We start from the raw sequence: 57,671 nt of genomic DNA on the forward strand, positions 1-57,671 counted from the left end.
CCGTATTTTTCAGCATTTCTAGCGCTTCTTTTAATTCTTCTTTGACCACCGTCATGCACCCCGATTCTATACGGATTATTATTTTATAATTCTTATAAAGAGTGTACTCCTTTTCTTATAAATCGTCAATATTTCTACTATAAGTATGTGGTTTATTTTTGTATATAGCCTTATTCTTATGTATCTTTCCCTATTTTTTATGCATTTACAATAGAAAAAAAGTGCGACATAATCGCACTTGGAATACTATCATCTGAGGAGGTATGCCCTACACTTCACTTTATGTAAGACAATAAAATATGTATAGACACTCGCCTTACTTCTATATATTTTATCTCCACAATGGATTTACTTTATATAAGAAAGAACATCTTCAATATGTCCCTTCACTTTCACTTTACGCCACTCTTTTACAAGCTCACCGTCTCTATTAATAAGGAATGTAGAGCGCTCAATTCCCATGTACTCTTTCCCAAAGTTCTTTTTCAACTTCCAAACATCATACAATTCCGCTACCTTATGATCTTCATCTACTAAAAGTACAAATGGAAGTTCATGCTTCTCAATGAACTTCAGATGTCTGTTCGCTGAATCAGGGCTTACACCAAGAATAACTGTGTCCTTCTCTTGAAATAATCCATATGCATCTCGAAAATCACATGCTTCAGTTGTACACCCTGGAGTCATATCTTTCGGATAAAAATATAGAACTACATTTTTACCACGAAAATCAGCCAAGCGAACTTGTTCCCCGTTACTTCCCTCTAATGTAAATTCTGGAGCCATTTCTCCTACTGTGATCATTGTTATCACTCCTACTCTTTTCTTTTACTATAACAAATGCTTCCTTATTTTTCATTGTCTGTTACAGACCTCATTACGAAAGCAAACGGTAATGTATATCCAATTAGCGCTTCTCCAATCGCAATCCATCGCCCAATTCCAATCGGAGATATGTCACCATATCCAACAGACAATAAAGTAACTGCGCTAAAATATAAACAAATTTCAACCAGTTGAAAAGAGTGAGCGTTTAAGCTTTCTCCATCCTCTTTCAAAACTGCAAAACCCATTTCCTCTAATACAACGTAACTTAATCCAAATGCAATCAATACTGTTGTATAAATCAAAAATAATGTAGCTAAATTATACAGCGAAAAAAAACGCGTTGAATCCGAATAGGAACTCCATAATAATTGGACACTCCTCAAAATAGCAATTGCTGCAATTAATAGAATAAATCCCCATAACATGTCCTCCACCTCATTTTATATGTATGAGACAGCCATTAGATTTATCCCTTAGAAACAAACAAGCTTTTATAATTAATTCCCTGCACCACGGTACCTTTTTACCCCTTGATTCCAAAGAGTAATTGCAATCGTAAAACAGATAACACCAACGAGCGGTGTTGCAAATGCATAGCTATTCCACTCTGTTTTTCTTAAAAAGTACGCTGCTGGATACACTCCGACAAACGCAAATGGTAGGACAAACGTTAAAATGAAGCGAATCACACGGTTATAAATATTAACAGGATAGCGGCCATAATTCCCTATGTTATACATTAGCGGCATAATCGAACTTTTCGCGTCCGACCAAAAACCAAGACTTGCAAGCGTAACAAATATCCCTCCGTATACAAGTGCGCCCCCTCCTACCATCAACAAGAATAAGAAGATATCGTACCAGTAAAAAGATAATTGCAACTCCACTGCTGCGTAGCCCATTACAATCATTCCCGTAATCGCTCCAATTAAAGATTCAAGCTCCATTCTTTCTAAAATAATTTGAAATAAACTATGAATCGGTCTCGTTAATATGCGATCCATTTCTCCTTTAATAATGTAACGATCATTAAAGTCCCATATGTTAAAGAAAGCTGAGAAAATGGCAAACGGCACTAAAAAGAAACCATAAATAAAGATGACTTCTTCTCTACTCCAACCTTTTAATGCTTGCGTATGTCCAAACACAACAAGAATAAAGATTAAATTAACAGCCTGTAGTGATAAATCAGAAAGTAACCCAACGATAAAATCGCCCCGATACTCCAATTTTGTTTTTATATATTGACTTGCATATTGCAAAAATAGTTTTATATATATCATCTCATCATCCCCCTTGTACAATTAGACGTTTTCTCGCCGTTCTCCACATGAGTACAATCGGAATAATAAGTACAATGGCCCAAATTACTTGGAATAATAATGCCTCATACAATTTACTTCCTTGTATACCTTCTGAGAAAATCATACTCGGAATATAACTAATAGCCTGAAACGGTAAAAACATCATTGCCTTTTGGGCCCATAACGGATAAAAACTAATTGGTAATAATAGACCTGAAAACAAATCAATAACAACACGTTTTGCATACATAATTCCGCTATTATTAAATAAGAAGAATGTGAGCATTCCCGTCATTAAATTAATTTGTGTATTAATAATAAAACTAAATATTAAAGATAAGAAGAAATATAACCACGTTTGAAAGTTCGTTGTAATTTGCAATGAAAATAATAAGGTAACGATGACCATACCCGGAATTGAAAAGAAGGCAAAGCGAAATATTCCTTCACCAAGACCTTGCATCACTTTCATCCCTAAATAGTTATATGGACGTATCAGTTCTACCGCTACACGTCCTTCTTGAATCTCCATCGCAATTTCCCTGTCTATATTATTAAAATAAAAAGCACGTGCCATCCACGCAATTGCGATATACGTAGTCATTTGCGAAATAGATAAACTTTCAATATTCTCTTTTCCGCTATAAATTGCTTGCCACAAAAAATAATATGCGCCGATATTAATTGTATAAATTAAAATCCCGCTATAGTAGTTTGTACGATACGCAAGCATCATTAAAAAGCGAATTCGAATCATTTCAATGTACTTACCCATGTTTAATACCTTCCTCATAAATGTTACGAATAATTTCCTCTGTAGACACTTCGTTAATTTTTAAATCTTTAATTTGAAAGGCTTGTACTACTTTAGAAATAAGCATTGAAATAATAACTTCTTCATTCGGTATTTTGGCAATCCACGCGTTTTCCTCTTTCGCTTTCGACCAAACGACATGACTATCTGGCATAACCATTGATAAATCCTGATAAGAAACTGGTGCGACAAACTGAAAATGTATTTCTTTCTCTGCTCCCCACTGCGTACGAAGATTATTTAAAGAACCGTCATACATAATATTGCCTTCATCCAGCATGATAACGCGCTCACATAAAGCTTCAATATCAGTAATATCATGAGTTGTTAATAAAATCGTTGTTTTATAACGTTCATTCATTTCTTTTAAAAATTCACGTATTTTCAATTTCACAAGTACATCTAACCCAATTGTTGGTTCATCTAAAAATAATAACGGCGGATTATGAATTAATGCTGCCGCTAATTCACAACGCATTCTTTGACCTAAAGATAGCTTTCGAACTGGCTTATCTAATAAAGGACCAATATCTAACGTTTCGATCACGTGCTCCATATGTTCTTTATACTGAGCGTCTGATACACCGTACACTTTTTTTAATAAACGAAACGATTCTTGTACCGCAATATCCCACCAAAGCTGTGAGCGTTGTCCGAAAACAACACCAATCGTTCTTACAAATTCTTCCCTCTGCTTATGCGGGTTCATCCCGTTTACTAAAATGTCTCCTGATGTCGGAGTCAAAATCCCCGTAAGCATTTTAATTGTCGTTGATTTACCAGCACCATTCTCACCGATATATCCAACCATTTCACCTTGTTTCACAGTAAAAGATACATCATTTACTGCTGGTACTATTTTATAATTACGATTTAATAAATCGCGAAATGCACCCTTTAAACCTGGACGACTTGAATAGGCTGTAAATTCTTTACGTAACCCTTGTACCTCAATTACCGATTTCATAACCGGACCCCCTTCCTAAATGTCACAACGAATAGTTTACCCAACTGCCTTCTCTATCACAAACAATACGTCTTTTCGAAAAACATGTTAGAATAATACATAGATTTTTGTAAGGAGATGAATGGTAGTGAAATTCACAAAATCAGAAGCATTACATAAAGAAGCTTTAGAACATATCGTTGGCGGTGTTAATAGTCCTTCTCGTTCTTTTAAAGCAGTTGGTGGCGGCGCTCCTGTTGCTATGGAACGTGGAAAAGGTGCTTATTTCTGGGATGTAGACGGAAATAAATATATCGATTATTTAGCAGCATACGGTCCTATTATTACTGGACATGCTCACCCGCACATTACAAAAGCAATTACAACAGCTGCTGAAAATGGTGTACTTTACGGAACTCCAACAGCGCTAGAAGTAAAATTTGCAAAAATGTTAAAAGAAGCAATGCCTGCATTAGATAAAGTCCGCTTCGTAAACTCTGGTACTGAAGCTGTAATGACAACAATTCGTGTCGCTCGCGCTTACACAGGCCGCACAAAAATTATGAAATTCGCTGGTTGTTACCACGGTCATTCTGATTTAGTACTTGTAGCAGCTGGATCTGGCCCTTCTACACTAGGAACTCCTGACTCAGCGGGTGTACCACAAAGTATCGCTCAAGAAGTTATTACCGTTCCATTTAATAATGTAGAAACTTTAAAAGAAGCATTAGATAAATGGGGACATGAAGTAGCAGCTATTCTTGTAGAACCAATCGTTGGAAACTTCGGTATTGTAGAGCCAAAACCTGGCTTCCTTGAGAAAGTGAATGAACTTGTTCACGAAGCTGGTGCACTAGTAATTTATGATGAAGTTATTACTGCTTTCCGCTTCATGTACGGTGGTGCTCAAGACTTACTTGGCGTAACACCAGACTTAACAGCGCTTGGTAAAGTTATTGGCGGCGGACTTCCAATCGGTGCTTACGGTGGTAAGAAAGAAATTATGGAACAAGTTGCCCCTCTTGGACCTGCATATCAAGCTGGTACAATGGCAGGAAATCCTGCTTCTATGGCATCTGGTATTGCTTGTCTAGAAGTTCTTCAACAAGAAGGGCTTTATGAAAAATTAGATGAACTTGGTGCAATGCTTGAAAAAGGAATTTTAGAGCAGGCTGAAAAACATAATATCGATATTACATTAAACCGCCTAAAAGGTGCTTTAACTGTATACTTCACAACAAATACAATTGAAGATTACGATGCAGCACAAGATACAGACGGAGAAATGTTCGGTAAATTCTTCAAGCTTATGCTGCAAGAAGGAATTAACTTAGCACCTTCTAAATACGAGGCATGGTTCTTAACGACAGAACATACAAAAGAAGATATTGAATATACAATTGAAGCTGTAGGTAGAGCATTTGCTGCTTTAGCAAACAATAAATAATCCCGCCATTAAAAGGAAAAAAGAAAGCACACCTTTCTTTTTTCCTTTTTTCTATTTCATAAATTCCTCATTAATAGTATAATTATTCATAATTATCTGCTTAATTTTATTTTATATCCTTACTATCTTTGTATACAAGGCTGCTCACGCCTCAAATAGTAAGATTATTCAAACTTTCATAAGAGGGGGGATTGACGGATGCTCAATAAAACAAACACATGGACACCGTCTTTATTTCGAGATTACAAAAATGCGGAACACGATGCGTGTGGAATCGTTTCCGTTATGGAGAAACGAAAAATTCCTACAAAAGAAAATATTGACCTTTGCATACAATCGCTCGTCAAAATGAATCATAGAGCTGGTTTCATTAATGGCGAAGGCGATGGAATCGGTATTCACATTGATGTACCAAAATCACTTTGGAATGAAAAATTAAAAAGTAGCGGATATAATCCAACGATTGTGGATCATCCCCACTTTATCGTTGGACATTTTTTTCTAAACAAAAACGAAAATATAGTTAATTTAAAAAATCATATTCGTACACAACTAAACAACGAAAACTTTGCAATTCTTTTCGAAAGTGATGATGTAATAAACTCCGATGCACTCGGTCCACTTGGTAAACAAGAAGAACCTTTATTTTGGCAAGTTGCTCTTATCGCAGAAAATGAAGTTGCAAATATTGAGCAAACATTATTTACAGTAACGATAAAAATAGAAGAAAATGAAGCGATTCATGTTGCTTCCTTAAGTCGTGATCACGTTGTATATAAAGTTCTCGGTGCTGGGGATACACTTGTTGCCTATTACAATGATTTACAACACCCACTTATTGCTTCAACTATGACACTAGGACATAATCGCTATTCTACTAATACATTATCTAACTTCTTTCGTGTACAACCATTTAGTATCCTCGGACATAATGGTGAAATTAACACAATTGCAAAATTACGCGATCAAGCTGAAATGATTCACGTTCCACTTACTGCTGGGGGCAGTGACTCCCAAGATTTAAACCGCACCTTAGAAACTCTACTTGTTCAATACAACTACAGTTTATTTGAAGCAATGGATATACTATTCCCGCCAATTATTAGTGAAATTAAACTTTATGAACCACATTTACAAGATTTATATACGTATATACGTGAAGCATGGGGCCATTTTGCACAAGGTCCAGCTGGCATTATTTCACGTTATAAAGATGAAGCTGTTTTCAGCGTGGATTCCCTCGGGCTACGACCAGTATGGAAAGTAGAGACAGAAAGCTCTTATATTTTCTCTTCTGAACCTGGAGTTGTATCCCCAACTGAATATGTAGCAGAACCAAAACCACTCGCTCCAGGGGAAAAAGTCGGACTAAAGTGGAATGAACAAGATGAGCTTGTTCTTTATGAATATGACAAATACCAAGCTCAAGTATATGACCGTTTTAAAAAACGAGTGGATACTAAAGATTATCATTTAAACTTATCTACCCCTGAAACGAAAGAAATCCAAGGATTATGTGATTCTATGCAAGTTGACACAAAACAATACGTTGCTTTCGGATGGGATCGTGAACATATTCAGCTTCTTGAACAGATGGCAACAAAAGGTGTTGAACCAATTCGCTCACTTGGGCATGACTCACCACTCGCTGCACTTGATACTGATAGACGAAATATCGCTGACTTCATTAAGGAAAGTGTAGCTGTTGTTACAAATCCAGCAATCGATCGCGATCGAGAAGTTGAACACTTCTCCACACGAACGATACTTGGCAAACGTCCAAGTTTATCGGCTGATGCTAAACAGCCATTTGTAGTTGAGATGCTTTCCCCAATCATTTTAGAAGGAAGTGTAGCACAATCTATTGTAGAAGAATTACACACAATTACGTACGAGCAACTTATACAACTATTCAATACTCATAGCTCTATCGCTACAATCTCTGCTACATTCAGTCAGGCAGAAACTTTACAATATGCCTTAAGTCGAATTAGCTCTGAAGCGATAACAGCCGTGAACGATGGAGCTTCCCTATTATTAATAGACGATGCTGATGCTCACCTAAATGGACGATTATGGATTGATCCGCATTTAGTTACCGCGAAAGTACATCAAGTATTAAGCGAAAATAAATTACGCCGAAACTGCTCTCTCGTTATACGTTCGGGTGCCCTTCGCTCCTTACACGATATCGTCACACTGTATGGATTAGGAGCAGATAGTATCAATCCATATTTACTATTTGCAACCGTAAATGATGGGACAAAAACACCAATTACGAATTTATATCATGCACTTAATAAAGGACTGGAAAAAGTTATTTCAACAATTGGAATTCATGAATTGCGTGGTTACGGTCGCCTCTATTCTTCTATCGGGTTACATGAAGAAATCGCAAATATATTGCAAATTACAAATTTCTTAGGTTCAAATGATTTAGCTTTTTCTCTTGAATCACTTGCTGAAGATGCACAAATGCGAGCGAACGATTATAACAATCCTAAAGTTAGAATGCGAAAATCTTTTCATATATTCCCACGAATTTGGAAAGCAATCGGCGATGTTGCAAAGGGAAACTCTTATGATGATTACCGTGAAAAATTAAGTGAATTAGAAGAAAATAACCCAATCGCAATTAGACATCTTGTTCAAACGAAAGAAACAAAACATGTCGTTCCGGCTGAAGAAGTGTCCATCAGTATTCAAAATCATGATTTACCATTTATTATTAGTTCCATGTCATTCGGTTCTCAAAATGAAATTGCCTTTCGTGCATATGCAGAAGCAGCCGATCAGCTAAATATGATTAGTTTGAACGGTGAAGGCGGCGAAATTAAAGATATGATTGGAAAATATCCACATACACGTGGACAACAAATCGCGTCCGGACGATTTGGCGTAAACGCCGAACTACTCAATTCATCAAACTTAATTGAAATAAAAATTGGGCAAGGTGCCAAGCCTGGTGAAGGTGGACATTTGCCAGGTTCAAAAGTAACAGCCAAAATCGCCGAAGCGCGTAATGCTACAATTGGCTCTGATTTAATTTCACCTTCTAACAACCATGATATTTATTCCATTGAAGATTTGGCTCAAATGATTACAGAAATTAAAACGGCTAATCAGCTTGCGAAAGTAGCTGTAAAAGTTCCTGTCGTCCCTAACATTGGAACAATTGCTGTCGGTATCGCAAAAGCTGGTGCTGATTTTATTAACATTAGCGGATTTGATGGTGGTACAGGTGCCGCACGTATTCACGCATTGCAACATGTAGGGCTTCCTGTAGAAATTGGTGTGAAAGCCGCTCACAATGCTTTATTAGAAGCAAATATGAGACATAAAGTAGAAATTTGGGCTGATGGTGGTATTCGAAGTGTGAATGATGCCTTGAAAATTATGCTCCTTGGAGCAAACCGCATTGGATTTGGTACATTATCCATGATTGCAATTGGCTGTACAACTTGCCGCGGATGTCATCTAGATACTTGCCACGTTGGAATCGCAACACAGATTGAATCTGAAGCTCAAGCGAAAGAACACGGATTACGCCGCTTCGTCCCGCGTGAATTAGAAAGCGCCGTGGCTGGATTATTACATTTATTCACTACTTTTGGCGAAGAACTAAAACGATTAACAGGAAATCTCGGCTATACAAATTTACAAGAAATTGTCGGGCGTTCCGATTTATTAGAACAAGTTCGAGGCAAAAAATTATTAAACTTATGTAATTTACTACAAACGATAGAACATCCATCTGGTACAAAAACAGAACACGTACTAGAAAAACAATTTGAAACAATTCATTCTCCTCATTCAAAAGAATTAGTAGGCGTTGGCGTAGAGCAACGCGTTATGGGTGGTCTAGAATCTTGTTATCGTGTTCGTAGTAAATTATATGAAGACACGAAGCTTGAACCACTTACATTAAAGTATACGAATGGCTCGATTCCTGGAAATGGATTAGGTGCTTACAATAGTGAGAACTTATTTATACACGTAAACGGCGGCGCACAAGATGGTATTGGTAAAACTTCCTTTGGTGGTGGTATTTATATAACGAAAGCAAAAGGAAAAGACGGTCTATATTATAACGGTTCTGTCGGAAAAGGTTTTGGATACGGTGCACAAAAAGGGGCGCTATACGTTCAAGGTAACGCTGATGCTCGCGCTGGCATTCGCCTCTCTGGAGCAGACATGATAATTGGCGGACGCATGATAAAGCCACTCCGCGAAAAAGAACAAGGGAATATAGGAGCATACTCTAATATTAAAGGTTTCGCTTTTGAATATATGACAAATGGGCGCGCGCTTGTTTTAGGAGATCCTGGTCCATGGATTTGCGCTGGTATGACTGGCGGTGTTGTTTATTTACGCCATGATTCAAGCTTAGGTTTAACAGAACATGCCTTAAAAAGAAGAATCGCAAAAGGAGCAAATGTTACATTACAACCACTTAGTAAAAATGGTGTGCAAGATGTGACCGAGTTATTACTAGATTATATCCGTGTATTAAATGAACATGAGCAATACGAGGAAGTTGCTTTATTGACACCGTTATTCGATGATATGCAGCAACAGTTTTTTGAAATCATCCCGAAAAAAGAGCAGGCTGATCCATCTATTTCAACAGAGTGATACGCCTAATTTTCATCTTCAAGAAAAAAATTGACGAAGTACACTTCTCATAGTAATCTATAGTAACAATTTGAAACCTGCTGAAATTCAGCAGGTTTTTTTACTAAAAATTGATGTTTAAAAAGAATTAGGAAAAAGTATAAAATGAATCTTAATTTCTTATTAACGTCACTAAAATATCACTTGCTAACATATTGTAATGAATGTATAGTATCATGTTGTACATTCATTATGACAAGAGAAAGGATCTTATTAAGGGTATGAAACTTGGTGCTCGCATTTTAAAAACGGGTATTGCCATCACATTAGCTTTATTTGCTTGTATTTTACTTAACTTACCGAGTCCAGTATTTGCGGGAATCTCAGCTATCTTCGCTGTTCAACCGTCTGTATACCGTTCGTATTTAACTGCACTTGAACAAATTCAAGCAAACGTCATTGGTGCGGTATTCGCTATCGCATTCGCTACTGCTTTTGGACATAATCCTTTTATTATTGGATTAACATGTATATTAGTAATTGCTCTTACATTGCAATTACGATTAGAAAACACAATATCAATTGCTTTAGTAACAGTTATCGCTATTATGGAGTATCAAGGTGAAGATTTCTTTAGTTTTGCCTTACTTCGATTTGCGACGATTATGGTTGGAATTATTGCGGCTTCACTTGTAAATTTAGTGTTTATGCCGCCAAAATACGAAACAAAGTTATATCATCGCATCGTTGATAATACAGAAGAAATTGTAAAATGGATTCGAATGAATAGCAGGCAAGCTTCTGATTTTACAACATTAAAAACTGATATTGATCGTATGAAAGAAAAAATGATCAAACTAAACCATTACTATTTGCTGTATAAAGAAGAAAGAAGCTATACGAAAAAAGTAAAGTTCGCAAAAATTCGTAAGCTTGTTTTATTCAGACAAATGTTAGCGACGACAAGTCGTGCTTTAAGTACGTTAAAATCATTACATCGTACTGAAAACGAACTGCGCTATATGCCAGAAGAATTCCAGGAATCTATTCAGAACGAACTTGATTCATTAACACATTATCATGAACAAGTTTTATTAAAATTTATTGGTAAAGCAAAAAAACAACAATCTGTTGAAATGCTTGATGAAGTTGAAACAGGTAAACAGGAATTAATTGATATCTTTATGGAATATCAAAACAAGGATGATGAAGAGGCATATAAAACATGGCTACATCTCTTCCCTCTTATTTCTGCTATTATTAACTATAGTGAAGAAGTAGAGCATTTAGATTTACTTGTGGATAGCTTCTACACATACCATAAACCAGAAGCAGAACTCAAAATCGATGATAAAAAAGAAGACGAATAAAAAACAGCTCCTTTTACGCTAAAGGAGCTGTTTCTGTTATATGTTGAAGTTGATATAAATTGTGGTAATATCCTCTTTTTTTCATTAATTCTTCATGAGATCCTGTTTCTTTAATTTCACCATCTTCAATGTAAATAATCGTATCCACATGCGTAATCGTCGCCAATCGATGTGCAATTATGATCGTCGTTCGATCAGCAGCTAACGTTTGAAGCGCCTCTTGAATATATCGTTCATTTTCTAAATCCAAAGCGGAAGTCGCTTCATCTAATATAAGTAACGATGGATTCTTTAAAAACACGCGTGCAATCGCTACACGTTGCCTTTGCCCACCAGATAACTTTACACCGCGTTCCCCGACGACAGTATCATAACCATCAGGTAACTCAATAATAAAATCATGAATTTGCGCAGCTTTGGCAGCTGCAATTACTTCTTCCTCTGTAGCTTTCGGATTCCCATATAAAATATTTGCCCCGATTGTATCGCTAAATAACAAATTATCTTGCAGTACAATTCCAATATGACTACGTAAATTTCTCATATCATACTTTCTAACATCTATCCCATCTACATAAACTGCGCCTGAAGAGACATCATAGAAACGCGGGATTAAACTAGCAAGAGATGACTTCCCTCCCCCACTCGCTCCTACAAGTGCTACCTTCTCTCCTGGCAATATAGTTAACGAAAGGTTATGTAATACCTCTTTTTCATCCGAGTTGTAACGAAAAGATACATTATCAAATATCACTTCACCATTTAATTTTTTCGTTTGTACCGCACCTTGTACATTCACAATATCGTATTTTTCGTCTAACAGTTCAAACACCCGATCCATCGATGCGAAAGACTGTGTTAATGTCGTAGAGGAATTAACAAGGCGGCGAAGTGGACTATACAAACTATCCATATATCCAACAAAGGCAACCATAGTTCCTAAGGTTAACTGCCCCTGAATCACTTCATACGCCGCAAAACCGATCACGAGTAACGGCCCTAAATCTGTTAACGTATTTACTGCCGAAAATGTTCTCGCCGTCCAACTCGTATGTGTTAACGCTTTCGTCAAAAATTCATTATTTCTTTTTTCAAATTGCTTCCCTTCATACTCTTCTAATGCAAAGCTACGTGTCACTTGCATCCCTTGAATACGTTCATGTAAATACCCTTGCATCGTTGCTAACGCTTGTGAACGCTCTTTCGTCAATTTTCGAAGACGCCCGAAAAAATATTTCACTGCCACTACATAAATAGGTAAAATTAATAGCGCAACAAATGTCAATTTTATATTCATAGAAAACATAACAATAATAGCAATAGCAATTGTTGCCGTGTCTAACCAAACATTCATCAAACCAGTAATTACAAAATCCTTCGTTTGTTCTACATCATGAATGACACGCGAAATAATCTCCCCTGTTTTTGTATTCGAATAATAACGTAAACTCAACTTTTGTAAATGACCAAAAATATGTTTTCGCAAATCATATAGTATTGTATTTGCGATACGCTGCGCAAAATATTGACGATAATATTCAATCGGTGGTCTTAACACTGCAAAAATAAAAAAAGCAATCCCAATCGCTGTTACTAGTTGGGACGTCTTATCTTGAAGTGACCCTCCGCCCTGAATGACATCATCAATAATATACTTTAATAACCACGGCATAATGAGCGGGATGCCGAATTTAACTAGACCAATCATAATCGTAATAGCAATAAGCCATCGATATGGTTTAACAAATTGCAAATATCTTTTTATACCTTGCACATAATCCCCCCTCTAATAGGACAAACCTGCGGGGAAATCCCCTGCAGGTTTGTTTTAATTTCTGTACATTAAATATCTCTCATACCACATATCTACAAAGTCTGGTGCGAATGGCCCTTTTCTTTGATGAATCCATTGTGTTAGTTGTGCTACATTTCGTTTTAAAATCGTATCAATTACAGGTGGATATTGCATAATTTGACTATGTTTTTCATATTCATCTTCATCTAAAAGTGTATATGTCATATCTGGATACACTTTAATATCTAAATCATAATCAATATACTTTAACGCTTCAGAATCATATGCAAAAGGTGAGCTTAAATTACAATAATAATATACGCCCTCTTCCCTTAACATTCCAATCACATTAAACCAGTAGTTTGCATGAAAATAACAAATTGCTGGTTCACGAGTAATCCATGTTCGGCCATCTGATTCTGTCACTACTGTACGATCATTTGCTCCGATCACAAGACTTTGTGTCCCTTTTAAAATCGTTGTCTCTTCCCACATTCTATGAATGGAGCCATTATGTTTATAACTATGTATTTGTACTTTTTCTCCTTCTTTGGGAAATCCCATATATGCTCCCTTCCTTCAACTGCAAATGCCCTTTGAACTGCATTCACTTTTTTTCTATTATAACTTTTTTGTCGAAATTTTAAAACTAAAGCGATAAGACTCTATATTTCACACTGAATACCATATCCATAGTCTTTCTTAGGGAACGGGGCCAAACGAGAAAAGGAGAATAAAGTGAAACTTTAATGAGCCCTCACCAATCGGACTTTTATGGTCAGCCCGCCCCCCACCTCACTTCTTTGCTTTCGCTGAATTTTGAGGTGGGGGTCTTACTGCCCATTAAAGTGGGATAAAAAAAGTCCTTCCTCATTTCCATGTACAGAAGGACCTTTCACCTAAAGGCAACAATATATCTTATCCTAAATTTGAAATCACTTTTTCAGTTTCAAAAGATTGAATCACACTATTTGTTTGCTCTTCAAATTTCTCATGCAATAACTTGAGTGCTAATTCTGTTCTATATATTTCTTGGCGAATAAAATGTAATTCCTTTTTATCGCACGTATCCTTTTCGCTCATCTCAATTTGCTGATACTTCTCTAGGTGAGCTTGTAACTTCAACAACTCATCCATCGTTTCTAATTGCTCTCCTACCAACTTATCAAAATCGTTCATTACTTACCCCCTTTTGGATTTATTTATCAGTTATTATTTCCTCATTACATATTTCTAATCTTTAACTTCCTTCTCCTTTGACTACATTTGTTGACTTATTAGAAGTTATGTCGTTCGCTTTATTTTCATTACCAAGACCCATGCACAAAGAAAACACTTCTCCTGAATTAGAGAAGTGTTTTTCTTTCATTACTGATTTGAACTAGAAGATTGTGATTGTTTTGCAGCTGATTGTGCATTTTGTTTTTTCACAGCATGCACGTCTGTTTCAGTTGCAAATTCAGTACCATAACTAGCGTTTGCACTTTGTGCACCAGAAGCTTGTGCTTTCTTTGCTTCTGATTGCGCGTTTGCTTGTTTTACTGCTTGCACATCTGTTTCAGTTGAAAACTCTGTACCATAACTAGCGTTTGTACTTTGAATGCTAGCACCAGAAGTTGCCTTGTTATAACCTTGTTGTTTTTTACTCATCTTTCTCACCTCCACAACCAATAATGTAACCAATTCACTTAGAAGCTATCCGTGATTTTCTTTTTTTAATCTCCGTATATATCTCTTGTCACTCATTCAAACTATAGAAAATGGAGGTGGAAATATGTATATAGGACGCGATATGACTGAACTAACGATGGTTTCAAAAAGTGAATGGAAAGAAGATGAATTAGCTTATTTTCATCATTCATTACAACAGATTCTGCCGTATTTAAATGCAGAAGGTCAAAGTATTTACAAAGAAATTGTAATAGAAATTGAATCAAGAGGCGGCTTACAAGAAGGTGATGCTAGTTGGACTCATGGGACAAAAATTTCTTACGATTAAAAAAGTGTTCCCAACCTGGGAACACTTTTTTTGTTTATCCCGCTTTAATGGGCAGTAAGACCCCCACCTCAAAATGCAGCGAAATCAAAGAAGTGAGGTGGGGAATCAACTGCCCATAAAAGTCCGATTGGTGAGTGCTGATAATCAGTGGGGGATGAAGAACCCCCCACTGATTAAAGTTTCACTTTATTGCATTGTAATTTTCTCAACACAACTCTCATAAATCGTACGATGCGATTTAGAGAAAGGTAACTGCTCAAATGCTTCTTTCGATACAAATTTCAATGTATCTGTTTCAACAATATCACCAGTTACTTTTCCGTAAAATACGAATATATCCCAAGTACGATGTGTAAACGTATGTTGTACATTCATTGCGTATTCTTCAATAGAAATCGAAAGCTCAAATTTTTCTTTCATATAATCTATAAGCTGTTCCTTCTGATTACGAATCCCTTCGCCAAGTTCAATATTCGGAAACTCCCACATATTGGCTAATAAACCGGTACTTGGACGTTTATTAATGACGTAACGGCCATCTTCCGTTTGAAGTACTCCTGCAACAATCGGTACCATCGTAGGGGCTTTCGCTTTACTTTTTACTGGTAATTCCTTTTGAACACCTTCAGCATATCCCCTGCAATGCTCACGTACAGGACAAAGTAAGCATGCTGGATTTTTAGGAATACAAATCAGTGCTCCTAATTCCATCAAACCTTGATTAAAATAAGATGGATTTTCTGCCGAAATAATTTCACGCACAATCTCTTCAAACACTTTTCTCGTTTTTGGTTTTGCAATGTCATCCCATACTGATAAAATGCGAGACAATACACGCATTACATTTCCATCAACTGCCGGCTCTGGTATACCATAGGCAATACTTAAAATAGCACCTTTTGTATAGGGGCCGACTCCTTTTAATTTTTCAATTTTCTTTACATCACTTGGTACTATCCCGCCATATACTTCTTTTACTTCTTTTACGGCCGCATGTAAATTTCTTGCTCTAGAATAATACCCTAAACCTTCCCATGCTTTTAACACTTCTTCATCATCAGCATTTGCCAAAGCTTCTAGAGTAGGAAACTTCCCCATAAAATTCGCGTAATATGGTTTTACAGCTTCCACTCTAGTTTGCTGCAACATAATTTCCGAAACCCAAACACGGTATGGATCTTTATTTTTACGCCACGGTAAGTCGCGTTGCTCTTTTTCAAACCAACCAATTAAATCATTTTGAAACTGCTCTATGTTAAAATTATTTAATATTTCAAGTGTCAAACTTGATCCCCCTCATTTTTTTGCATATAAGTACTATTATAAAGATTTTAGGAAAAAATTTAAGTAAGATGACATAGGAAATAGAAGGCAAAGGACTTGAGGTATCGAATAAAAAGAGTTACATTAATAAAAAACGGAGGTGGATTTCTATGGACACAGCCACTCACCTTGTTATGGGCGTTACTCTAGGCAGCTTGGCCACGTTAGATCCAGCCATAGCACAAAGTGATATTGGGCCACAAGCAGTTATGCTCGCTACAATTGCTGGTTCCAATATTCCTGATATCGATACAGTTTTAAAATTGCGTAATAACGCTAAATATATAAGAAATCATCGCGGGATTACTCATTCCATTCCTGCAGTGATTCTTTGGTCATTCCTTATAAGTGGCATCTCTTTCGCCTTCTTTTCAGACGCTCCATATTTGCATCTACTACTTTGGTCATTTATTGCCGTCTTTCTTCATGTCTTTGTAGATATTTTCAATGCCTACGGTACACAGGCATTACGACCCTTCACAAAAAAATGGGTAGCGCTAGGTATCATTAATACATTCGATACCGTCATTTTCTTCATCCATATACTCGCAATTGCTTGTATGCTCGTAGGTTCCCATAAAGGGTATACTGCCTTAGCAGCGTATATATTGATGATTGTTTACTATATCGGACGGATTATGATGCATAGAAATATAAGAAGCGTTGTACAAAAACGTTTCAAACATGTTGAGAAGATAATTATTTCTCCTTCTTATCGATTTTATCATTATCATTTAGTAATCGTTACGACCAATTATTACTACGTTGCTAGATGGCATCGTGGTAACATCATGGTATATGATAAGTTCGATCGGGTACCGTTCCCAGATAATGCTATTATGCGCGCAGCTAAACAAGATGAAAACATCTCAGCATTTTTATCTTTCTCCCCTGTATATCGCTGGGACATTTTCGATTATGATCATTATTATGAAGTTCGATTCATTGATTTGCGATATCGCAGTAAAGACTATTATCCATTCGTTGCAATCGTTCAACTCGATCATAATTTAAATATTATTAGTTCCTATACAGGATGGATTTTTAGTGAAGAAAAACTTCGAAAAAAACTGGAGTTACTTCCACATTAAAAAAAGCGACTTCAGTCGCTTTTTTTAATGTTTCAAATGATCTTCTTGATTGATTAAATGGCTATATTTCGGATTATTTGTACGCATTTCATGAAGGCGTCCTCCATGATTATTAATCCATGATCGCACAACTTGTTCAGTCATTTCTTCTCCTTGATAACGACCTGATTTCGCATAAGTCGTTTGAAAATCTTCCCACAGTAATTCAACCCAAGCACGCGCTTGTGCGTAAGAAAGCTTGTCATTTTTGTCTAATAGTTCTTTCGTTAATGCTTCATAAATATCATTCATGTTCTAGTCTCCTTTACCTAATTATCCCTTCATTTCTAAAGGATAGTTTCTTCTATTTTGCACATTCTATAATTGATACTTCTTCAAGAGGTATCAACTGATGATGAGGAGGGCGTTCGCAATGGGTAAACAAGCCGAATTTTGGTCTGAGTCAAAAAACAACAGCAAAATCGACGGTCAACCGAAAGCGAAATCACGCTTCGCTTCGAAACGACCTAACGGCACAATTAACACGCACCCACAAGAACGTATGCGTGCTGCAAATCAGCAGGAAGAGTAGTAACAAAGTAACTTAACTTCCTACACGAGGTGATAAAGATGAGCTACCGTGATCGCTTAGATAGTCGTTCTGAATTATTTAACCATACGTGGACTCGTCCGAAACATGCAAAAGCGCAAGTTAACGGACAGACGCAACAAACCCAGTCTCTCATTATATTGGCGAATGAATGTAAAAAACGCCAATTTTAGAATCTCCTATCTCCTGTAACGCCTACCAAAGATGAAAACCAGAGAGATATTCGCTCTCTGGTTTTTATTTTTCTTGCAATAAAGAAATCGGTATTCCAATCTCTTCATTATCATTTTGCTTATGTCCCCAAGCAAATACCCCATTGAAATACGTAATTTCAAATAATATACCAGGTTCTTCTACTAATTCATATGTCTCACCGATATGGAATTTGTTTATGTCAGTCATATAAGCGCGAGCCATTGCTATCTTTCGCATTAATACATCGAACTCATTTACAATTCCAAGTTGCTCAGCTTTTATCGCTTGCTCTTTCAAAAGCCCAATTTCTTCCCTTAGCTCATATGGTGTCATTTCACTGTAGCGCTTTGGCATATTCATCTTATTCTCCTCATCCCTCTTCGCGTTTCATTTGCAAAAATACCTCTATTTCATCGATAGAGAATCCTTTGCGATATAACGCTTGTTTCATCTTATTTTCGAATGTCCATCCATCATGCTTCTTATATTTCTCATAATATTTATTCCCATGATAGTGTAACGCTTCTTGTTGCTTTTCGTCATCTTTTTCGTCTTTCAATTCTTCTAAACAAATTTGAATCACATCTCTAGAATATCCTTTACGAACCAGCATTTCGTCTAACTTTAGCTTCATTTGTAAAAAGGAATGCTTTTGATAAGATTTCTTCTTCTTTTCTATAAGAATTAAAGCATTCTCAATTTGCTTTTCCTTCGGATATTCTTGTAAACTATGCGTAATAATTAGATCCTGAACACCTTTATTTAACAACTCTCTTTTAATAACCGTTGGACCTTTTCGATTCACATTACTTTGCGTTCTCGTATATAAAATAGCATACTCTTTATCATTAATATATCGGTCATGTAATAATTTCGAAACGACTTCAGAGATGATGGCTTGTCCCACTTCTTTTTTTCGTAAAAAATCTTCTATTTCTAGTTTCGTTCTCATTTGATAGGATAAATAGGAGATTGCTTGTAAATATGCTTTTTGTACCTCTTCATTGTACAAAATATTTCCTAACGCTATTTCATCAATTTCTAAGCCCTTTTGTAATCCGTGCTTTATTAAGATTACTTCGTTCACACTAAATCCGTATTCTTCACCTTGACCTTTATCGATATAAATATTAAACCGTTCTTTCGATCGTTTTTGCACTTCTATTTTTGTAATGACAGCCATACTCTCACCTCTCTATTATTTTAACATAGTTAAGGAACGTTTTTGCTTTTCAAGAATATATATAATGAGGAGGAAATACTTGTGAAAATCGCAATTTCTGGTGGTACCGGCTTTATCGGTAAATACCTTTCTACTTTTTTTATTCAAAAAGGATATACTGTTTACATTCTCTCACGAAAAAAAACTGCAGAAACTTCCGATCCTAACCTTCAGTATGTACAATGGACACCAGATTTACAAACCTTCCCCCTCTCTTCTATTGATGTAGTTATTAATCTAGCTGGAGAGTCTATTAATAGTAGATGGACAAAGAAACAAAAGAAAGTCATTTTAAACAGTAGAATCCAAACAACAAAAGGACTCATTAAACAATTGCAGGCACTCCCTACAAAACCACACACATTTATTAACGCAAGCGCAATTGGATACTATGGAACGTCTGAAACCGAGTCTTTTACAGAACTGCATGTGACTCCTGGAAATGACTTTTTAGCAAATACAGTATATTCATGGGAACAAGAAGCATCTAAAGCACGTGCTCTCGGAATACGGACAATCTACGCAAGATTCGGAGTCGTATTAGGTCCAGACGGAGGAGCCCTTCCAAAAATGCTACTTCCCTATCAATTCTATATCGGAGGTACAGTTGGATCTGGAAATCAATGGTTATCATGGATTCATATAGACGATGTCGTTCGCATGATTGATTTCATCATACACAAAGAAGAAATTGATGGACCGCTTAACATTACAGCTCCTAATCCTATAAGAATGAAGGAATTTGGAGAAATCATTGCAACTATAATAAAAAAACCTCATTGGTTACCTGTCCCTTCATTTATGCTTCGTGCTTTATTAGGCGAGATGAGCATACTTGTACTAGAAGGGCAACATGTATTACCTAGTAAAGCAATTGAGTATGGGTATCAATACACATTTCCGTCAATAGACCATGCATTACAAAATATACTTTCGCATACAATGTAGTACTTCTACAACACAGTTTTACAGAGGGCCCTTTCAAAACTTTTATTTTCTAGCATCCGGAGCATTATTACACAAATAATCTTTCAGTTACTTTCCCTTACATTCCATTAACATTATAAAGTAACAGAAATGAGGTACCTATGAAAATATTGCTCAAACAAGCCATTGTCTATCCTATTACATCCCAAAAATTTCAAGGGGATGTACTCGTTATAGGAGAAAAAATTGCTGAGGTCAAGCCTTCCATTCAACCTACTCAAGATATGACAGTTATAGACGCACGTGCTCTTCATCTCTTACCTGGATTTATTGATGTCCATACCCATCTTGGTCTCTATGATGAAGGTACTGGTTGGGCTGGCAATGATGCAAATGAAACGTCTGAAGTTTCAACACCACATATCCGTTCTTTAGACGGAATCCACCCTTTGGATATTGCATTTCAAGATGCGGTACAAAATGGAATTACAACTGTTCACGTTATGCCAGGAAGTCAAAACATTATCGGTGGTACGACTTGTGTAATAAAAACAGCTGGAACTTGTATTGATCATATGATTATCCAAGAACCTGCTGGTTTAAAGATTGCCTTTGGAGAAAATCCTAAAAAGGTCCATAGTAATGGCACAAAAGAGTCCATTACGCGTATGGGAATTATGGGATTACTTCGGGAATCATTTTATGAAGCACAGCACTACGGGCATGAAGCTGATTTCCGAATGCTTCCTATCTTAAAAGCATTACGCCGTGAAATACCCGTACGTATCCACGCTCACCGAGCAGATGATATTAGTTCCGCTCTACGCTTTGCAACAGAGTTCAATCTCGATTTACGTATTGAACATTGTACAGAAGGACACTTTATTGTTGAAGAACTTTCAAAACACAATTTGAAGGTTTCAGTTGGCCCCACGCTTACACGCCGTTCTAAAATCGAACTAAAAAATAAAACATGGGATACTTACCATATATTATCAAAAAATGGAGTGGAAGTTTCCATCACAACAGATCACCCCTATACACCCATTCAATATTTAAATGTTTGTGCTGCTGTCGCAGTAAGGGAAGGATTAGACGAAAAAACTGCACTAGAAGGAATCACTATATTTCCAGCGCGAAATTTACGTTTAGAGGATAGAATTGGAAGCATTGAGGCTGGAAAAGACGCTGATCTTGTGCTCTGGACCCATCATCCTTTCCATTATTTAGCCAAGCCTGTACTAACTATGATTGATGGAAAAATAATTTACAAAAAAAATAAAAAAAACTAGTTTATTTTTTTGACTAGATAAAGTATTATACGATTATAAACTGAATGAAACCATAATCAATTTGTGTCGTGATTATCATTTTCAAATTGATGAATGGGGAAGGCAAATGGTGCGCCACCAGCGTTAGAAACTGGTTCTAGTGGGTTCGATTCCCACCCCGAAATTTTTTAAAGATTGATATAAAAATTTCGAGGGTGGGGTGTTTTTTCGTCATGCTACCCTCGTGTGAGGAGGAGTTAGTATGTTGAAAAAACGCGACTTACACGACAGCCACGTTCTATACGAGTTAATGGTGGATCCAGCTGTCTTCCCTTTTGTGCGTCAAAAGGCTTATTCTTATGAGGAATATTTATTTTTAACGAAACAAACGATTGAAGCTGAAGAGCGTGGGGAATTAATTTCACGCACAATTTTAGATGAATGGGGTAACCCTATCGGAACAATTACTTTATTTGATGTGCAAGAAAAAGCCGGATTCCTTGGAACATGGCTTGGCAAACCTTATCACGGAAAAGGCTACAATAAATTGGCAAAAGATTCATTTTTTAGCGAACTTTTCTACGAGTTAGATATTGAAACGATCTTTATGCGTATTCGCAAAATAAATATTCGTTCTATTAAAGCTGCAGAAAAATTACAATATGTAAATCTAGCAAACGAAACAAGAAAAGCCGTTTATGATGAAATTAACGCAAATGAAGAAGTATATAACTTATATGAAATTCCAAAAGATCAATATACACTTGCTACAATGCGAGATACAACGTTCCAAGATTCTCATCACTTAAAAGAAGCATAATCTAAATTTTCAGAAATAATAATTAACCATTAACATTTTGATATATACGTATATCACCCCATGTCTTTGGAAACGATAAATAGTGACTTTAGGACACGAGGTGATTTGTAATGGATAAAAAGAAACGTGATAAAGCAAAAAACGCATTATCTAGTACACAAGAAGTTCTTTACCAACGAGAATTTCGTAAAGCAGATCGCGCAGCGGGTTATCGCTCGAAAAGTATTTAAAGTGAGAATGAATAATTAGAAGTTCTCCCCCCTAATTATTCATTCTCATTACATATTTTTTCTACATGATAGAGTAGGAAAAAGGTTCCTTATTTATAAGGAACCTTTTTTATGTGGATAACGTTATCCACATAATTTATAGAATTGTGAATAAATTAGGCAAACCTTTCACCAGTTTATATATCGTAACGCACATCAAATGTTAGAATTGTGGATATTTTTCTAAAAATTGTGGATAATGTGGATATAGTTGTTAATATTCCGACTTTACTGTTTAATGAAAGCGCACTCTTCATGTGGATAAGTCTTTATCTTCGAAAATAATAAAGAACCCTCTTTAAACATACAAAAGAGGGTTTCATATTAAGTAAATGATTGTGCAAGAGCAGGTGATTTAATAGGTATATGATTCGGTTCTACATGGTTTTCTGCCAAAATTGTATCCACAATATGATCAGCTGGCTCTGGACGATAAATGCTTTTCATCGCTTCTTTCATTTGAAGAAGCCTCATATCATCTTGTAATAACGCCTCTGTTTTTGCAAAAACCTCACTATCATCACGAATGACAACTGCAGCCCCTTTTCTTTCAAAGTACATCGCATTTTCATTTTCTTGTCCTGGAACAGGCTTATATAAAATGACAGGTACTTGCAATGCTGCCGCTTCACTTAACGTAATACCGCCTGGCTTTGTAATCATACAAGAAGTAACACGGAATAGTTCATCAATATTTTCTACATAACCAAATACTTTTAATGCATCAGGATTTTTTTCCTGTAACCCTAACAAATCCTGTTTTAACGCTTCATTTTTTCCACAAACGACAACTACTTGTAAATCAGGTACTGACATAAATGATTGGCATAGTTCTTTTACACTTCCTAATACTCCATGAGCACCTGCTACAATTAGTAAAATCTTTTTATTCTTACATAACTGATATTTATTATATATAATATCTGAATTGATCTTTAACTCAAAACTACTACGAATCGGAATTCCAGTTTCAACAATTTGCTCCGCAGGCACACCAATATCAACCATAACTTTTTTTACGTGATCAGTTGCTACAAAATAACGATCTACTTCCCGATGAATCCATATTTTGTGCACACAAAAATCCGTTAATACGTTATACACAGGAATTGAAATACCTGTTTGCTTTTTTAATTCTGGTACAGCTATAATCGGAAAAGTATTAATAACAATATCCGGTTTCTCCGCTTGTAAAAGTAATTTCAAACGTTTTCTTCCAAAATTAGCATACCAAGATGCTATTTTTTTATCATAAATTTTTTCTACGCCATAATAAAACAAGCGGTACAATTCTTTTCCTATTGTATAACTTTTTAAATATAAATATTTTGTAATATCGGTTATAACCGGATGTGATTCTCCGAACAAATCGCATACAATTACATCTTTAATTCCTTTTTGGCGAAATGTTTGTTCTAATGTTTTCGCTACTTGCACATGACCGTTTCCGTAATGTGCAGTTAATATTAAAACCTTGGGGTTTTTTATCAAACAAATCCACTCCTAGCTTATTGTTTCTCCATATTGCATATACGACAATAGGAAAAACATTTTCCTTAAAAATTACATAAACAGACTCTAATATTTCTCTTTCAGCTATGTACCTGTCGTGGATATGCAAAGCATATAAGATTGACCCCTTAATCCTATCTGTGCTCATATCTTTACATTATACTTTCCTATAAGAGCTTTCGCAATAACTTACAAATGTTCTCTATTCCATGATACTCACTCTTTTACTTCTTAATTCTTTTTACTATTTTGATTTCCCTTTACAATTATGTAAATTTCTCCACTTATTCCTTACAAAAATATGGATATTCTATTTTCAGTATACTCTTTTCTCCATATATACTCTAGGTTTTATTGTAAAGAAAGCAAAAAGCCTAACCCAATATTTGGATTAGACTGCTTGTAAAATATGTCTTGCTTCTTCTACATTTTTTTCAGTAGGCGGTTCTACATTTGCGAGTGGATACTTATGCCCAAGTGCCTCCCATTTATATACACCAAGCTTATGGTATGGTAGCACTTCAACTTTCTGAACATTAGACAGACTTTGAATAAAACTAGATAGTTTTTGTAGATCCTCCTCATTATCAGTAATACCAGGAACTAATACGTGTCGTACCCAAATCGCTTTATTTTTATCCGATAAATAACGAGCAAATTGTAAAATATGTTCATTTGGTTTTCCTGTTAATTTACGATGTTTCTTTGAATCAATATGTTTCAAATCCAATAAAACTAAATCTGTGTACTCCATTAAAATATCTAGCTTATTTTGGAATTCTGGTTCTTCAGAATAACAACCACCCGAAGAGTCAATTGTTGTATGAATTCCAATTTCCTTACATTTCTTAAATAATTCAATTAAGAAATCTAGTTGTAATAATGGTTCCCCACCACTAACTGTTATACCGCCTCCGGAAGCTTCAATAAAAGGAAGGTAACATGTCACATCCTGCATTACTTCTTCGACTGTTATTTCTTTTCCTTTACCGATCTCCCACGTATCAGCATTATGACAATATTGACAACGTAATAAACACCCTTGTGTAAATATGACATAACGAATTCCTGGGCCATCAACAGTACCACAAGACTCTACAGAATGAATTCTTCCTTTTACCATGTTACTTCCTCCTTTATTGAAACAGCCTCCCTCTGCTATTTATAAAATGCAGAGGGACACTTTTTTCATTACATGCTTTCATGCATTGTACGGTTAATTACATCGATTTGTTGTTCACGAGTTAATTTAATAAAGTTTACAGCGTAACCAGATACGCGAATTGTTAATTGTGGATATTTCTCAGGATGTTCCATTGCATCCATTAATGTTTCACGGTTAAATACGTTAATATTTAAGTGATGTCCTTCTTTTACTGCATAACCATCAAGCATTGATACTAAGTTACGTACTTGTACTTCATCCTCTTTACCAAGTGCTTTTGGAATAATAGAGAATGTATTAGAAATGCCATCTTGTGCATCTTCATATGGTAATTTAGCTACAGATAATAATGAAGCTAACGCACCTTTTGTATCACGTCCATGCATCGGGTTCGCACCTGGTGCAAATGGTTCTCCAGTACGGCGACCATCTGGAGTGTTACCAGTTTTCTTACCGTATACAACGTTAGATGTGATTGTTAAGATTGACATTGTATGAACAGAATTTCTATATGTTTTGTGTTTACGAAGTTTATTCATAAATGTTTTCACAAGATTTACAGCAATTTCATCTACACGGTCATCATTGTTACCGTATTTAGGGAAATCTCCTTCAATTTCAAAGTCAACTGCAATTCCGTTTTCATCGCGAATTGGTTTTACTTTTGCGTATTTAATTGCACTTAAAGAGTCTGCTACTACAGATAGACCCGCGATACCTGTTGCCATTGTACGAAGAACATTTGTATCGTGAAGTGCCATTTCAATACGTTCATAGCTATATTTATCGTGCATGTAATGAATAACATTTAATGTGTTTAAATATAGACCCGCTAACCATTCCATTGTCATATCAAACTTATGCATAACTTCTTCATAATCTAATACTTCAGAAGTAATCGGTGCGTACTCAGGACCAACTTGTGCTTTAGATTTTTCATCTTTACCACCGTTAATCGCATATAGCAATGCTTTTGCTAAGTTTGCACGTGCACCGAAGAACTGCATTTGTTTACCAATTCTCATTGCAGATACACAACAAGCAATCCCGTAGTCATCGCCATAGTCAGCACGCATAATGTCATCATTTTCATATTGAATTGCTGATGTTTTAATAGACATTTTCGCACAGTAGTTTTTAAAGTTCTGTGGTAATTGTTTAGACCAAAGAACTGTTAAGTTTGGTTCTGGAGCTGGTCCTAAATTATCTAATGTATGCAAGAAACGGAATGAGTTCTTTGTTACTAATGGACGACCATCCAATGCCATACCACCGATAGACTCAGTTACCCAAGTTGGGTCACCAGAGAATAACTCATTATAATCAGGTGTTCTTGCAAATTTCACAAGACGTAATTTCATAATGAAGTGATCCACAATTTCTTGTACGTCTTCTTCTGTTAAAGTACCATTTGCTAAATCTCTTTCAATATAAATATCTAAGAATGTAGAAGTACGTCCAAGACTCATTGCAGCTCCGTTTTGCTCTTTAATTGCTGCAAGATATGCAAAGTATAACCATTGGAATGCTTCTTGAGCAGTTGTTGCTGGCTTAGAAATATCAAAGCCATGAGAAGCAGCCATTTGTTTTAACTCTTGAAGTGCACGTATTTGTTCAGATAACTCTTCGCGTAAACGCATTATATCTTCACTCATTACACCGCCAGTTAAATTTAAATCTACTTTCTTCGCTTCAATTAAATGATCTACTCCATATAATGCTACGCGGCGGTAGTCACCGATAATACGTCCACGTCCGTATGCATCTGGAAGACCCGTAATAACACCTGATTTACGAGCAGCTCTCATTTCTGGTGTATAAGCATCAAATACACCTTGGTTATGAGTTTTTCTCCAATCTCTAAAAATACGACTAAGCTCTTTATCCATTTCGTATCCATAAGATTCACAAGCTTGTTCCGCCATACGAATACCACCATATGGTTGTAAAGAACGTTTAAATGGTTTATCAGTTTGGAAACCGACTACTTTTTCAGTCTCTTTATTTAAATATCCTGGTTCATGTGATGTAATAGAAGAAACAATTTTTGTATCCATATCAAGAACGCCACCGTTTTCACGTTCTTTCGTTGTTAAATCCATTACTTGATCCCAAAGTTGTTTCGTTGCTTCAGTTGCTCCCGCTAAGAAAGATTCGTCTCCCTCGTAAACGTTTACATTATTTAAAATGAAATCGCGAACATCAATCTCTGCTTTCCATTTTTCACCTTTAAAGTTTTCCCATGCGTTTTTAACATTTTCTAATACTTGAGTCATCCTAATCTCCTCCATTTTTGATTAGTACAGGACTAAGATTTTTTATATAACAGCTTACACACTTAGAATACTACTTTTTTACGAAAGTGAACGAAATAGTTGTGACATGTTTGTGAAATATTGAGCAAACTACTATATACATAGTGTTAACTTCATTTGAAAGTCTTTAAAATTAACCCTTTCCTTAATTGTATTTTTTTGGTATTCTTATATGCGAGTCCTATTTTGTAATATAAAAACAATACCCATTGTAGAGCTGTAATACTCTTATCTCCTAATCTGTTATAGTTTTTATAACAGAACAAAAAAGTGTACATATGTTGTACACTTTTTTGTTACCTATAAAATATCTCTTTTTCTATTTCCATCATGGAATCCACCACGACTGCCTGTTAATACAATTAATTGCTCTAACCCTTCTATATGATCACCAATAATTCGAAGTACAGCTGGTGGATGACCTATTTTAGCAAAATGTTCACTGGGTCGAATACGGTTCATCTTATCGACTTCAACACGACTTACACATGCAACTTCAAATCCTGAAAGAATAGCTTTCACTTGAGCTACACACGGTGCCAGTAAAGATCTATATCCAATTTCTTTCAAACACTTACGACTAAACGCATTCGGTACAGCGATAAGAGAGCCTACGCCTAGATCCTTTCTATCACAAGCTAAATTTAATGCATATTTAAATGCAGTTACAAGATGAAGCGGTACTCTTAAATCTAAATAATGATTTAGATCATTTAATGCAACATCTGTTCCATCTGCAATAGCTTTCGCAAAAGGATATAACTCACTCGCTGGAATAACAAAATCGCCGTCTATAAATAACACAATTTCTCCTTTTGCAAAATACGTTCCAAGTGAGCGCCCCACATCATTTCCGAGTGCTTCTTTATATACGATTGTCGTTGCTCCCTTTTCTTTTGCAATCGTTGCTGTTTGATCAGACGAACCATTTACAACAACGATAATTTCAAAAGGTTCAATTTTGCGAAGTTCTTCTATAACGTTTCCAATTGTTTTCTCTTCATCTTGTACAGGAATAATGACCGATAATTGCTTTCCCTTATACAAATTCGATGTAACGCCCCATCCTTGATAAAAATCTTCAAAATCTAAAGTATGATAGACACTATCTCTTTTCCTATTTCCATCATAATACCCTCCGCGCTCATCGCTACCTACTATTCGCTCCGCTACAGCTTCTATATGGTCACCTATCATCCGTTTTTCAGAATGAGAAAGACCCGTGCCATACGCAGCATGCTCGGTCGGCCGAAATTTATTTGGTGTAATAACGTCAATTGCACAATGTCGACTAATTCTCCATTTGCTTTGAATAAGGCGTAAATGAGCGACAATAGGATTAACAAAACATTCATATCCAATGCTTTGAACAACTTCTTTCGTCAACGCATGAGGTACAGATAATAAAGAGTCAATTTTCAACTCCTCACTCTCTAACATTGCATTTAATATTTGGCGCCACACTGTCACTGAGTGCGGTTTTTGTTTCTTTAAAAATAACGCATCCAAATTATTTAAAACGATGTCGGCCTGATCATGTAAAATTGGATTTAGGAATAATTGTAACTTTGAAGTTTGAATAACAAAATCTCCATCTATAAATAGTAATACATCACCTATCGCGTGTTTTGCGCCAACTGCACGGCCCACATCATTCCCCAGTAGCTCTGTATACTTGATTACTTTACACCCTAAACGATCAGCAACCTCTTCTGTACCATCGTTACAACCGTTTGCTACTACAATAATCTCTACTGGATTTAATCCTTTTGCCGATTGAATAACGTCTGAAATCGTATCCACTTCATTACATACAGGTATAATAATCGATAGTGACTTAGCCATTGTTTTCTTCACGAAACCATTTAATAGTTTCTTTCAACCCTTGTTCCCACGTTACTTTCGCTTGAAATTGAACAAGTTCTCTTAATTTCGTTACATCTGGTCTTCTATTTGGAATTTCTTCAAAGCCATGTGGATATACCTCTTCGAAAGGAACTTGAACAATTTTTGAAGAAGAATTCGTTAATTTTTTTATTACTGCTGCTACTTCTTTTATACTCTTTTCATTCTCAGAACCTATATTAATAATCTCACCATTTACCTTCTCATCCATTGCTCGAATCGTTGCCTCTACCGCATCACTTACATACGTAAAACAACGTGTCTGCTTTCCATCTCCATATACGAGAATGTCTTCTCCTCGCAGTGCTGCGCGAATAAATCGTGGGATTACCCCTGCATACGGACCATCTTTCGCTCTTGGACCATAAATATTAAAATAACGAACAATCGTTACAGGTAAACCTTCTAAAGCGTATCCTAAACATAATGTTTCTTCTAACGTTTTACAAATTGCATAACTCCAACGTATTTTAGAGGTTGCACCGTATAATCGATCTCCTTCTTCAGAAAAGGGCGGCTTTGCCTTACCATATACTTCTGAAGTAGACGCAAAAACTACTTTCTTCTTTCCTTTTAGCGCTGCTTGTAAAATATTTCTCGTTCCATCAAAATTCGTTTCAATAAGCTCTATACTCTTTTCCATTGTCGTTTTCACACCTAAAATTGCTGCTAAATGAAACACTACATCATGTTGATTTACTAATTCATAAATAGAATTTTTATCTAAAACACTTATTGGAATAACCCGAATTTCTTTCATTAACTCATCATGATATTTATTTTTCCCTTTATAGAAGTTATCAACGATAGTGACATCATAACCTCTTTTCACCAGCTCTTCAGCTAAATGCGATCCAATAAATCCTGCTCCACCTGTGATTAAACATTTCTTACTCATACACTCACCTTCTTTATAATTCCACGTGTATCTACGACTTGCTTTATCCCTTTAAAAACCTTCCAATCGATATTAGAGTGGTCTGTTAAAATTAAAATACAATCCGCTTGTTTAACGACTTGTTCATCCAAAGAAACAGATTGATACACCTTATCTCCAAATTTTGCAGAAGAAATATATGGATCGTGATACGCTATCTCATATCCTGCTTTTATTAACAATTCAATAATTGGCAACGCTGGCGATTCTCTTAAGTCATTTACATCTTTTTTATATGCAATCCCTACAATTAAAACCGTTGCAGGTGATTGCACCACACCTTTTACTTTCCGGACCACTTTCTCTGGCATTTCCTCATTAATTACATGTGCCGCCTCAATTAATTGACTAATTGCTCCATTCTTTTTTATTCTCCACTGGAAATATAAAGGATCTACCGGAATACAGTGTCCCCCTATCCCTGGTCCTGGCCAATACGGCGTAAATCCAAACGGTTTTGTAGATGCCGCTTCAAGTGCCTCATAAAAATCAATTCCTAAACTTTCACATAGTGTATTTAACTCATTTACTAATGAAATATTGACTAAGCGCTGAATATTTTCAAATAGCTTACACATTTCTGCTACTTTTGGGGAGCTAACTGGAACAACTACATCAAATATAGTGCTATACAAAGCCTGTACTTTTTGTTTACACATTTCTGTTTGTCCACTAATGACTTTTGGAATCGTTTGAACTGAATATTGACTATTAGCTGGGTCAATTCTCTCAGGAGAATACCCAATATAGAAATCTTCTCCTACCTTTTTTCCTGTTTGAGAAATAATCGGAATAATAACTTCCTCGAGCGTACCTGGATATGTGGAACTTTCGAAAATGAAGGTTTGTCCTTTTTGAAGGTTTTGTTGTATATAATGCGAAGCTGAAATGAGGGCACTTAAGTCTGGTTCTCTTTGTTCATTAATTGGAGTTGGGACAGTGACAATAACATAATCACTATTTTGAAAATCAGCAATACCTTGATCCGGTGTATTGACTATTAATTTTTTTCTAGTCAATAAACTTTGTAACAATTTAGAAGAAACATCTGGAATATAACTTTCTCCCTGTATAATTGATTCTATTTTTCTAGTATCTTTATCTAATCCAAGCACTGTATGTCCTCTCTCTGCAAAATGAACTGCCAAAGGAAGACCAACATATCCTAATCCGATAATGGCAACTGTACTACTAACATTCATCTGTATTCTCTTCTTCCTTTCTCAATTGTTGAATGATATTTCTATTCCGCTCTCCATCTGTAAAACCCCCGCGCTCGTCTGTGGATTGCAATAAATATGCAATCGCCTCAAGTTGATCACCGAAAATACGATCAAATGCTGGAATACGCCCATTTACAAATCCATGTTGCTCTGGGCGTACTCGATTTGTTTTTATGACATCTACAAAGTCTACCGCTGTAATAGAAAATCCCTCCAAAATAGCTTTCATTTGAGCGAGTGGTGGAATGATAAGAGAATCATATCCGATTTTCTCTATTACCTTTTTATGCATAGCATGTGGTACTGCCGTTAATGAGTTATTCCATAAATCTGGTCGTTTCGCTACCAAATTCACAAAATATTTTCCCATGCTAATTGGGTCTGCCGGATGAAACATATCTAATAAACACTGTAAATCATTCAATGCCACATCATTTCCATCTTCGATAGCATGTAAAAATGGAATTAGTTTTTCCCCTGGAATAACAAAATCACCATCGACAAATAAACAAATATCGGCCGTAGCATGCATAGCTCCTATCGCTCGGGCTACATTATGTCCAAGCGCTTCCTCAAATTCAATAACAATGACATTCTCTAGCTTTGCTTGTTTAACTGTCTCAACGTCCGCTCCATTCGCAACAACTATAATTTCATCTACACCTGATTTTTTCACTTCTTGTATAACAGATCTTATAGTCATCTTTTCTTCTGATACTGGGATAATTGCACTATATTTCGCTTTTTTCTTTTGTAATAAAACTGGTTTATACTTTCCTATAAACTCTCTATCCCTATTTCCTTCCGAAAAGCCACCACGCTTACCATATATTTCGATTACGTATTGCAAAGCACGTAAATGATCCCCCATAATACGACTAGTCGCTTTCGGATAAGGAGAGCCAGGTGATGTACCAGTATGAACGGGACGCACTTTATTTGTATGAATGACATCGACAGAAGCCATATCAACAATATCTACTCCTCTAGACATCGCTATCGCTTGAAATAGTGCTGGATCCGCTAAATTCCACCAACCAAACTTTTGAATAACTTCCCTACTCATTGCATGCGGAATTGCGATTAAAGTTCCAACAACAAGCTCTTTTTTATTCAAATAACGATTCAACATAAATTTGCCAACTGTCGTATAATGCGGTCTCATCTTTAAATAAACGGACCATGTTAAATTATTCACAACAATTTGGTGACCTTGCTGAATGCCTTTTATAAAACGTTGTAGCTCTTTATTATCAATGACGATATCACCGTCTAAAAACAAAACAATGTCGCCTTTCGCTTCTCTTGCACCAATTGCCCGTCCAACATCATTACCAAGAGAATATTTATAATAAATGACATGGCAATGATGTTGTAAGGCTATTTCTTTTGTTCCGTCTGTCGATCCATTATCTACTACGATAATTTCATATGGTTTCAATTTCTCCACTTCTACTAAAACTTGTGATAAAGTACTCGCTTCATTATGCACTGGAATAATAACTGATACCCTCATACTTGTACCACGCTTACCCTTCCAAGCGAACATAAGAAATGATAGGAATACGTACAACTACATCTTCCGGTGGTCCATAAGAAGGAGAAGTACGAACACTTACTGCCCCGTCTGTCACAGATAACAGAATACCTGCAACAATTTCGGCCGCTGTCACAACTTGCACTAGCTCACCAACATGATTACGTAATTCTTCAGTAAATAACATATATAAGTCTCCTTTCTTACGCTTCTTTAATTGATATAATACTTGTAAATGGTAATAAAACTTCTGTTCCTATTCCTTCTTGCAGTGTTAAGAAATCATCACCAACTGCTACAATTACACCTGTTAACTGTCCAACTGTCACCGTAATTTCTACATTTTTACCTAAATACTGCTCTGCAATTTCTTTAAAAGGTGATGTATTACATTCTTTTAAAATGTTACAAATAATAGATTGAAATCTACTTGATTCAATAAATTCTTCCGTAGCTTGCTTGGAGTTTCTTTGAATAAACCTCGCGAAGTTTTGCGAAAACAAAAGTCGTTCCATAGCAGGCAATAACTTATTATCTAAAAAATAATCTAATTGTCTATTAAACAATCTCGATAACTTTTTCCAATACTTACCAAATAAACACATACACTTCTCCTCCTATTATTTTTAAATTATAAAAATATATCCATACATCTTAATGTATACAAAGCAGACTCTTTTTGTGATAGGTAAGACATACATTTTTCAACGAAACAATATGTTCTAATCACAAAAAAAAGACTACCTAAAAGGATAGTCTCTTACACTTCAATATTTCGTAACATCGTATAAATGTCATTATTCACTTTACCAAAAGATTTAATGTTGTTTTGAATGTTAGATAATAAAACAACATACACACTACCATTTTTACTAAATCCATTTAAACAGTTCCAGCCTGGCATTACACCGTGATTCGAATAACTTCCCGGGTCTACGTACCATCCAAACCCGTAATCTTTTTTTCCACCTGTAAACATTTGATCGTAGCTTTCTTTTGAAATCAACTTTCCAGAGAAGAGCGCTTCATTAAATAAATATAAATCATGGGCACTTGTATATATATCACCACAACCATAAAGTTGTGACATACTTGGAATATTAGGTGTTGTCATATTGTTATTTACTATTTTATAACCTGTCGATGGAAATCTTGTTTGTTCTAGCTCTCTACCAAAACCAGAATGTTTCATACCAGCAGTAGCAAAAATATGTTGTTTAATATACTCTTCTAACGGTTGTCCGCTTACCTTCTCAGCAATATAGGCAAGTATCGAATAGTTAGAATCGGAATACTTCCATTTCTCTCCTGGACTTCCAATGCGCTTTTGCTTTCCTATTCGTTTTATCAATTCTTCATGAGAAATATCCTCTGTTCCCTGCTCGTACTCTGGAATTCCTGATGTATGTGTTAGTAAATGTTTTAACTGAATGCCATTACCTTGAGGGAAATCTGGAATATATTTCGCAACCGTATCTTCTACGTTTAATTTATGTTGATCTTTTAATTGCATAATAGCAGTCGCTACAAAAGCCTTTGAAATAGAACCAATATAAAAAGTTGTCTCTGAATTATTCGGTACTTGTTTTTCTTTGTTCGCCATACCGTATCCTTTATTCAAAAGAACCTTTCCGTTCTTCACAATAACCGCTGTCCCGCTAAATCCTGTTTTTTGCAAATATTGATCTAATTGAGCGTTTTCATTAATTTCTTGAGGTGGTCCCTCAGCAGGCTGTTCTGCAGCTTGTGCTTGCTTCACTTGTTCTTCCTGCTCTATTTGTTTTTTTGCTTCTTGCTTCTTTTTTTCTTCTTTCTTTTTTAGCTCTTCTTGTTTCTTCATTTCTGCTGCTGCTTTTAAAGTTTCTTCTTTCTTATTATGCGCAACAATTTTTGTATACATGAAATATACCAGTGAAAATAGTAAGACGAGAATGATTGTTCTTTTTATGTATACACTCGGCCGACGTGATTTCCCATTCGCATTATTTTTTTCGTGATCCATGATTACTTTTTTCCCCTTATTCACCAATAATTTAATCTCTCTACTAAAGATTTATTTTAGTAGATTATGGATAATCCATTCTATGTCATCCCTACTTTATCACGCACTGCACATATTACCAACCTATATGTATAAAAAAGAAAAAGAAAATTTAAAAAAGTAAGATTCTCGTTAAATTTTTAACATAAAAAAAGAGGATATCCTCTAAAAACTGATGTTATCAATCTTTTTGGATATCCTCTTATCTAATTATTTATACGTGTTTTTTCATATCATCGGCAACAGATTCAACATTTGTACCTACGATAACTTGAACACTCGTGTTACTTAATTTCATAACACCTTTTGCACCAGCACGTTTTAATGCTGCTTCGTTTACTTGACCAGCATCTTTCACTTGTAAGCGTAGACGTGTTGCACAGTTATCAATAACTGTTAAGTTTTCTTTTCCACCTAAAGCTGCTACGTAAGTTTCACCAATTGAACCTGCAACTGGAGCTTCTTCGCCTTCAGCCATTTCCTCTTCATCTTCACGACCAGGAGTTTTTAGGTCGAACTTCTTAATTAAGAAGTAGAATACTACAAAGTAAATTGCTGCGTAAATTAAACCGATTCCTGCTAGTAACAATGGTTTTGTTGCAATACCGAAGTTTAAGACGTAATCGATTGCCCCGGCACTAAATGAGAAACCATCATGAATGCCAAGTGTTGTTGTAATGAATAGAGACAGACCTGTTAATACAGCATGAATTCCATATAGTACTGGTGATAAGAACATGAATGAGAATTCAATTGGCTCTGTAATACCAGTTAAGAATGAAGTTAATGCTAGACCACCTAACATACCTGTAACCATTTTACGTTTTTCTGGTTTAGCAGCTGCAATCATTGCGAAACATGCTGCTGGTAAACCGAACATCATAACTGGGAAGAAACCAGTCATAAACATACCTGCTGATGGATCTTTTGCAAAGAAACGTGCAATATCACCATGAACGATATCGCCAGCTGCATTTGTAAAGTCACCAAGTACGAACCAGAAGTATGTGTTCATTACGTGGTGTAAACCAATCGGAATTAATAAACGGTTTAATAATCCAAATAAACCAGCACCAATTGAACCTAAGTTCACGATACCATGTGCCACTGCATCAATACCACTTTGAATTGTTGGCCAAATTTGACCGAATACCAATCCTAAAAGTAACATTACGATTGAAGTAATGATTGGTACGAAACGTTTTCCTGCAAAGAATCCTAACCATTCTGGTAGTTTAATCTTATGGAATTTGTTGTATAATAATCCCGCAACAACCCCTGCAATAATACCACCGAGTATGGCCATGTTTATTTTTGGCGTTAACGCCGCTGCTTTTGAAACCTTTGTCATTGTATCTGCTAATTTAGTTGGATCTACTGAACCGACTAAATCTTGAACACTTTTTAATTTATCATTTAACTCTGCTGCTGAATACGTCTTACTTAGAGCATTCGTTGTATTTTGTAAAACAAGATATCCGATTGCTCCGGCAAGTCCAGCTGCTCCACTACCGTCAACAGACAAACCGATTGCAACACCAATTGCAAAAATAAGTGCTAAATTATCAAAAATTGCTGCACCGGCCTGTGCCATAACAGGAATGTTAAATACGTCTTCTTGTCCTAAACGAAGCAATAATCCTGCTGCTGGTAGTACGGCGATTGGAAGCATTAACGCTTTACCAATACGTTGTAGAAACTGCAACATTTTAATTCCCCCTATCAAATTTATGAAATCGTTATCATTATAAGTACGCCTTAGAAAACGCTTTCTATTTACATAACCATAATAACATATAGTTGTATAGATGTGTAGTTTTTATTTTTGAATTTTTTATGGAGAAATCTCCTATTTCCAAACTGTTATATAAAAGGAAAATTCTCCTTTTTCACTACAAAATACGCGAAACGAAAGACCCACTATAGAACATGTAACTTTCGTTTTATCATTCCACTTTTTCATGTTATTATTTATTTCCGAGCATATCGGGAAAAGTAAACTTAGTTAATTCAAAATAGGAGCGTTGGTACTATGCAGTGCATTGAGACAAACAACTTACAACAGTTGTTAGAACAAGTAAAACCATATACGAAAAAAGGAAAGCTTGCTACTTATATCCCCGAACTAGGAAATGCCAATCCAGATGATTTAGGGATTGCCATTTTTCATAAAGAAACAGAATATATCCATGCTGGCAACTCACAAACACTATTCACTCTTCAAAGTATTTCAAAAGTAATTACACTTGCACTTGCCCTTTTAGATCGTGGTGAAGAATATGTATTTTCTAAAGTTGGAATGGAACCAACCGGTGATCCATTTAATTCTATTATTAAATTAGAAACGACAAGTCCTTCTAAACCACTTAATCCAATGATTAATGCAGGGGCACTAGCCATTACAAGCATGTTAGCAGGTAAAGATAATGAAGAAAAAATGGAGCGCATTCTTCATTTCGTACGTGAAATAACAGATAATCCTACTATTAATTATTCTTCTAAAGTTGCGAATTCAGAATTAGAGACAGCTTACTTAAATCGTTCACTTTGTTACTATATGAAACAAAACGGAATTATTGATTGTGATATCGAAGAACTGATGGATTTATACACTCGTCAATGTGCAGTTGAGGTAAACTGTATCGATTTAGCACGTATCGGTTTAATTTTTGCGATGGATGGATATGATCCATATAAAGAAAAACAAATTATCCCTAAGCATATTACAAAGATTTGTAAAACATTTATGGTTACATGCGGTATGTATAACGAGTCTGGTGAATTTGCGATTCGTGTTGGTATCCCCGCAAAAAGTGGTGTAGCTGGTGGCATTTTCGGCTGTGTAAAAGGCGAAATGGGAATTGGTATTTTCGGACCAGCTTTAGATGCAAACGGAAATAGTATCGCTGGTTTTAAAATTCTTGAACTTCTTTCTGCTCAAGAAGGTTGGAGCATTTTTTAATTTAGAACCATCCTGCTATACTAGCAGGATTTTTTTATTTCATAAAACCCTCAACTTTATCAGCTATCCGTCCCCTTACAAAAACCGTACTGAAAGTTTCTCTATATCATGCATATTTGCTCCTCCCTCCTGAATAATATAGTACAACCTAGCGCTATATGTGGAGGTGTGAAAGATGAAACTAATATTTCAAATGGGAAAACAGCCTGTTCTTGAAAAAACAATTCTTCTTTTTATATTGAGTATTGTAGAAAGCTTAAAGCTAAAAGTTGTTTCACTCGATGAAGCTCACCGATACATATTCAATTTAGAAGTACTTGAACTATTAATGGATCGGAACATCGATGATCAAGTACTTGAACTTATTCATTTCGGAATGGGACTTGAAGACATTCATCATGTGCTTCCTGAAGAACTTGAACATACAATCGAAGAATTAAAGTGGCTTTGTATCCAAGTATTAAGTGAGTACAGTATGCACGAAGAATCGGAACAATTAATTGAAGATATACGTTAAAAAAAGCACCTATTTAGGTGCTTTTAATGTTTTTTCAAACTATTTTTATACGCTTCAATATTTACTGGTAGCTCTTCCTCTTCCAAAGTATGTTCATTTACATCTTTATGAATGAACGCACCTTTAGGTGGTTGATGATCATGCCCTTTTTTCTTATGATCAAATGCTTTCCCGCGTCCCATACAAATCCCCCTTTCTTAAAAGAAATCCGTATTAGTATGGAGAAAAGTACGTCGATATATGCAATCCCTTGCTGTATTTCCAAGGAAATACTCGAACCTTGTTTTCTACTCTCCTTACAACAACTGATCTATCCCGATAAGAATTAATAACACGCCCGCAATAACCGTAGCCCATTTCCCTAAGTATTCTGCTAAATATCGTTTTCCTACATACGCAAAACCACTTATGCAAATAAAACTAAACACCCCAGAAATAGTTGCTGTAAGCCAAAGGTTCAAGTTTGTTACTCCAGCATCAAATCCACCTGCAATATTATTAATAGACAACGCAATCCCTAAAACAATTGCTTCTGAAAAACTAATTGTTTTAGAACCATCAAAATCTGCTTTTTCTGGATCACGTAAAATCCCCATAAGTACATTACCATCTTTAGAGCCTACGGTATTTCTTTGCCCCAAGAAAGGCTGGCACAAAATAAACACACCGATTATCCCTAAAACGATTGCTCCAATCAAGTTTGCTGTAAACTCTGAAATAAATAACGCAATCCAGTTCCCAAAAAATCCAGCTAATAAAGTAAATAAAAAACCAAAAAATGCGATGATAAAATTGTTGAACCACGAAATTCTAATTTTACGAATGCCATATGCAATCCCAACACCTGCATTATCTAAATTAGAAGCAATCCCAATTAAAAAAATTGAAAATAGACCTGCCGTACTCATAAATAGCCACCCCTTTTTCTCACTTTTCAATGCATCTTATGAAAATGTTGAGCAACTGTGCCTGTCTGTTTCATATACATGTAATAAATACTCAACATTTTTTCAACAATAAAAAGGAGTGCCTTCGCTATGCCTAAAGAAAATCCAAATGAGCGGCTTAGTAGATTAATAAAAAAACTTTTAAAAGAACGTGCCTTATCTATGCGCCAACTCGGAATGCTTACAAATATTGATCCCGCAACAATCTCAAGAATTATGAATGGTAAACAACCGCCAAAACAAAAACACCTACAAAAATTCGCAGAATGTCTGCAAGTTCCACCCCAATTGTTATTTGATGAAATGTATCCGGATTCTCCTCACATTAATAAAGAAAAGACGGATATGTACACATCTCTTGATACAATTCAGCAAACGCTGCAATCCTCTAACTTATTCGATTTCGACTACACAACAACCCGCGTAAAACAAGAACTCGAAAACTATGAACGATATGCGCAAACAACAGAGGGTGAAAAACGTATTCATGAAAGTTTTGCAAGCAAGTTAGAACAAATTGATAGCGCTGGTCCTTTCATTGAACAATTAACGGATATGTATCAACAATTTTGCAATGAAACGATTTCAAAAGAAGAGCGTGCAGTTCTTGGCGGCGCATTACTGTATTTCATTTTATCGACAGATATTATTCCCGACTATCTCTTTCCAATTGGTTATTTAGATGATGCAATTGCTGTTGAATTAGCGAAAGAGAAATTAATTGAGCTAAAACGAAAGACATAGAAAAATAAAGAACTATTTCAGTTGTTTCTATCCAACTCTGAAATAGTTCACTAAAAAATCGTACAAGTATACATACCTGTACGATTTCAACATACTAATCTATTTTTTTCGTATGACACCATTCGTATATAAATGCTGTTATTACTTTTGTAAATTCAATTAACTGTTCTATTTCTACTTTCTCATTTATTGAATGAGCTTCCTCTAATGTACCTGGTCCGTAAATAACGGCCGGAATATGAAATTCACTAAACCAACCACCATCCGTTACCGTTGCAGACATATCTAAAATTGCATTTTTAGAAAGAATTGATTCGTGTACTGAGCTAAGCGTTTTTACAGCTGCATGTTCACTATCTATTTCTAAAGAAGGAAAAATTTCGCCACGATCCACAATCATTGATTCTCCGCCCCACTTAAATTGTGGTGGATTTTCACTTAGCCATGGATCAGCAGCTGCCACTTTCCCAATATACTCTTCAATTTCTTTTATTATTTGTTCATGTGTTTCATTCGGATAAAAGTGTACTGTTATCCATAACCGGCACTCATCCGCAATAAATGCTGCATGTCTTCCACCTTCAATAACAGCTGGATTAATTGTTGTTGTTCCAGATGGATAGCCTTCATATGTTTTCATGACTGCCCAATGATGCTCTAATTCTTGTAAACTTTGCACAATTTTCATCATTTTTTCAATCGCGCTCGCTCCGAATAAACGACCCCCTGCATGGATCATTTGCCTACGTGTTGCATCATGAAACGTTTGGGGGCTTTTCACAGTAATCCATCCAGTAATTACGCCCCCCTGTCCTTGCATATGTAAATCACTCGTATCCACTACGACTGCAAAATCAGCTTCATATCCCCTTTTACAGCATTGAAGTGTTCCCGCCTCTCCAACTTCTTCCCCAATTACGGATTGAAAGATTAAATCTCCAGGTAATTCAATGCCAGCTTCTTGTAAAAGCTGAATAGCAAATAATGCTCCAGCCAGTCCCCCTTTCATATCTGCTGCACCACGTCCAACTAACCAACCATCTTTTATAAATGGCTCAAACGGATTCGTTTCCCACGCCTCATCTGCTGATATTTCCGCTACATCCATATGCCCATTAATAATAAGACTTTTATATGTGTCACTTTCTATTCCTTTTTTCACCCCAACAACGTTCGGGTCATTCGGATATACATCCCATTTATCAACACTAAAATTTCGTTTTCTTAAAAACTGTGCAACAAATTCTTGCGCCTCATTTGTATTTCTCGCCGGCGGTGCTGGTGTTTCAAAACGAATTAATGTTTTTGTAAGCTCTAGTAACTCATTTTTTCGTAGATCAATCTGTTCTAATAGCTGTGCAACTTCTTCATTCATCGCTAATTCCCCTTTGCATACGTAGTATGTTCCCAGCTTTATTTTCACAAAAAAAGAGACTGTTTACAATTTTACAGTCTCCAAATTAATCACTATTATAAACTTTCTATTTCTGTTGTCTTTGTCTTTTCAATATGCTCTAAGTTACCCCCCTTATTTCTTGTCGCACGGTAAAACAGTAAACAAACAATCATAAAGGGAATACCACAATACAATGCCATTCTTTGTTCTGGAATAAAGGCCATACCTACAATTACTGTTATATTTAATACTAACGCAAGCAGTGGAACGAATGGATACAGCGGTGTTTTAAATTTCAAGTCCTTCACATCCCCGCCCTGCTTAACATATGACCTTCTAGCTAATAAGTTAGATAGAGCAATAGATGCCCAAACTAATATCGCTCCGAACCCAGCAATAGAAAGTAGCCATAAATAAACTGTATCTTCCGCATAAATACCTGATAGTAATGAAAGGCAACCTACAATTGTACTTACAATCAATGCATAAATAGGAACACCATTTTTAGATAACTTACCGAAAATCGGACTAATCATTCCTTGATTAGACATAGACCATAGCATACGAGAAGTTGCATATAATCCTGAATTCGCAACGGATAATACTGCTGTAATAATAACGAAATTGATAATATCGGCTGCATAAGGAATACCAATTTTATCAAATACAACTACGAATGGACTTTCTATCACTCCTGCTTGTTGCCATGGGAATAATCCTGCAAGAATGAAAATAGATAATACAAAGAACACAAGTATACGCCAAACTGTATTATTAATTGCCTTCGGGATCGTTTTCTCTGGATTTTCACTCTCTCCAGCTGCAATACCAACTAGCTCTGTTCCTTGGAAGGAAAAATTAACAGCAATCATCGTAATTAAAATAGCGGATAATCCATTTGGAAACAATCCACCATAATCAGTAAAACTAGAGAATATTGGTGCTGGTTCATTTCCTTTCATATCTAGAAAACCAAACATTGCTGCCCCACCCAAAATAATAAATGCAATGATTGTAATGACTTTAATACTTGCAAACCAAAATTCAACTTCTGCAAAACTTCTTGAAGATAACGCGTTAATAGCAAAAAGTAGTACCGCAAACACTACGCACCAAATCCAAGACGGTACATCAGGAAACCAGCGTTTCATTAAAATACTAACTGCAATTAGTTCAATACCTATTGTAGCCGACCAGTTTAGCCACGACATCCATCCGACTACATAACCCGCTGCAGGGGAAATATGCTTCGTAGCATACGTTTGATAAGATCCTGCGTCAGGCATCGCAACAGCTAACTCTCCGAGACAGAGCATCGTTAAATACATAACAAATCCTCCAACAAGATAAGCTACAATCGCTCCTCCAGGCCCAGCTTCATGAATTGTATACCCCGATCCTAAAAAAAGTCCGGTACCAATAACTCCTCCAAGTGCAATCATAAATATGTGTCTGCTTTTCAATTCCCTTTTTAATCCTTGGTTTTGATCCATCATACAAATCCCCCCTTTTCCCTTTGGAAACCCATTTCATGTAAGCGTTTTTAAAATTTTTTATACGAAAAATAATTATTGAAAAGAGCAAAATACATAGTATTAATCACTACCTGTTATTAAAAGATCATCCCTCACTGTTATTAATAACTTTTTATCAGCGATAGCTTGTCCTTCTACTACTTCTAATGACTCGATATACCCACTGATTCCTACCTTAATTTCTACTTTCTGTTTATCTATTGTTTCAATTAACGCTAATTTCTCCCATTCGTATACGTAAGAACTTTCCGTAACAAATAACTTCTCAACTTTCCCGTAACAAGGACTATACACGCCTTCTATAACCGTCTTCACTTTATACACTCCTCCTTCTTATTAATTGGTACTGAAACGTTGCATATCCCTCCTTTAGAGATTTCAACTATTCTTTATGCAAAATGCGTACCAATCTTAAATTCCTATTTAAAATGAGGGTTCCTCACAAAAAAATCTTCATAACCGCAAATTTTTTCTACCGTGTAAGAAGTTTTAAAAGGAAAATCGCAAAAAAATTTTGCGGTTTTATAAGAATTTTAATAAAATTATAAAAAGTCAGTCTTCATAGGGTGAAATGAGGAGAAGATAATCTATGCGTACAGAAGAAATTAATTTGAAACAGATCATTGAAATGAATATGCTATATGAAACTTTGCTCAATGAACTCGATATCGGGATTCATATTATTAATGAGGAAGGTAAAACGATTATCTATAACCGTAAAATGATGGAAATTGAATCAATGGAGCGCTCAGATGTGCTATATAAAAGTCCTTTAGAAGTATTCGCATTTGAAGAAAATAAAAATAGTACTCTTATAGAAGCATTAAAATTAGGAAAAACAAACAAAAATATAAAACAAACGTACTTTAACAATAAAGGGCAAGAAATTACGACGATTAACGATACTTTCCCTATAATAGAAAATGGAAAAATTAAAGGCGCTATTGAAATTTCAAAAGAGATTAGCAATTCTAAACAAACAATGAAAACAAACCTTTCCCGAAAACAAAATAATAAGTTTACCTTTGATCACATAATTGGTGATTCTGAAGCCATTCAATCAATCATTGCGGAAGGAAAAAGGGTAATTCGTACATCCTCCTCTATACTTCTCGTAGGAGAGACAGGCACTGGGAAAGAACTATTTGCACAAAGTATCCATAATGAAAGCCAGCGTTCAGGCAAACCATTTATTTCACAAAACTGTGCCGCTATACCTGATACGTTAATGGAAAGTTTATTATTTGGTACGAACCGGGGGGCATTTACAGGAGCAATCGATAAAGCTGGTTTATTTGAAGAAGCAAACGGAGGAACTTTGTTATTAGATGAGATCAACTCATTAAGTCCAACACTTCAAGCGAAGTTACTGCGAGCTATACAAGAAAAAACAATACGAAGAATCGGGGGCACACAAGAAAAAGAAATTGATGTTCGTATTATAGCAACTATTAATGAAGACCCCCTTGAAGCTATTACACATAATCGATTACGGGAAGACTTATATTACCGATTAAGCGTCGTTACTTTATGCCTCCCGCCTTTACGTGAACGAAAAGAAGATATTTCCGCTCTTGTTCAGCACTTTATCGAAAAGTACAACATTCAATTTGGACTCGCTGTAACGGATGTAGATATACATGTAAGAGAATTCTTGTATGCATATGATTGGCCTGGAAACGTCCGAGAATTGGAACATATCATTGAAGGTTCAATGAACTTGGTTGAAGATGAAAATATTATTACGGCGTTTCATCTTCCTACTCGCTTTCGTGAACAAATAAAAAAAGAATTCAATACGCAACCTTTCCTAACTAATAACGATACTGATACACCTAAAACGTTAAAACACACAATAGAAGCAATGGAAAAGAACTACATCACTCAAATTCTGAAAGAGTATCACGGTAATATTTCACAAGCTGCAAAGTTTTTAGGATTAAGTAGACAAAACTTACAATATCGAATTAAAAAACTGCATTTACACATATGAAATGAAGCTTGGATGAGTGGATTACTAGCCCTCACCAATTCGACTTTTATTGCTTGTTAATGCAGCATAAATCTGCTTTAATGTACAAATAAACAGTTGGTAAAATATGTTATAATAAACATGTAACATACTAGAAAGGAACGATGTATATGAATAATGATAAAAGATTAAAGTTGTTACAATACTTAGCCTTCTTCCCTACCCTTCTATGTATGATGCTACTCATTAATGTGAATACCTATCCTTATGCAAAGCTACTAGCAACAATTAGCGGCTCTTTTGCAGCTATTATGCTTGCTGTTTTTTGGAATTTGAAGATACGGATGAAGAAAGAGAAATCTTCTTAACGCTAAAGCATAAAAAAATCGAGCCTACACAGCTCGATTTTTTACTGACTATTAAAACTCAACATTCTCCAAATACAAACCACTTGCCTCAGCAAGGCAATTAATCTGATTACGTTGTTTCGCCTCTAAAATGTGTGGAATCGCCTCTGCATCTAATTGTCCTAACCCAACTTCAATTAATGCTCCAACAATTTTTCGGACCATGTTATGAAGGAATCCGTTACCACTTACTCTAATTTGTACAAATCCTGCTTCTTCCATCACTTCAAGTGTATATACTTCTCGCACCATAGACTTTTTCTTTGATTTTGCATTTGAAAAAGCAGTAAAGTCATGTGAACCAACTAAATGTTTCGCAGCTTCTTTCATGCTTTTCACATTTAATTTTTTATTCACATGCATGCTGTATTTACGCATAAATGGGTTCGTATGCTCTTCATTCCAAATTTTATACAGATATGTTTTTGCTTTAGAATTGTAACGAGCATGGAATCGATCATGTACTTCTTCCACATTTGTAATGCTAATATCATTTGGCAAATATTGATTTAAATATTTTTTTACTTTATGTTCCACTAACTTCTCATCACTTTGAAAGTTAGCAACTTGATTCAAAGCATGTACACCAGCGTCTGTTCTACTACAACCGATAATTTCAATTTCTTTTCCGACCATTTCGGAAATGACACTTTCGATTTTTCCTTGAATCGTATTATCGTTATTACCAAGACGTTGCCATCCTTTAAAACGTGCACCATCGTACTGAATCGTTAATTTATAATTGTTCATTTTATTCTCCTTCATAGAAAATATTCCCTCATATCGTGAGGGAATATAAATACACTTTACTTTCTAACAAGCTTCACTACATTTTCTACATGAGCTGTATGCGGGAACATATCAACTGGTTGTACATATTCCACTTCATAGCTCTTCATTAACGCTTGTACATCACGTGCTAATGAAGAAGGGTTACAAGATACGTAAACAACTTGTTTCGGCTTCACTTTTAAAATTGTTTCCAGTAATTTATCATCGCAACCTGTACGAGGTGGATCGACAACAATTACATCTGGACGCCATCCTTCTTTTACCCATTTCGGTAACCATTGTTCAGCTTTACCTGCTTCATACTTCGTATTTGTAAATCCGTGACGCTTCGCATTTTTTCTTGCATCTGCAATTGCTTCTGGAATTACATCCATACCACGTACTTCCGCTGCATCATTTGCAAGCCAAAGTCCGATTGTACCAACACCACAATACGCATCTACAATTTTCTCATTTCCTGTTAAAGCAGCGGCTTTTTTCGCTTCATTATATAAAACAACCGTTTGTTCTGGATTCAACTGGAAGAATGCACGTGCTGATAATTCAAATGATAAATCACCAAGTGTTTCTTGAATTACTTCTTTTCCAGCTAATTTAAATGTTTTATCACCGAAAATAACAGATGTTTTACGCCAGTTTACATTTTGCATAATTGATTTAACAGCTGGCATCTGTTTTTGTACTTCTGCGATAAATTGCTCTTTATTTGGCAATTCTTCTTTTGTTGTAATCAGTGTAACTTGTACTTCCCCTGTTTGAACTGCAGTACGTGTCACAATTGTACGTACTAAACCTTTTTGTTTTTTCTCATTGTAAATAGAAACATTTAATTTTTCTAAAATACGTCTTACAACTTTTGTCGCTTCATTCGTTGCTTTATGTTGAATCATACAATGAGCAATATCAATTAACTGATGTGAATTTTGTTTATACAGCCCTGTAATAACCTTTTCGTCTTTACGCCCCACTTGTAGTTGGCTCTTATTACGATAATGCCATGGATTTTCCATGCCAAGCGTCGGACGAATTTTCTCTTCCAAACTGTTTTTCATGTACTTCTCAAATGCTTGTACAACGATATCACGCTTTTGATTTAATTGTTCTTTATAGTCTAAATGTTGCAATTGGCAACCGCCGCACTCTTCATATACCGGACATGGCGCTTTCACACGATGTGGTGAAGCTTTACGAATCTTTTTCACTTTTGCTTCAGCGAAGCCACGCTGAATTTTCGTCGTTTCAGCAACAACTTCTTCTCCTGGTAATGCCCCGGGAATGAAGACAACTTGTCTCTTAAAATAACCAACGCCTTCTCCGTTAATCCCAAGACGTTTAATTGTCACAGGAAACGTTTGACCAACTTCCAACTTACTCTCATGTTGCTTTTGTATCATTATTACACCTCTACTCTATACTTTTCCATAAATATAACGCTGCATAACTGCAGTATGGTTCACACTCTTGTTTCACGTTTTCTAAAAATGCATCATCAGGTTTCTCATCTAATTGAAATACACCTTGTACTGCACGCTGAATCCCAATGTCTGCTTTCGGAAACATATTTTTCCGTCCAAGCCCAAACATTAAAAAGTTTTGCACTGTCCATGCACCAATCCCCCTAATTGGTAACAATTGTGCTGTAACCCCTTCTTCTGTTTCGTTTTCTATTCTAGTTAAATCTAACTTACCACCTATAATACACTTTGCTAATCCTACCATATATTCAGCTTTTCGCTGACTAAACTTCTGCTCTCTCAATTCCTCTATTGAAATATTTGCTACTATTTCTGGAGTGGGGAAAAAGAATACACCGTTCTTCTCTGTTCCATATCGTTTCACAAACTGTTCTGTTAACACAGTAGCAAATTTCAAATTTATTTGTTGATGAATGATACAGCGAAGAAGACAAGCAAAATAATCAAATTCTAAAATAATTGGAGTATAAGCATATGTTTCAAATAGTGGACGTAATGATGTGTTTAAAAAATGATTTTGTATATCTTGAAACGGTTCATTCCAATGAAAAATGGCCCTCATTCGTTTCATGACTTTCTCTGAATCTCCTGTCTGACTAGAAATCCAAAACTGTGGATTTTGAACAGTACCAATCCCTTGCAGACGAACAACAATCTGTTCCTCGTCTATACAAAGCGGGACATAAATAACTTTCTCATCTAATTGAATGACGTTAAGAGGATCAAAAGATAAACGTTTTAATACTTCTTCAAAATGATACGGATACTCTAACGTAACATGTTCGCTCCACATACGTTTCCCCATCCTTTTTACACATCATTATAGCATGAGAAAACCGCAAGCATACATGCTTACGGTTGATTGCTTTTTACTAAGTCATCTAGACTTTTAAAATGATACCCTTTCTCGCGCAAATCATCAATGATTTTTGCAAGTGCTTCTGCATTATCTTTTGATATTGCATGAAGTAATAAAATAGATCCTGGATGAATCATCGTCATAACATTATTATGCGCATATTGCCACCCTCTTTGCTGATCTACTTTCCAATCCAAAAATGCAAGTGACCAAAATACATTATAGTAGCCCATTTCTTTCGTAAGAGCTAACGTTCTTTCACTAAATACGCCGCGCGGGGGACGTACATATTTCACTTCTTTTTGCCCAGTTACTTTTTTAATTTCTTCCGTTACACTCGTTAATTCTTCACGAAGTTTCTCATCGTTTACCGCTGTGAAATCAGGATGACTCCAAGAATGGTTTCCAATAATGTGTCCTTCATTCTTCATTCTTAACAATAAATCTTTTTGTGTTTTAATGTAATGCCCCGTTACAAAGAAAGTTGCTGGTACTTTTTTCTCTTTTAATACATCTAAGATTTTCCCTGTGTATCCATTCTCATAACCATTATCAAATGTTAAATAAATATCTTTTTTCTTCGTATCCCCTAAATAAAACCCGCCATTTTTTTGTAGTAAATCTGTATATAACTTTCCTGCATCTGGTACTGTTTCATTTTTAGGACGCGGGATTCCCCAGTTATGTGGAGTATTTGTATAAGCTAATGCCGAAACTGGAACAAGTGCCATCATAATTGAAAAAATGAGACCGATATATAACCATTTATGTTTCATAAATAGTCTCCTTTCCATATATAATCGTACTCGTAGTTTCTGTTGCTACGCATTCTTTCATGCTGAACATGTTTTTCTATATATACCAAAAAAATGCATCTCGAATCGTTCGAGATGCATTTTTGTTTACTTAAATACTGGCTCTTTAAAGCTAGCTAATTTTTCAAGTGATGTTTTATCAACATCTGCATGTAAGCTATTACCGTGAGAATCCATTGTTACAACTGCTTTAAATCCATCGATACGTAAATGCCACATTGCCTCTGGAATACCAAATTGTAAGAAATCAACATCTTTCACTTCTTTAATACATTCAGCATAATATTGCGCTGCACCACCAATTGCGTTTAAATATACACCGCCGTGTTCTTCTAAAGCTGCTAATGTTTTCGCACCCATGCCGCCTTTTCCAATGACAGCTCTAATACCGAATTTCTTCATAATATCACCTTGGTACGGTTCTTCACGAATACTTGTCGTTGGACCTGCCGCTTTAATTTGCCAATTGTCATTGTCATCTTTCACAACAACTGGACCACAGTGGTAAATAATTTGTCCATTTAAATCTACTGGACAATCGTTATCCATTAAATGCTTATGAATTGCGTCACGACCTGTATACATCATGCCATTAATTGTTACAACATCACCAACGCGAAGTTCACGAATTTGCTCTTCTGTAATTGGCGCTTGTAATACAATTTCACGCTGCTCCGTTTTTTCTTGTACTTCTTGCTCCAGTGTATCTTCACCTTCTTGATATAACCAATCCATAATTTCACCTGTTTCAGGATGGATTGTTACACCAAGGCGACGGTATGCCCAGCAATTATACGCCACAGATACGTAGAAACTAGCTGGCAGACGGTTATACACGCCAATTTTACAGCCAAGTAAAGTTGTTTCTCCGCCAAATCCCATCGTACCAATGCCAAGCTTATTCGCATTTTCTAATACATATTCTTCAAGCTGTTGTAATTCTGGGATTGGATTGACATCATCTAATGTACGGAATAATTGATTTTTTGCTAATTCGTAACCTGATGTGCGGTCTCCCCCGATACCAACACCAATTACACCTGCACTACATCCTTGACCTTGTGCTTGATATACCGCATGAAGAAGGCATTTACGAATCCCTTCTAAATCACGGCCAGCTCGTCCAAGTCCTTCTAGTTCACACGGTAAGCTATACTGAATATTTTTATTCTCACAGCCCCCCCCCTTTAGGATTAAACGTGCATCAATATAATCTTTTTCCCATTGTTCAAACTTAATAACCGGTGTACCTGGTCCTAAATTATTTCCACTATTGTCTCCAAAAAGAGAATCAACAGAATTTGGACGAAGTTTACCATCTTTTGTCGCCCGCTCAAGCGCATTATAGATAGCTTCCTTCAACTTTAATTGATTCACACCAACTGGTGTATAAATTTTAAACGTTGGCATCCCTGTATCTTGGCAAATTGGCGAGATTTTATCATCAGCCATTTTAATATTATTTGTAATTGTGCCAAGTGCCATCGCAGAACGAGTCCCTGCATTTTCTCGCTCTTTCGCTTGTTGAATCGCACGACGAACATCTTTCGGTAAGTTCGTTGACGTTTCAACAATTAGTTGATACATGCTTTCTTGAAGCTTTTCCATTGTTACTTCCCCCTCAATTGTGAACGCTACCAAAACGTTATGAGCTGAAAATTCCACTATTATGCTCTGCAGCTTTTTATTTGTTTCACGCTATTCAAGCATACATGAAATTTTTCACAACTTGATTATACCTCTTTTTCTATCGTCCTTCTATTATCCGCACAGAAAAAGGCTACCAAATTGGAATTGGCAGCCTTTTTAATATATTATTCGTCTTTTTTAAATTGCTCACATTTTAATTCTAATTCATCTAGCATTGCAAGAAGACGATCTACATCTTCTAATTCTACTTCTTCAGGTTCAATTGTATCAATTACTTCAATGAACATATTTAAACGTTCTTTTAAATATACTAATTGTGTATCTTTATCTTGAATTGCTTTTCCCATGAAGGCACTCTCCTTTTAATTCGAGTTGCTTTTATTATACCGCAAAAATGATTACAATGGGTATGTAATTTCATCAATTTTGTCACGGTTATTCACTATAATGTAAGCCCTCTCTCTTTTTCCTCTAAAAAGTTTCGCTTTATAAAAAGCACATATTCTTCTATTATAGAGGATGGACAAATTGTTATTTCAATAGTCAAAGGAGTATTTCATATGACGATATCACAAAAAATGAAGCCGATTACTCCTTCTTACGATCCATGGGAAGCGTATATGGACCTTGAAGAGTACGGCAAACTACTATTAACAAATGTTGAGTTTACAACAACGACGTTATGCAATATGCGCTGTGAGCATTGCGCTGTTGGTTACACGTTACAGCCGAAAGACCCGAATCCGCTTCCGATGGATCTTTTATTAAAACGATTAGATGAGATTCCTCATTTACGTTCTTTAAGTATTACTGGCGGAGAACCTATGCTTTCAAAAAAATCCGTCGACAACTATGTAACACCACTCTTAAAATACGCCCACGAACGAGGTGTTCGCACTCAAATCAACTCAAACTTAACTATAGATTTAGCACGTTACGAACAAATTATTCCCTATTTAGACGTATTGCATATATCTCATAACTGGGGAACAATTGACGACTTCGTTGAAGGCGGATTTGCAATGATGGAGCGTAAACCTACGTATGAACAGCGTGCAAAATTATTTGAACGTATGATCACAAATAGTAAAGCTCTATCAGATGCAGGTGTACTCGTATCAGCCGAAACGATGTTGAATAAACGAACTCTACCACACATTGAGCATATTCATCGTCAAATCGTTGATGAAATGGGATGTAAACGTCATGAGGTTCACCCAATGTATCCAAGTGACTTCGCGAGTAATCTAGAGATTTTAACAAAAGCTGAAATTCGTGATGCAATTGAGCATTTACTAGAAATTCGCGATGAAAATGTATGGATGTTATTTGGAACTTTACCTTTCTATGCTTGTAGCGATGATGAGCGAGACATTGCCACATTTAAAAAATTACAAAAGAGCAAAAATGTAACTGTTCGTAACGATCCCGATGGCCGTTCTCGTTTAAATGTAAATATTTTTGATGGAAATATTATTGTAACGGACTTTGGTGATGTTCCACTTCTAGGTAACATTCAAACAAATACGTTACAAGAAGCGTATGAAAAATGGAGCGCTTCAAAAACAGCAAAATCATTAAGCTGTCACTGTCCAGCAGTAAAATGTCTTGGACCGAATGTTCTTGTAAAAAACAGCTACTATCCAACCGAAGATTTCTTATCAAAAACAGCAAATATTACATTATAAAAAAACGTCAGCTTATAAGCTGACGTTTTTTATCTTATTGCGAATGAGAAGAAGAAATGAATTTAAAATATAAATGATCATGAATTGGGATAGCGGCTCCAATTCCTTGAGAAGTAATATTTTTTACAACGAGCCTTTTTTGATTTCCCTTTAATACAAGGTATACTTCTCCAAACGTTACTTTTCCTTTTTCATTTACTGCTGGTGTATAAGCATATAAATATCCAAGTTGACTCGGACTAATATTATACACACGCTCATGCCCTGTACCATAACCAATAGTCGTTTTAAATGAAAGTGGCAATTGTACTTTTTCAAGTGCTTTGAGAAGCATCATTTTTTTCACATCTGCAGCATCTTTCATATCTGCTGTTAAATCACCTTCAACCGTCTTTTGTGTTTCTTGCTTATAGCGTAGTGGATATAGGCGATCTCCTCCGCGATTATCGTACACATTGCGATTTACTTGTTTATATTCCCAATTAACCGATGTATCAATCGATTCATAATGTAAAGCCCATTGCCCTAAATAAATCTTTGCTCGGTACCCTACCGCAAGCGGCGCATTCGAAATTGTTGTTTCATTAAACATTCGAATTAAGTCCGGATTTTCAATTTTAATATTTGCTGTTTTTAATAATTCTTGAGCAAACTTACTCGGCTGTAAACGCGGTAAATCTTGCGCATCATTTGGAAACGTATTGTCTTTAGAAATATTTAAAACAGATGAAGGCATTTTTGTTTCTACTGTTGTCTTTGCAAAGCCACTGTTAGGAAATAATAAAATAAACGAGACCATAGTTGAAAGACATATGCTGTATACTCGTTTCACCTGTCTGGCTCCTTCCTACATAAAGGTATATATACTACTTCGTTTATTGTTTTCTCTGAGCACAATTGTTATGCCTATTTTTCATAATAAATAAAAACCAATTCCCATAATGACATACGCAGCTAATAAAGTACCGCCTTCAAACCAGTTTGTATCTCCATCATTTGAAATCGCAATCGTTAAAAAAACAGCTGTAATCATAGAAACAAGTTCTGGTATTGTAAATACTAAAGGCATCCTTTGCGTGAAAAACATAGAAAGCAGTACTAATACAGGAGCAACAAACATGGCAATTTGTAATGTAGAACCTATCGCAATCTCAACTGCAATATTTACTTTATTTTTATACGCCATAATAATTGCAGATGCATGTTCTGCTGCATTTCCAACAATCGCAACGATAATAACACCTATAAACAATTCTGACCAACCAAATGATTTTGCAACTGTCTCAAATGTATGCACGAGCGCCTCTGACACATAAGCTACCGCAATTGTTGCTATCGCTAAAATGAGTAATGCTTTCCCTTTCGACCACTCTGGTTCTTCCTCATGAGCGACTTCATCACTTTTATGCTGATATACACCACGGTGCGTAACTAACTTAAATAGCAATGCAGCAAGGTACATAATAATCATAATAATCGAGACACCTATACTTAACTGATACGTCTTTCCAGCGTCCATCTTCATTGAAAAAATCTCTGGAATAACAAATGCTACTACTACAGCAAAGATTAATAAAGCCGAATTATGCCTTGCATCATATACATTAAAACTTTGTCTTTTATATTTAAGCCCTCCCACAAAGAAGGATAGCCCTCCTACTAATAATAAATTTCCAAGTACAGAACCTGTTAAAGAAGCTAACACAACTTCAATTAATCCTGCCTGAAGTGCAAAAATCGAAATGATTAGTTCAACAGCGTTACCGAAAGTAGCATTTAATAATCCACCTATTCTAGGACCAGATACAATTGCCAAACTTTCTGTCGCTCTCCCCATAAAACCCGCTAATGCGATAATCGTAATACAATACACAGCAAACATAATTGTTTGAGGCCAATGAAGTGTTTTCCCAAGTACAGACAATGGTACACCTATAAGCGCCACGATAAGAAATATTTTATTAAACATGCTTTTCATCCTTCCATCGTATGTATTTCTCCTCGATATTATTATTATTCTTCTCCTAACTTGTCCGATTTCATCACAATTGCGTTTAAAAAATTGAATTGAAGAAAACAGTATGAAAGATGTTTAAATCATCTTGTTTAAATAAAGAAAATGTAAATTAAGAAAAGAGGTAAAAAATATGCACTTAAAAGAAAAAATCGCAACTATTATTCAAGGTCAACGTACCGGTGTATTATCTACAGTACGAAATGAGAAACCTCATAGCGCCTTTATGATGTTTTTCCACGAAGATTTTGTACTGTATGTTGCAACAGATCGACAATCAAAAAAGATAACAGATATTAAAACCAATCCAAATGTACATGTACTACTTGGTCGTGAAGGAAAAAAATTAGATGAAGATTATATCGAAGTGGAAGGCTTAGCCTCCATCGAGGAAGACTCCACATTAAAAAACAAGTTTTGGAGTAATAGCTTAAAGCGTTGGTTACTCGGTCCTGAAGACCCTAATTATGTACTAATTAAAATCAACCCCGATACAATTTATTACATCGATGGTGCCGGTACGACGGAGCCCGAGTTTTTACGACTATAAAGTGAAACAAGCCCACCTTTAGGTGGGCTTGTTTTGTCGAAAAGTTCTTCTGAAAAAAACAATAAAATAGGTGGAACTTTCTAAAGATTCTGTTATATAATAGTAGTAACTTAAATAAACTGTATTAAAACAGATTGAGAGGAGAAATAAAATTGATGAAAAGAGAAGAACGTAAAAACATGATTGAGTTTATCGAAAAGAAAAAAGGGATTGAGCGTGACGAATTATTGTTTATGACAGATGATGAAGTAGAACATATTTATAATGTAACGTACTTTTTATATGAAGAAATTGCAGAGTAGTATAATAATCCCCTCCTTATGAAAAATATAAGGTGGGGATTATTTCGTTATCTATCCAGCTCTTTGCGAGGCGGTAAAATCCCATTCACTTTATACGTGAGAATGATTTTCATGTATAATAATGTAAGATTGGAGGAATTTTACTATGAGTTCATGGCTCTTATTCGCACTATTATCAGCAATTACTGCTGCCCTTGTATCTATTTTCGGTAAGATTGGTTTAGATGGAATCGATGCCAATGTTGCTACGACGATTCGTTCTATTATCATGGCATTATTTATGGTAGGCGTTATTATTATACAAGGTAAATTTCAAAATATTGGCGACGTACTTCTAAATAAAAAAGCACTGCTCTTTATCACATTAAGTGGGGTTGCAGGTGCTTCGTCATGGCTATTTTATTTTCTTGCCCTTAAAACAGGAAAGGTTTCACAAGTAGCTCCTGTCGATAAATTAAGCGTCGTATTTTCTATCATTCTCGCTATGATTATACTCGGCGAAAAATTAAACTTTATGACTGGTATTGGTGTTGTCTTTATTACAGCTGGTGTACTATTTATCGCTTTCAGCTAAAAAACCGCTACTCGCGGTTTTTCTTTTTCTTTATGTAAAACCATACGACACATGTAACAACTACTGAAATGGATAAAATCCATATTCCATAATGATGCAAACTATACTCAACGAAACGCCACTTCTCTCCTAACTTCCAGCCAAGTCCAATAAAAACACTTATCCAAATAAGTGCACCACCGTAAGCGTACAAACAAAAACGCCAAAGTGTTAAATTCGACATCCCAGCAAAATACGCTGTTAAATGACGTACTCCTGGGATAAAATAACCAACTATTAAAAGAAATGGGCCATATTTTTCAAATAAAATATGTGTTTTTTCAATGTGATGTTCTTTAATTCTAATTTTCGGTCCATATTTTTTTAAAACAGGGAGTCCAAGTTTTAAACCTAATATGTAGCTTAATGTAATGCCTAACATCGCACCAGCAATCCCACTTAAAAACGCAGCAGTTCCTGACATAACGCCTTTTGAAACGTTATAACCAACGAAGGTCAATAAAAACTCGTCTGGTATCGGTAATCCAACAATCCCGCCAGCTAAAGCTATAATAATTCCAAAATACCCATAATGTGCGATTAACTCGCCAATATGTTGTTCCATTCGGAAGACACATCCTATACACGATCGTTATTCCACATTGTGCCCTTTCTATCTTTCAGACAAACATGGTATACATATTCACTATACATTGTTTTTATAATGAACTCTACTTCTATCCATTCCTTTAGCAGGCAGAAATTGAACTATTAATCAGTGACCTCACTCATTCTTAGTACACATCAATCATGTGCTAGACTCCCGCCTTCTTTCCTTATATCCATCTCCTCTTGAAGGACTAATCTTACTATCCACAAATACCATGATTAAAAAATAAAAATTCATATGCTTGTTTTTTTGTTACAATAAAGGAAAGTTACTTTTCGCAACGGTTTAACTCTCAGGAAAAATGATATACCTAGCAAAAACACAGTTTGGTCGATATAATGCAACTTCTACCTATTAAAAGAAC

General features: G+C 35.8%; 60 protein-coding genes (1 of these 60 running past the window's edge). 20 read left to right on the plus strand and 40 right to left on the minus strand.

Features of this window, described 5'->3' with window-relative positions; translation table 11 throughout:
• The 6 genes from perR to QCI73_RS24945 form a co-directional block, all read right to left on the minus strand.
• Nucleotides 1–49, minus strand: the 5' portion of a protein-coding gene (gene perR, locus QCI73_RS24920; RefSeq protein ID WP_000237834.1) for a peroxide-responsive transcriptional repressor PerR. It extends 380 nt beyond the left edge of the window; the window shows 49 of its 429 coding nt (coding positions 1–49); the start codon lies at nucleotides 47–49; its stop codon lies off the left edge, out of view.
• Nucleotides 50–348: 299 nt separating this feature from the next.
• Complete coding sequence (gene bcp / locus QCI73_RS24925; RefSeq protein WP_353823955.1) at nucleotides 349–804, minus strand: thioredoxin-dependent thiol peroxidase; 456 nt, start codon at nucleotides 802–804, stop codon at nucleotides 349–351.
• A 44-nt stretch (nucleotides 805–848) separates the two neighbouring features.
• Nucleotides 849–1,253 carry a potassium channel family protein gene (locus QCI73_RS24930; protein WP_000964351.1) on the minus strand — a complete coding sequence of 135 codons (405 nt, stop codon included), beginning with the start codon at nucleotides 1,251–1,253 and terminating at the stop codon, nucleotides 849–851.
• 72 nt (nucleotides 1,254–1,325) lie between these two features.
• Entirely contained in the window at nucleotides 1,326–2,111 is a 786-nt protein-coding gene (locus QCI73_RS24935) for an ABC transporter permease (RefSeq protein WP_000639354.1), read from the minus strand.
• A gap of 4 nt (nucleotides 2,112–2,115) precedes the next feature.
• Complete coding sequence (locus QCI73_RS24940; RefSeq protein WP_000521517.1) at nucleotides 2,116–2,907, minus strand: ABC transporter permease; 792 nt, start codon at nucleotides 2,905–2,907, stop codon at nucleotides 2,116–2,118.
• Nucleotides 2,900–3,913 (minus strand): ABC transporter ATP-binding protein, encoded by a 1,014-nt coding sequence (locus QCI73_RS24945; protein ID WP_000843646.1) that lies wholly within the window; start codon nucleotides 3,911–3,913, stop codon nucleotides 2,900–2,902. Before QCI73_RS24945 ends, QCI73_RS24940 begins: the two co-directional genes overlap by 8 nt.
• A 121-nt stretch (nucleotides 3,914–4,034) precedes the next feature.
• Between QCI73_RS24945 and hemL the strand changes: the two genes are divergently transcribed.
• The 3 genes from hemL to QCI73_RS24960 all read left to right on the plus strand — a co-directional run bounded on the left by hemL (nucleotide 4,035) and on the right by QCI73_RS24960 (nucleotide 11,323).
• Nucleotides 4,035–5,339, plus strand: a complete 1,305-nt coding sequence (hemL, locus tag QCI73_RS24950; protein WP_000260535.1) for a glutamate-1-semialdehyde-2,1-aminomutase — start codon at nucleotides 4,035–4,037, stop codon at nucleotides 5,337–5,339.
• Nucleotides 5,340–5,537: 198 nt separating this feature from the next.
• Entirely contained in the window at nucleotides 5,538–9,974 is a 4,437-nt protein-coding gene (locus QCI73_RS24955) for a glutamate synthase-related protein (protein ID WP_353823956.1), read from the plus strand.
• Nucleotides 9,975–10,234: 260 nt separating this feature from the next.
• On the plus strand, nucleotides 10,235–11,323 hold the full coding sequence (locus QCI73_RS24960; protein ID WP_000765784.1) for an aromatic acid exporter family protein: 1,089 nt from the start codon (nucleotides 10,235–10,237) through the stop codon (nucleotides 11,321–11,323).
• Nucleotides 11,324–11,336: 13 nt separating this feature from the next.
• Here QCI73_RS24960 and QCI73_RS24965 read toward each other — a convergent pair whose 3' ends face one another.
• The 4 genes from QCI73_RS24965 to QCI73_RS24980 form a co-directional block, all read right to left on the minus strand.
• Nucleotides 11,337–13,097, minus strand: coding sequence for an ABC transporter ATP-binding protein (locus tag QCI73_RS24965; protein WP_044790792.1), 1,761 nt, complete (start codon nucleotides 13,095–13,097; stop codon nucleotides 11,337–11,339).
• Between the two features lie 54 nt (nucleotides 13,098–13,151).
• Nucleotides 13,152–13,682, minus strand: a complete 531-nt coding sequence (gene ntdP, locus QCI73_RS24970; RefSeq protein WP_000506628.1) for a nucleoside tri-diphosphate phosphatase — start codon at nucleotides 13,680–13,682, stop codon at nucleotides 13,152–13,154.
• 354 nt (nucleotides 13,683–14,036) lie between these two features.
• Nucleotides 14,037–14,297 (minus strand): YgaB family protein, encoded by a 261-nt coding sequence (locus QCI73_RS24975; RefSeq protein ID WP_327923727.1) that lies wholly within the window; start codon nucleotides 14,295–14,297, stop codon nucleotides 14,037–14,039.
• A 189-nt stretch (nucleotides 14,298–14,486) separates the two neighbouring features.
• On the minus strand, nucleotides 14,487–14,768 hold the full coding sequence (locus tag QCI73_RS24980; protein WP_000039045.1) for a gamma-type small acid-soluble spore protein: 282 nt from the start codon (nucleotides 14,766–14,768) through the stop codon (nucleotides 14,487–14,489).
• A gap of 124 nt (nucleotides 14,769–14,892) precedes the next feature.
• Between QCI73_RS24980 and QCI73_RS24985 the strand changes: the two genes are divergently transcribed.
• Nucleotides 14,893–15,117 carry a hypothetical protein gene (locus QCI73_RS24985; RefSeq protein WP_017561098.1) on the plus strand — a complete coding sequence of 75 codons (225 nt, stop codon included), beginning with the start codon at nucleotides 14,893–14,895 and terminating at the stop codon, nucleotides 15,115–15,117.
• Nucleotides 15,118–15,303: 186 nt separating this feature from the next.
• Here the strand turns inward: QCI73_RS24985 and mutY are convergent, their stop codons facing one another.
• Nucleotides 15,304–16,401, minus strand: coding sequence for an A/G-specific adenine glycosylase (gene mutY, locus QCI73_RS24990; protein ID WP_000171401.1), 1,098 nt, complete (start codon nucleotides 16,399–16,401; stop codon nucleotides 15,304–15,306).
• A 149-nt stretch (nucleotides 16,402–16,550) separates the two neighbouring features.
• Here mutY and QCI73_RS24995 point away from each other — a divergent pair, with 149 nt between their 5' ends.
• Nucleotides 16,551–17,531 (plus strand): metal-dependent hydrolase, encoded by a 981-nt coding sequence (locus QCI73_RS24995; RefSeq protein WP_353823957.1) that lies wholly within the window; start codon nucleotides 16,551–16,553, stop codon nucleotides 17,529–17,531.
• A gap of 24 nt (nucleotides 17,532–17,555) precedes the next feature.
• Here the strand turns inward: QCI73_RS24995 and QCI73_RS25000 are convergent, their stop codons facing one another.
• Nucleotides 17,556–17,822 (minus strand): YfhJ family protein, encoded by a 267-nt coding sequence (locus tag QCI73_RS25000; protein ID WP_000998157.1) that lies wholly within the window; start codon nucleotides 17,820–17,822, stop codon nucleotides 17,556–17,558.
• Nucleotides 17,823–17,943: 121 nt separating this feature from the next.
• Here QCI73_RS25000 and QCI73_RS25005 point away from each other — a divergent pair, with 121 nt between their 5' ends.
• Both QCI73_RS25005 and QCI73_RS25010 read left to right on the plus strand, forming a co-directional pair.
• Complete coding sequence (locus tag QCI73_RS25005) at nucleotides 17,944–18,102, plus strand: small, acid-soluble spore protein K (RefSeq protein ID WP_000517891.1); 159 nt, start codon at nucleotides 17,944–17,946, stop codon at nucleotides 18,100–18,102.
• 38 nt (nucleotides 18,103–18,140) lie between these two features.
• Nucleotides 18,141–18,293, plus strand: coding sequence for a YpzG family protein (locus QCI73_RS25010; RefSeq protein WP_000122093.1), 153 nt, complete (start codon nucleotides 18,141–18,143; stop codon nucleotides 18,291–18,293).
• Between the two features lie 64 nt (nucleotides 18,294–18,357).
• Here QCI73_RS25010 and QCI73_RS25015 read toward each other — a convergent pair whose 3' ends face one another.
• Together QCI73_RS25015 and recX are read right to left on the minus strand one after the other, a co-directional pair.
• Entirely contained in the window at nucleotides 18,358–18,675 is a 318-nt protein-coding gene (locus tag QCI73_RS25015; RefSeq protein ID WP_001057032.1) for a YfhH family protein, read from the minus strand.
• A gap of 10 nt (nucleotides 18,676–18,685) precedes the next feature.
• Nucleotides 18,686–19,498 (minus strand): recombination regulator RecX, encoded by an 813-nt coding sequence (recX, locus tag QCI73_RS25020; protein ID WP_000268519.1) that lies wholly within the window; start codon nucleotides 19,496–19,498, stop codon nucleotides 18,686–18,688.
• A gap of 81 nt (nucleotides 19,499–19,579) precedes the next feature.
• Between recX and QCI73_RS25025 the strand changes: the two genes are divergently transcribed.
• From QCI73_RS25025 to QCI73_RS25040, 4 genes are all read left to right on the plus strand, one after another.
• On the plus strand, nucleotides 19,580–20,485 hold the full coding sequence (locus tag QCI73_RS25025; RefSeq protein WP_353823958.1) for a TIGR01777 family oxidoreductase: 906 nt from the start codon (nucleotides 19,580–19,582) through the stop codon (nucleotides 20,483–20,485).
• 140 nt (nucleotides 20,486–20,625) lie between these two features.
• Nucleotides 20,626–21,756 (plus strand): amidohydrolase, encoded by a 1,131-nt coding sequence (locus QCI73_RS25030; RefSeq protein ID WP_000698303.1) that lies wholly within the window; start codon nucleotides 20,626–20,628, stop codon nucleotides 21,754–21,756.
• 241 nt (nucleotides 21,757–21,997) lie between these two features.
• Nucleotides 21,998–22,555, plus strand: a complete 558-nt coding sequence (locus tag QCI73_RS25035; protein ID WP_000914738.1) for a GNAT family N-acetyltransferase — start codon at nucleotides 21,998–22,000, stop codon at nucleotides 22,553–22,555.
• Nucleotides 22,556–22,665: 110 nt separating this feature from the next.
• Complete coding sequence (locus tag QCI73_RS25040) at nucleotides 22,666–22,785, plus strand: YfhE family protein (RefSeq protein WP_000358480.1); 120 nt, start codon at nucleotides 22,666–22,668, stop codon at nucleotides 22,783–22,785.
• 363 nt (nucleotides 22,786–23,148) lie between these two features.
• Here QCI73_RS25040 and QCI73_RS25045 read toward each other — a convergent pair whose 3' ends face one another.
• From QCI73_RS25045 to QCI73_RS25100, 12 genes are all read right to left on the minus strand, one after another.
• A complete protein-coding gene (locus QCI73_RS25045) occupies nucleotides 23,149–24,315 on the minus strand; it encodes a diglucosyl diacylglycerol synthase (RefSeq protein WP_000594713.1) in 1,167 nt (388 codons plus the stop codon).
• Nucleotides 24,316–24,727: 412 nt separating this feature from the next.
• Nucleotides 24,728–25,459, minus strand: coding sequence for a pyruvate formate-lyase-activating protein (gene pflA / locus QCI73_RS25050; RefSeq protein ID WP_262724607.1), 732 nt, complete (start codon nucleotides 25,457–25,459; stop codon nucleotides 24,728–24,730).
• Nucleotides 25,460–25,527: 68 nt separating this feature from the next.
• Nucleotides 25,528–27,777, minus strand: coding sequence for a formate C-acetyltransferase (pflB, locus tag QCI73_RS25055; protein WP_000195491.1), 2,250 nt, complete (start codon nucleotides 27,775–27,777; stop codon nucleotides 25,528–25,530).
• A 339-nt stretch (nucleotides 27,778–28,116) separates the two neighbouring features.
• Complete coding sequence (locus tag QCI73_RS25060) at nucleotides 28,117–29,661, minus strand: glycosyltransferase family 2 protein (protein ID WP_262724605.1); 1,545 nt, start codon at nucleotides 29,659–29,661, stop codon at nucleotides 28,117–28,119.
• A complete protein-coding gene (locus QCI73_RS25065) occupies nucleotides 29,654–30,619 on the minus strand; it encodes an NAD-dependent epimerase/dehydratase family protein (RefSeq protein ID WP_000037033.1) in 966 nt (321 codons plus the stop codon). The genes QCI73_RS25060 and QCI73_RS25065 overlap by 8 nt, the downstream gene beginning before the upstream one ends.
• Nucleotides 30,616–31,860, minus strand: coding sequence for a nucleotide sugar dehydrogenase (locus QCI73_RS25070; RefSeq protein ID WP_001103215.1), 1,245 nt, complete (start codon nucleotides 31,858–31,860; stop codon nucleotides 30,616–30,618). Before QCI73_RS25070 ends, QCI73_RS25065 begins: the two co-directional genes overlap by 4 nt.
• Nucleotides 31,850–33,430, minus strand: a complete 1,581-nt coding sequence (locus QCI73_RS25075; RefSeq protein ID WP_353824133.1) for a glycosyltransferase family 2 protein — start codon at nucleotides 33,428–33,430, stop codon at nucleotides 31,850–31,852. The genes QCI73_RS25070 and QCI73_RS25075 overlap by 11 nt, the downstream gene beginning before the upstream one ends.
• The gene (locus tag QCI73_RS25080) at nucleotides 33,411–33,605 is read right to left on the minus strand and encodes an LSm family protein (protein ID WP_000899480.1); all 195 of its coding nucleotides are present in this window, start codon (nucleotides 33,603–33,605) and stop codon (nucleotides 33,411–33,413) included. Before QCI73_RS25080 ends, QCI73_RS25075 begins: the two co-directional genes overlap by 20 nt.
• A gap of 16 nt (nucleotides 33,606–33,621) precedes the next feature.
• Nucleotides 33,622–34,023 carry an LSm family protein gene (locus QCI73_RS25085; protein WP_000335513.1) on the minus strand — a complete coding sequence of 134 codons (402 nt, stop codon included), beginning with the start codon at nucleotides 34,021–34,023 and terminating at the stop codon, nucleotides 33,622–33,624.
• A 155-nt stretch (nucleotides 34,024–34,178) separates the two neighbouring features.
• Complete coding sequence (locus QCI73_RS25090) at nucleotides 34,179–35,420, minus strand: serine hydrolase domain-containing protein (RefSeq protein WP_353823959.1); 1,242 nt, start codon at nucleotides 35,418–35,420, stop codon at nucleotides 34,179–34,181.
• A gap of 253 nt (nucleotides 35,421–35,673) precedes the next feature.
• Nucleotides 35,674–37,167, minus strand: coding sequence for an N-acetylglucosamine-specific PTS transporter subunit IIBC (gene nagE, locus QCI73_RS25095; RefSeq protein WP_000938883.1), 1,494 nt, complete (start codon nucleotides 37,165–37,167; stop codon nucleotides 35,674–35,676).
• 141 nt (nucleotides 37,168–37,308) lie between these two features.
• Nucleotides 37,309–37,422, minus strand: a complete 114-nt coding sequence (locus tag QCI73_RS25100) for a transcriptional regulator (RefSeq protein ID WP_353823960.1) — start codon at nucleotides 37,420–37,422, stop codon at nucleotides 37,309–37,311.
• Between the two features lie 69 nt (nucleotides 37,423–37,491).
• Between QCI73_RS25100 and glsA the strand changes: the two genes are divergently transcribed.
• Nucleotides 37,492–38,421: a glutaminase A gene (gene glsA / locus QCI73_RS25105; protein WP_001149852.1), complete on the plus strand. Its 930-nt coding sequence runs from the start codon at nucleotides 37,492–37,494 to the stop codon at nucleotides 38,419–38,421.
• Nucleotides 38,422–38,596: 175 nt separating this feature from the next.
• Nucleotides 38,597–38,938, plus strand: coding sequence for a DUF3969 family protein (locus QCI73_RS25110; RefSeq protein WP_000766603.1), 342 nt, complete (start codon nucleotides 38,597–38,599; stop codon nucleotides 38,936–38,938).
• A gap of 23 nt (nucleotides 38,939–38,961) precedes the next feature.
• Here QCI73_RS25110 and QCI73_RS25115 read toward each other — a convergent pair whose 3' ends face one another.
• On the minus strand, nucleotides 38,962–39,120 hold the full coding sequence (locus QCI73_RS25115; RefSeq protein WP_000532409.1) for a hypothetical protein: 159 nt from the start codon (nucleotides 39,118–39,120) through the stop codon (nucleotides 38,962–38,964).
• A 114-nt stretch (nucleotides 39,121–39,234) separates the two neighbouring features.
• Nucleotides 39,235–39,846 (minus strand): manganese efflux pump, encoded by a 612-nt coding sequence (locus tag QCI73_RS25120; RefSeq protein ID WP_000100725.1) that lies wholly within the window; start codon nucleotides 39,844–39,846, stop codon nucleotides 39,235–39,237.
• A gap of 129 nt (nucleotides 39,847–39,975) precedes the next feature.
• Between QCI73_RS25120 and QCI73_RS25125 the strand changes: the two genes are divergently transcribed.
• Nucleotides 39,976–40,629: a helix-turn-helix domain-containing protein gene (locus QCI73_RS25125; protein ID WP_001123720.1), complete on the plus strand. Its 654-nt coding sequence runs from the start codon at nucleotides 39,976–39,978 to the stop codon at nucleotides 40,627–40,629.
• Between the two features lie 94 nt (nucleotides 40,630–40,723).
• Here QCI73_RS25125 and QCI73_RS25130 read toward each other — a convergent pair whose 3' ends face one another.
• From QCI73_RS25130 to QCI73_RS25140, 3 genes are all read right to left on the minus strand, one after another.
• Nucleotides 40,724–42,004, minus strand: coding sequence for an acetylornithine deacetylase (locus tag QCI73_RS25130; RefSeq protein WP_353823961.1), 1,281 nt, complete (start codon nucleotides 42,002–42,004; stop codon nucleotides 40,724–40,726).
• Nucleotides 42,005–42,099: 95 nt separating this feature from the next.
• Nucleotides 42,100–43,521, minus strand: a complete 1,422-nt coding sequence (locus QCI73_RS25135) for an amino acid permease (RefSeq protein ID WP_200730801.1) — start codon at nucleotides 43,519–43,521, stop codon at nucleotides 42,100–42,102.
• Nucleotides 43,522–43,620: 99 nt separating this feature from the next.
• Nucleotides 43,621–43,875, minus strand: a complete 255-nt coding sequence (locus QCI73_RS25140) for a biotin/lipoyl attachment domain-containing protein (protein ID WP_000859492.1) — start codon at nucleotides 43,873–43,875, stop codon at nucleotides 43,621–43,623.
• A gap of 274 nt (nucleotides 43,876–44,149) precedes the next feature.
• Here QCI73_RS25140 and QCI73_RS25145 point away from each other — a divergent pair, with 274 nt between their 5' ends.
• Nucleotides 44,150–45,553 carry a sigma-54 interaction domain-containing protein gene (locus QCI73_RS25145; protein ID WP_200730802.1) on the plus strand — a complete coding sequence of 468 codons (1,404 nt, stop codon included), beginning with the start codon at nucleotides 44,150–44,152 and terminating at the stop codon, nucleotides 45,551–45,553.
• 149 nt (nucleotides 45,554–45,702) lie between these two features.
• The gene (locus QCI73_RS25150) at nucleotides 45,703–45,900 is read left to right on the plus strand and encodes a hypothetical protein (RefSeq protein WP_200730803.1); all 198 of its coding nucleotides are present in this window, start codon (nucleotides 45,703–45,705) and stop codon (nucleotides 45,898–45,900) included.
• 51 nt (nucleotides 45,901–45,951) lie between these two features.
• Here the strand turns inward: QCI73_RS25150 and truA are convergent, their stop codons facing one another.
• The 6 genes from truA to QCI73_RS25180 all read right to left on the minus strand — a co-directional run bounded on the left by truA (nucleotide 45,952) and on the right by QCI73_RS25180 (nucleotide 51,877).
• Nucleotides 45,952–46,689: a tRNA pseudouridine(38-40) synthase TruA gene (truA, locus tag QCI73_RS25155; RefSeq protein WP_200730804.1), complete on the minus strand. Its 738-nt coding sequence runs from the start codon at nucleotides 46,687–46,689 to the stop codon at nucleotides 45,952–45,954.
• Nucleotides 46,690–46,745: 56 nt separating this feature from the next.
• Entirely contained in the window at nucleotides 46,746–48,125 is a 1,380-nt protein-coding gene (gene rlmD / locus QCI73_RS25160; RefSeq protein ID WP_062822173.1) for a 23S rRNA (uracil(1939)-C(5))-methyltransferase RlmD, read from the minus strand.
• Between the two features lie 10 nt (nucleotides 48,126–48,135).
• A complete protein-coding gene (locus QCI73_RS25165) occupies nucleotides 48,136–48,999 on the minus strand; it encodes a DNA-3-methyladenine glycosylase family protein (RefSeq protein ID WP_200730805.1) in 864 nt (287 codons plus the stop codon).
• Between the two features lie 59 nt (nucleotides 49,000–49,058).
• Nucleotides 49,059–49,841: a delta-lactam-biosynthetic de-N-acetylase gene (pdaA, locus tag QCI73_RS25170; protein ID WP_000681212.1), complete on the minus strand. Its 783-nt coding sequence runs from the start codon at nucleotides 49,839–49,841 to the stop codon at nucleotides 49,059–49,061.
• Nucleotides 49,842–49,967: 126 nt separating this feature from the next.
• Nucleotides 49,968–51,488: a class I fumarate hydratase gene (fumA, locus tag QCI73_RS25175; RefSeq protein ID WP_200730806.1), complete on the minus strand. Its 1,521-nt coding sequence runs from the start codon at nucleotides 51,486–51,488 to the stop codon at nucleotides 49,968–49,970.
• Between the two features lie 206 nt (nucleotides 51,489–51,694).
• Complete coding sequence (locus QCI73_RS25180) at nucleotides 51,695–51,877, minus strand: SE1561 family protein (RefSeq protein ID WP_000513558.1); 183 nt, start codon at nucleotides 51,875–51,877, stop codon at nucleotides 51,695–51,697.
• 213 nt (nucleotides 51,878–52,090) lie between these two features.
• Here QCI73_RS25180 and yfkAB point away from each other — a divergent pair, with 213 nt between their 5' ends.
• Nucleotides 52,091–53,218: a radical SAM/CxCxxxxC motif protein YfkAB gene (gene yfkAB / locus QCI73_RS25185; RefSeq protein ID WP_000156010.1), complete on the plus strand. Its 1,128-nt coding sequence runs from the start codon at nucleotides 52,091–52,093 to the stop codon at nucleotides 53,216–53,218.
• 34 nt (nucleotides 53,219–53,252) lie between these two features.
• Here yfkAB and QCI73_RS25190 read toward each other — a convergent pair whose 3' ends face one another.
• Nucleotides 53,253–54,050 (minus strand): YfkD famly protein, encoded by a 798-nt coding sequence (locus QCI73_RS25190; RefSeq protein WP_001992424.1) that lies wholly within the window; start codon nucleotides 54,048–54,050, stop codon nucleotides 53,253–53,255.
• A gap of 81 nt (nucleotides 54,051–54,131) precedes the next feature.
• Entirely contained in the window at nucleotides 54,132–55,187 is a 1,056-nt protein-coding gene (gene cax, locus QCI73_RS25195) for a calcium/proton exchanger (protein ID WP_000482144.1), read from the minus strand.
• A gap of 178 nt (nucleotides 55,188–55,365) precedes the next feature.
• On the opposite strand from cax, the gene QCI73_RS25200 reads away from it, so the two are divergent.
• The 3 genes from QCI73_RS25200 to QCI73_RS25210 all read left to right on the plus strand — a co-directional run bounded on the left by QCI73_RS25200 (nucleotide 55,366) and on the right by QCI73_RS25210 (nucleotide 56,658).
• The gene (locus QCI73_RS25200; RefSeq protein ID WP_200730807.1) at nucleotides 55,366–55,782 is read left to right on the plus strand and encodes a pyridoxamine 5'-phosphate oxidase family protein; all 417 of its coding nucleotides are present in this window, start codon (nucleotides 55,366–55,368) and stop codon (nucleotides 55,780–55,782) included.
• Between the two features lie 155 nt (nucleotides 55,783–55,937).
• Nucleotides 55,938–56,084, plus strand: coding sequence for a BH0509 family protein (locus tag QCI73_RS25205; RefSeq protein WP_000817786.1), 147 nt, complete (start codon nucleotides 55,938–55,940; stop codon nucleotides 56,082–56,084).
• Between the two features lie 145 nt (nucleotides 56,085–56,229).
• Entirely contained in the window at nucleotides 56,230–56,658 is a 429-nt protein-coding gene (locus QCI73_RS25210) for an EamA family transporter (protein WP_200730808.1), read from the plus strand.
• A 7-nt stretch (nucleotides 56,659–56,665) separates the two neighbouring features.
• Here the strand turns inward: QCI73_RS25210 and QCI73_RS25215 are convergent, their stop codons facing one another.
• A complete protein-coding gene (locus QCI73_RS25215) occupies nucleotides 56,666–57,262 on the minus strand; it encodes a DedA family protein (RefSeq protein ID WP_200730809.1) in 597 nt (198 codons plus the stop codon).
• Nucleotides 57,263–57,671: the final 409 nt, after the last annotated feature.

The organism is Bacillus cereus group sp. MG16, assembly GCF_040459875.1.
Classification (GTDB): domain Bacteria; phylum Bacillota; class Bacilli; order Bacillales; family Bacillaceae_G; genus Bacillus_A; species Bacillus_A paranthracis.

Coding starts and splice junctions, on each gene's coding strand:
- bcp (WP_353823955.1), bottom strand. CDS start 804: ATGATCACAGTAGGAGAAATGGCTCCAGAATTTACATTAGAGGGAAGT.
- QCI73_RS24930 (WP_000964351.1), bottom strand. CDS start 1,253: ATGTTATGGGGATTTATTCTATTAATTGCAGCAATTGCTATTTTGAGG.
- QCI73_RS24935 (WP_000639354.1), bottom strand. CDS start 2,111: ATGATATATATAAAACTATTTTTGCAATATGCAAGTCAATATATAAAA.
- QCI73_RS24940 (WP_000521517.1), bottom strand. CDS start 2,907: ATGGGTAAGTACATTGAAATGATTCGAATTCGCTTTTTAATGATGCTT.
- QCI73_RS24945 (WP_000843646.1), bottom strand. CDS start 3,913: ATGAAATCGGTAATTGAGGTACAAGGGTTACGTAAAGAATTTACAGCC.
- hemL (WP_000260535.1), top strand. CDS start 4,035: ATGGTAGTGAAATTCACAAAATCAGAAGCATTACATAAAGAAGCTTTA.
- QCI73_RS24955 (WP_353823956.1), top strand. CDS start 5,538: ATGCTCAATAAAACAAACACATGGACACCGTCTTTATTTCGAGATTAC.
- QCI73_RS24960 (WP_000765784.1), top strand. CDS start 10,235: ATGAAACTTGGTGCTCGCATTTTAAAAACGGGTATTGCCATCACATTA.
- ntdP (WP_000506628.1), bottom strand. CDS start 13,682: ATGGGATTTCCCAAAGAAGGAGAAAAAGTACAAATACATAGTTATAAA.
- QCI73_RS24975 (WP_327923727.1), bottom strand. CDS start 14,297: ATGAACGATTTTGATAAGTTGGTAGGAGAGCAATTAGAAACGATGGAT.
- QCI73_RS24980 (WP_000039045.1), bottom strand. CDS start 14,768: ATGAGTAAAAAACAACAAGGTTATAACAAGGCAACTTCTGGTGCTAGC.
- QCI73_RS24985 (WP_017561098.1), top strand. CDS start 14,893: ATGTATATAGGACGCGATATGACTGAACTAACGATGGTTTCAAAAAGT.
- QCI73_RS24995 (WP_353823957.1), top strand. CDS start 16,551: ATGGACACAGCCACTCACCTTGTTATGGGCGTTACTCTAGGCAGCTTG.
- QCI73_RS25000 (WP_000998157.1), bottom strand. CDS start 17,822: ATGAATGATATTTATGAAGCATTAACGAAAGAACTATTAGACAAAAAT.
- QCI73_RS25005 (WP_000517891.1), top strand. CDS start 17,944: ATGGGTAAACAAGCCGAATTTTGGTCTGAGTCAAAAAACAACAGCAAA.
- QCI73_RS25010 (WP_000122093.1), top strand. CDS start 18,141: ATGAGCTACCGTGATCGCTTAGATAGTCGTTCTGAATTATTTAACCAT.
- QCI73_RS25015 (WP_001057032.1), bottom strand. CDS start 18,675: ATGAATATGCCAAAGCGCTACAGTGAAATGACACCATATGAGCTAAGG.
- recX (WP_000268519.1), bottom strand. CDS start 19,498: ATGGCTGTCATTACAAAAATAGAAGTGCAAAAACGATCGAAAGAACGG.
- QCI73_RS25030 (WP_000698303.1), top strand. CDS start 20,626: ATGAAAATATTGCTCAAACAAGCCATTGTCTATCCTATTACATCCCAA.
- QCI73_RS25035 (WP_000914738.1), top strand. CDS start 21,998: ATGTTGAAAAAACGCGACTTACACGACAGCCACGTTCTATACGAGTTA.
- QCI73_RS25040 (WP_000358480.1), top strand. CDS start 22,666: ATGGATAAAAAGAAACGTGATAAAGCAAAAAACGCATTATCTAGTACA.
- pflA (WP_262724607.1), bottom strand. CDS start 25,459: ATGGTAAAAGGAAGAATTCATTCTGTAGAGTCTTGTGGTACTGTTGAT.
- pflB (WP_000195491.1), bottom strand. CDS start 27,777: ATGACTCAAGTATTAGAAAATGTTAAAAACGCATGGGAAAACTTTAAA.
- QCI73_RS25060 (WP_262724605.1), bottom strand. CDS start 29,661: ATGGCTAAGTCACTATCGATTATTATACCTGTATGTAATGAAGTGGAT.
- QCI73_RS25065 (WP_000037033.1), bottom strand. CDS start 30,619: ATGAGTAAGAAATGTTTAATCACAGGTGGAGCAGGATTTATTGGATCG.
- QCI73_RS25070 (WP_001103215.1), bottom strand. CDS start 31,860: ATGAATGTTAGTAGTACAGTTGCCATTATCGGATTAGGATATGTTGGT.
- QCI73_RS25075 (WP_353824133.1), bottom strand. CDS start 33,430: ATGTTCGCTTGGAAGGGTAAGCGTGGTACAAGTATGAGGGTATCAGTT.
- QCI73_RS25080 (WP_000899480.1), bottom strand. CDS start 33,605: ATGTTATTTACTGAAGAATTACGTAATCATGTTGGTGAGCTAGTGCAA.
- QCI73_RS25085 (WP_000335513.1), bottom strand. CDS start 34,023: ATGTGTTTATTTGGTAAGTATTGGAAAAAGTTATCGAGATTGTTTAAT.
- QCI73_RS25090 (WP_353823959.1), bottom strand. CDS start 35,420: ATGGATCACGAAAAAAATAATGCGAATGGGAAATCACGTCGGCCGAGT.
- nagE (WP_000938883.1), bottom strand. CDS start 37,167: ATGTTGCAGTTTCTACAACGTATTGGTAAAGCGTTAATGCTTCCAATC.
- QCI73_RS25100 (WP_353823960.1), bottom strand. CDS start 37,422: ATGAAAAAGTGGAATGATAAAACGAAAGTTACATGTTCTATAGTGGGT.
- glsA (WP_001149852.1), top strand. CDS start 37,492: ATGCAGTGCATTGAGACAAACAACTTACAACAGTTGTTAGAACAAGTA.
- QCI73_RS25110 (WP_000766603.1), top strand. CDS start 38,597: ATGAAACTAATATTTCAAATGGGAAAACAGCCTGTTCTTGAAAAAACA.
- QCI73_RS25115 (WP_000532409.1), bottom strand. CDS start 39,120: ATGGGACGCGGGAAAGCATTTGATCATAAGAAAAAAGGGCATGATCAT.
- QCI73_RS25120 (WP_000100725.1), bottom strand. CDS start 39,846: ATGAGTACGGCAGGTCTATTTTCAATTTTTTTAATTGGGATTGCTTCT.
- QCI73_RS25125 (WP_001123720.1), top strand. CDS start 39,976: ATGCCTAAAGAAAATCCAAATGAGCGGCTTAGTAGATTAATAAAAAAA.
- QCI73_RS25130 (WP_353823961.1), bottom strand. CDS start 42,004: ATGAATGAAGAAGTTGCACAGCTATTAGAACAGATTGATCTACGAAAA.
- QCI73_RS25135 (WP_200730801.1), bottom strand. CDS start 43,521: ATGATGGATCAAAACCAAGGATTAAAAAGGGAATTGAAAAGCAGACAC.
- QCI73_RS25145 (WP_200730802.1), top strand. CDS start 44,150: ATGCGTACAGAAGAAATTAATTTGAAACAGATCATTGAAATGAATATG.
- QCI73_RS25150 (WP_200730803.1), top strand. CDS start 45,703: ATGAATAATGATAAAAGATTAAAGTTGTTACAATACTTAGCCTTCTTC.
- truA (WP_200730804.1), bottom strand. CDS start 46,689: ATGAACAATTATAAATTAACGATTCAGTACGATGGTGCACGTTTTAAA.
- rlmD (WP_062822173.1), bottom strand. CDS start 48,125: ATGATACAAAAGCAACATGAGAGTAAGTTGGAAGTTGGTCAAACGTTT.
- QCI73_RS25165 (WP_200730805.1), bottom strand. CDS start 48,999: ATGTGGAGCGAACATGTTACGTTAGAGTATCCGTATCATTTTGAAGAA.
- pdaA (WP_000681212.1), bottom strand. CDS start 49,841: ATGAAACATAAATGGTTATATATCGGTCTCATTTTTTCAATTATGATG.
- fumA (WP_200730806.1), bottom strand. CDS start 51,488: ATGGAAAAGCTTCAAGAAAGCATGTATCAACTAATTGTTGAAACGTCA.
- QCI73_RS25180 (WP_000513558.1), bottom strand. CDS start 51,877: ATGGGAAAAGCAATTCAAGATAAAGATACACAATTAGTATATTTAAAA.
- yfkAB (WP_000156010.1), top strand. CDS start 52,091: ATGACGATATCACAAAAAATGAAGCCGATTACTCCTTCTTACGATCCA.
- cax (WP_000482144.1), bottom strand. CDS start 55,187: ATGTTTAATAAAATATTTCTTATCGTGGCGCTTATAGGTGTACCATTG.
- QCI73_RS25200 (WP_200730807.1), top strand. CDS start 55,366: ATGCACTTAAAAGAAAAAATCGCAACTATTATTCAAGGTCAACGTACC.
- QCI73_RS25205 (WP_000817786.1), top strand. CDS start 55,938: ATGAAAAGAGAAGAACGTAAAAACATGATTGAGTTTATCGAAAAGAAA.
- QCI73_RS25210 (WP_200730808.1), top strand. CDS start 56,230: ATGAGTTCATGGCTCTTATTCGCACTATTATCAGCAATTACTGCTGCC.
- QCI73_RS25215 (WP_200730809.1), bottom strand. CDS start 57,262: ATGGAACAACATATTGGCGAGTTAATCGCACATTATGGGTATTTTGGA.